General features: G+C 63.2%; 56 protein-coding genes and 2 pseudogenes (2 of these 58 cut by a window edge). 24 read left to right on the top strand and 34 right to left on the bottom strand.

The features are described from left to right. Together FHT98_RS00585 and FHT98_RS00580 are read left to right on the top strand one after the other, a co-directional pair. Window positions 1-330, top strand: partial view of an HAD family hydrolase gene (locus FHT98_RS00585; protein ID WP_091860882.1) — the end only. It extends 774 nt beyond the left edge of the window; 330 of the gene's 1,104 nt are visible here — the last part of the coding sequence; the start codon falls outside the window, past its left edge; the stop codon is at window positions 328-330. 50 nt (window positions 331-380) lie between these two features. Further along, window positions 381-1,169, top strand: coding sequence for a metallophosphoesterase (locus FHT98_RS00580; RefSeq protein ID WP_091860879.1), 789 nt, complete (start codon window positions 381-383; stop codon window positions 1,167-1,169). Between the two features lie 325 nt (window positions 1,170-1,494). Here the strand turns inward: FHT98_RS00580 and FHT98_RS00575 are convergent, their stop codons facing one another. Beyond that, window positions 1,495-1,743 carry a hypothetical protein gene (locus FHT98_RS00575; protein WP_139163608.1) on the bottom strand — a complete coding sequence of 83 codons (249 nt, stop codon included), beginning with the start codon at window positions 1,741-1,743 and terminating at the stop codon, window positions 1,495-1,497. A gap of 34 nt (window positions 1,744-1,777) precedes the next feature. Between FHT98_RS00575 and FHT98_RS26705 the strand changes: the two genes are divergently transcribed. Next, on the top strand, window positions 1,778-2,032 hold the full coding sequence (locus tag FHT98_RS26705) for a hypothetical protein (protein ID WP_162766132.1): 255 nt from the start codon (window positions 1,778-1,780) through the stop codon (window positions 2,030-2,032). Between the two features lie 76 nt (window positions 2,033-2,108). On the opposite strand, the gene FHT98_RS00565 is transcribed toward FHT98_RS26705, so the two are convergent. Both FHT98_RS00565 and FHT98_RS00560 read right to left on the bottom strand, forming a co-directional pair. After that, a complete protein-coding gene (locus FHT98_RS00565) occupies window positions 2,109-2,438 on the bottom strand; it encodes an antibiotic biosynthesis monooxygenase family protein (protein ID WP_113584260.1) in 330 nt (109 codons plus the stop codon). Window positions 2,439-2,827: 389 nt separating this feature from the next. Beyond that, the gene (locus tag FHT98_RS00560; RefSeq protein ID WP_139163607.1) at window positions 2,828-3,070 is read right to left on the bottom strand and encodes a hypothetical protein; all 243 of its coding nucleotides are present in this window, start codon (window positions 3,068-3,070) and stop codon (window positions 2,828-2,830) included. 144 nt (window positions 3,071-3,214) lie between these two features. Here FHT98_RS00560 and FHT98_RS00555 point away from each other — a divergent pair, with 144 nt between their 5' ends. Further along, on the top strand, window positions 3,215-3,616 hold the full coding sequence (locus FHT98_RS00555; RefSeq protein WP_113584342.1) for a PRC-barrel domain-containing protein: 402 nt from the start codon (window positions 3,215-3,217) through the stop codon (window positions 3,614-3,616). A gap of 46 nt (window positions 3,617-3,662) precedes the next feature. Continuing rightward, window positions 3,663-3,866 (top strand): CsbD family protein, encoded by a 204-nt coding sequence (locus FHT98_RS00550; RefSeq protein WP_091861426.1) that lies wholly within the window; start codon window positions 3,663-3,665, stop codon window positions 3,864-3,866. A 149-nt stretch (window positions 3,867-4,015) separates the two neighbouring features. Here the strand turns inward: FHT98_RS00550 and xth (FHT98_RS00545) are convergent, their stop codons facing one another. The 4 genes from xth (FHT98_RS00545) to FHT98_RS00530 form a co-directional block, all read right to left on the bottom strand. Further along, window positions 4,016-4,792: an exodeoxyribonuclease III gene (xth, locus tag FHT98_RS00545; RefSeq protein ID WP_113584259.1), complete on the bottom strand. Its 777-nt coding sequence runs from the start codon at window positions 4,790-4,792 to the stop codon at window positions 4,016-4,018. Continuing rightward, window positions 4,773-5,456 (bottom strand): dienelactone hydrolase family protein, encoded by a 684-nt coding sequence (locus FHT98_RS00540; RefSeq protein ID WP_162766131.1) that lies wholly within the window; start codon window positions 5,454-5,456, stop codon window positions 4,773-4,775. Before FHT98_RS00540 ends, xth (FHT98_RS00545) begins: the two co-directional genes overlap by 20 nt. Next, window positions 5,456-5,695, bottom strand: a complete 240-nt coding sequence (locus tag FHT98_RS00535; protein WP_142111764.1) for a DUF2171 domain-containing protein — start codon at window positions 5,693-5,695, stop codon at window positions 5,456-5,458. The genes FHT98_RS00540 and FHT98_RS00535 overlap by 1 nt, the downstream gene beginning before the upstream one ends. A gap of 173 nt (window positions 5,696-5,868) precedes the next feature. Beyond that, complete coding sequence (locus FHT98_RS00530) at window positions 5,869-6,393, bottom strand: cupin domain-containing protein (RefSeq protein WP_091860857.1); 525 nt, start codon at window positions 6,391-6,393, stop codon at window positions 5,869-5,871. 266 nt (window positions 6,394-6,659) lie between these two features. Between FHT98_RS00530 and FHT98_RS00525 the strand changes: the two genes are divergently transcribed. From FHT98_RS00525 to FHT98_RS00515, 3 genes are all read left to right on the top strand, one after another. Next, window positions 6,660-6,848: a hypothetical protein gene (locus FHT98_RS00525; protein ID WP_091860854.1), complete on the top strand. Its 189-nt coding sequence runs from the start codon at window positions 6,660-6,662 to the stop codon at window positions 6,846-6,848. Window positions 6,849-7,110: 262 nt separating this feature from the next. After that, window positions 7,111-7,869 carry an IS110 family RNA-guided transposase gene (locus tag FHT98_RS00520; RefSeq protein WP_113584258.1) on the top strand — a complete coding sequence of 253 codons (759 nt, stop codon included), beginning with the start codon at window positions 7,111-7,113 and terminating at the stop codon, window positions 7,867-7,869. 546 nt (window positions 7,870-8,415) lie between these two features. After that, window positions 8,416-8,703 carry a hypothetical protein gene (locus FHT98_RS00515; protein ID WP_139163606.1) on the top strand — a complete coding sequence of 96 codons (288 nt, stop codon included), beginning with the start codon at window positions 8,416-8,418 and terminating at the stop codon, window positions 8,701-8,703. Window positions 8,704-8,839: 136 nt separating this feature from the next. Here the strand turns inward: FHT98_RS00515 and FHT98_RS00510 are convergent, their stop codons facing one another. Next, window positions 8,840-10,282 carry a UdgX family uracil-DNA binding protein gene (locus FHT98_RS00510; protein WP_142111762.1) on the bottom strand — a complete coding sequence of 481 codons (1,443 nt, stop codon included), beginning with the start codon at window positions 10,280-10,282 and terminating at the stop codon, window positions 8,840-8,842. After that, complete coding sequence (locus tag FHT98_RS00505; protein ID WP_091860845.1) at window positions 10,279-11,511, bottom strand: putative DNA modification/repair radical SAM protein; 1,233 nt, start codon at window positions 11,509-11,511, stop codon at window positions 10,279-10,281. Before FHT98_RS00505 ends, FHT98_RS00510 begins: the two co-directional genes overlap by 4 nt. Window positions 11,512-11,694: 183 nt before the next feature. Between FHT98_RS00505 and FHT98_RS00500 the strand changes: the two genes are divergently transcribed. Together FHT98_RS00500 and FHT98_RS00495 are read left to right on the top strand one after the other, a co-directional pair. After that, complete coding sequence (locus FHT98_RS00500; protein WP_091860843.1) at window positions 11,695-12,243, top strand: biliverdin-producing heme oxygenase; 549 nt, start codon at window positions 11,695-11,697, stop codon at window positions 12,241-12,243. Beyond that, window positions 12,240-14,774 (top strand): HWE histidine kinase domain-containing protein, encoded by a 2,535-nt coding sequence (locus tag FHT98_RS00495; RefSeq protein ID WP_113584257.1) that lies wholly within the window; start codon window positions 12,240-12,242, stop codon window positions 14,772-14,774. The genes FHT98_RS00500 and FHT98_RS00495 overlap by 4 nt, the downstream gene beginning before the upstream one ends. A gap of 21 nt (window positions 14,775-14,795) precedes the next feature. On the opposite strand, the gene FHT98_RS00490 is transcribed toward FHT98_RS00495, so the two are convergent. The 7 genes from FHT98_RS00490 to FHT98_RS00460 form a co-directional block, all read right to left on the bottom strand. After that, window positions 14,796-15,863, bottom strand: a complete 1,068-nt coding sequence (locus FHT98_RS00490; RefSeq protein ID WP_142111760.1) for a sensor histidine kinase — start codon at window positions 15,861-15,863, stop codon at window positions 14,796-14,798. 22 nt (window positions 15,864-15,885) lie between these two features. Next, entirely contained in the window at window positions 15,886-16,299 is a 414-nt protein-coding gene (locus FHT98_RS00485; protein WP_091861423.1) for a response regulator, read from the bottom strand. A gap of 26 nt (window positions 16,300-16,325) precedes the next feature. Beyond that, window positions 16,326-17,822 (bottom strand): sensor histidine kinase, encoded by a 1,497-nt coding sequence (locus FHT98_RS00480; protein ID WP_113584255.1) that lies wholly within the window; start codon window positions 17,820-17,822, stop codon window positions 16,326-16,328. A gap of 151 nt (window positions 17,823-17,973) precedes the next feature. After that, window positions 17,974-18,249 carry a DUF6894 family protein gene (locus FHT98_RS00475; RefSeq protein WP_113584254.1) on the bottom strand — a complete coding sequence of 92 codons (276 nt, stop codon included), beginning with the start codon at window positions 18,247-18,249 and terminating at the stop codon, window positions 17,974-17,976. A gap of 33 nt (window positions 18,250-18,282) precedes the next feature. Continuing rightward, the gene (locus FHT98_RS00470; RefSeq protein ID WP_091860827.1) at window positions 18,283-19,032 is read right to left on the bottom strand and encodes a Crp/Fnr family transcriptional regulator; all 750 of its coding nucleotides are present in this window, start codon (window positions 19,030-19,032) and stop codon (window positions 18,283-18,285) included. 216 nt (window positions 19,033-19,248) lie between these two features. Beyond that, complete coding sequence (locus FHT98_RS00465; RefSeq protein WP_091861421.1) at window positions 19,249-20,529, bottom strand: phospholipase D-like domain-containing protein; 1,281 nt, start codon at window positions 20,527-20,529, stop codon at window positions 19,249-19,251. 28 nt (window positions 20,530-20,557) lie between these two features. Further along, on the bottom strand, window positions 20,558-22,081 hold the full coding sequence (locus FHT98_RS00460; RefSeq protein ID WP_162766130.1) for an OpgD/OpgG family glucan biosynthesis protein: 1,524 nt from the start codon (window positions 22,079-22,081) through the stop codon (window positions 20,558-20,560). A gap of 340 nt (window positions 22,082-22,421) precedes the next feature. Between FHT98_RS00460 and FHT98_RS26045 the strand changes: the two genes are divergently transcribed. After that, window positions 22,422-22,583: a hypothetical protein gene (locus FHT98_RS26045; RefSeq protein WP_156407013.1), complete on the top strand. Its 162-nt coding sequence runs from the start codon at window positions 22,422-22,424 to the stop codon at window positions 22,581-22,583. 54 nt (window positions 22,584-22,637) lie between these two features. After that, entirely contained in the window at window positions 22,638-22,913 is a 276-nt protein-coding gene (locus FHT98_RS00455) for a hypothetical protein (RefSeq protein ID WP_142111758.1), read from the top strand. A gap of 268 nt (window positions 22,914-23,181) precedes the next feature. Here the strand turns inward: FHT98_RS00455 and FHT98_RS00450 are convergent, their stop codons facing one another. The 4 genes from FHT98_RS00450 to FHT98_RS00435 form a co-directional block, all read right to left on the bottom strand. Then, window positions 23,182-23,976, bottom strand: a complete 795-nt coding sequence (locus FHT98_RS00450) for an SDR family NAD(P)-dependent oxidoreductase (RefSeq protein WP_113584253.1) — start codon at window positions 23,974-23,976, stop codon at window positions 23,182-23,184. Between the two features lie 12 nt (window positions 23,977-23,988). Then, a complete protein-coding gene (locus FHT98_RS00445) occupies window positions 23,989-25,158 on the bottom strand; it encodes a zinc-dependent alcohol dehydrogenase (RefSeq protein WP_113584252.1) in 1,170 nt (389 codons plus the stop codon). A gap of 61 nt (window positions 25,159-25,219) precedes the next feature. Continuing rightward, entirely contained in the window at window positions 25,220-25,522 is a 303-nt protein-coding gene (locus FHT98_RS00440; RefSeq protein ID WP_113584251.1) for a KGG domain-containing protein, read from the bottom strand. A 203-nt stretch (window positions 25,523-25,725) separates the two neighbouring features. After that, window positions 25,726-26,337 carry a peptidase S14 gene (locus tag FHT98_RS00435; RefSeq protein ID WP_248309114.1) on the bottom strand — a complete coding sequence of 204 codons (612 nt, stop codon included), beginning with the start codon at window positions 26,335-26,337 and terminating at the stop codon, window positions 25,726-25,728. A 219-nt stretch (window positions 26,338-26,556) separates the two neighbouring features. Between FHT98_RS00435 and FHT98_RS00430 the strand changes: the two genes are divergently transcribed. Further along, window positions 26,557-26,784 (top strand): hypothetical protein, encoded by a 228-nt coding sequence (locus tag FHT98_RS00430; RefSeq protein ID WP_142111756.1) that lies wholly within the window; start codon window positions 26,557-26,559, stop codon window positions 26,782-26,784. 12 nt (window positions 26,785-26,796) lie between these two features. Here the strand turns inward: FHT98_RS00430 and FHT98_RS00425 are convergent, their stop codons facing one another. Next, entirely contained in the window at window positions 26,797-27,123 is a 327-nt protein-coding gene (locus FHT98_RS00425; protein WP_113584249.1) for a hypothetical protein, read from the bottom strand. Between the two features lie 63 nt (window positions 27,124-27,186). Next, a complete protein-coding gene (locus tag FHT98_RS00420) occupies window positions 27,187-27,387 on the bottom strand; it encodes a hypothetical protein (protein ID WP_113584248.1) in 201 nt (66 codons plus the stop codon). Between the two features lie 202 nt (window positions 27,388-27,589). Here FHT98_RS00420 and FHT98_RS00415 point away from each other — a divergent pair, with 202 nt between their 5' ends. After that, a complete protein-coding gene (locus tag FHT98_RS00415; protein WP_113584247.1) occupies window positions 27,590-27,829 on the top strand; it encodes a DUF6894 family protein in 240 nt (79 codons plus the stop codon). Window positions 27,830-28,237: 408 nt separating this feature from the next. Here FHT98_RS00415 and FHT98_RS00410 read toward each other — a convergent pair whose 3' ends face one another. The 3 genes from FHT98_RS00410 to FHT98_RS00400 form a co-directional block, all read right to left on the bottom strand. Beyond that, complete coding sequence (locus FHT98_RS00410; RefSeq protein WP_162766128.1) at window positions 28,238-28,582, bottom strand: HWE histidine kinase domain-containing protein; 345 nt, start codon at window positions 28,580-28,582, stop codon at window positions 28,238-28,240. After that, entirely contained in the window at window positions 28,575-29,321 is a 747-nt protein-coding gene (locus FHT98_RS00405) for a Crp/Fnr family transcriptional regulator (RefSeq protein ID WP_113584244.1), read from the bottom strand. The genes FHT98_RS00410 and FHT98_RS00405 overlap by 8 nt, the downstream gene beginning before the upstream one ends. 78 nt (window positions 29,322-29,399) lie before the next feature. Further along, window positions 29,400-29,903, bottom strand: coding sequence for a YciE/YciF ferroxidase family protein (locus tag FHT98_RS00400; RefSeq protein WP_142111754.1), 504 nt, complete (start codon window positions 29,901-29,903; stop codon window positions 29,400-29,402). Window positions 29,904-29,923: 20 nt separating this feature from the next. Here FHT98_RS00400 and treZ point away from each other — a divergent pair, with 20 nt between their 5' ends. Beyond that, entirely contained in the window at window positions 29,924-31,840 is a 1,917-nt protein-coding gene (treZ, locus tag FHT98_RS00395) for a malto-oligosyltrehalose trehalohydrolase (RefSeq protein WP_210244307.1), read from the top strand. Window positions 31,841-31,853: 13 nt separating this feature from the next. Here treZ and treY read toward each other — a convergent pair whose 3' ends face one another. The 3 genes from treY to glgB form a co-directional block, all read right to left on the bottom strand. Beyond that, window positions 31,854-34,505 (bottom strand): malto-oligosyltrehalose synthase, encoded by a 2,652-nt coding sequence (gene treY / locus FHT98_RS00390; RefSeq protein WP_162766127.1) that lies wholly within the window; start codon window positions 34,503-34,505, stop codon window positions 31,854-31,856. Between the two features lie 300 nt (window positions 34,506-34,805). Next, complete coding sequence (gene malQ, locus FHT98_RS00385) at window positions 34,806-36,848, bottom strand: 4-alpha-glucanotransferase (protein WP_113584239.1); 2,043 nt, start codon at window positions 36,846-36,848, stop codon at window positions 34,806-34,808. Beyond that, on the bottom strand, window positions 36,845-39,055 hold the full coding sequence (gene glgB, locus FHT98_RS00380; protein WP_113584238.1) for a 1,4-alpha-glucan branching protein GlgB: 2,211 nt from the start codon (window positions 39,053-39,055) through the stop codon (window positions 36,845-36,847). Before glgB ends, malQ begins: the two co-directional genes overlap by 4 nt. Before the next feature lie 187 nt (window positions 39,056-39,242). On the opposite strand from glgB, the gene FHT98_RS00375 reads away from it, so the two are divergent. Continuing rightward, window positions 39,243-39,506, top strand: a complete 264-nt coding sequence (locus FHT98_RS00375; protein WP_185745037.1) for a DUF2934 domain-containing protein — start codon at window positions 39,243-39,245, stop codon at window positions 39,504-39,506. A gap of 53 nt (window positions 39,507-39,559) precedes the next feature. On the opposite strand, the gene glgA is transcribed toward FHT98_RS00375, so the two are convergent. Then, on the bottom strand, window positions 39,560-41,092 hold the full coding sequence (glgA, locus tag FHT98_RS00370; RefSeq protein ID WP_113584340.1) for a glycogen synthase GlgA: 1,533 nt from the start codon (window positions 41,090-41,092) through the stop codon (window positions 39,560-39,562). 204 nt (window positions 41,093-41,296) lie between these two features. Between glgA and glgX (FHT98_RS00365) the strand changes: the two genes are divergently transcribed. Then, window positions 41,297-43,384, top strand: a complete 2,088-nt coding sequence (glgX, locus tag FHT98_RS00365; protein WP_142111749.1) for a glycogen debranching protein GlgX — start codon at window positions 41,297-41,299, stop codon at window positions 43,382-43,384. Here the strand turns inward: glgX (FHT98_RS00365) and glgX (FHT98_RS00360) are convergent, their stop codons facing one another. Both glgX (FHT98_RS00360) and FHT98_RS00355 read right to left on the bottom strand, forming a co-directional pair. Beyond that, window positions 43,385-45,328: a glycogen debranching protein GlgX gene (gene glgX / locus FHT98_RS00360; RefSeq protein WP_465246926.1), complete on the bottom strand. Its 1,944-nt coding sequence runs from the start codon at window positions 45,326-45,328 to the stop codon at window positions 43,385-43,387. Window positions 45,329-45,353: 25 nt separating this feature from the next. Beyond that, window positions 45,354-47,846, bottom strand: coding sequence for a glycogen/starch/alpha-glucan phosphorylase (locus FHT98_RS00355; protein ID WP_113584234.1), 2,493 nt, complete (start codon window positions 47,844-47,846; stop codon window positions 45,354-45,356). A 193-nt stretch (window positions 47,847-48,039) separates the two neighbouring features. On the opposite strand from FHT98_RS00355, the gene FHT98_RS26585 reads away from it, so the two are divergent. The 6 genes from FHT98_RS26585 to FHT98_RS00330 all read left to right on the top strand — a co-directional run bounded on the left by FHT98_RS26585 (window position 48,040) and on the right by FHT98_RS00330 (window position 50,356). Next, complete coding sequence (locus tag FHT98_RS26585) at window positions 48,040-48,165, top strand: hypothetical protein (RefSeq protein ID WP_282568635.1); 126 nt, start codon at window positions 48,040-48,042, stop codon at window positions 48,163-48,165. 89 nt (window positions 48,166-48,254) lie between these two features. Beyond that, window positions 48,255-48,464, top strand: a complete 210-nt coding sequence (locus FHT98_RS00350; protein WP_113584233.1) for a hypothetical protein — start codon at window positions 48,255-48,257, stop codon at window positions 48,462-48,464. 11 nt (window positions 48,465-48,475) lie between these two features. After that, window positions 48,476-48,790 carry an acyl carrier protein gene (locus FHT98_RS00345; protein WP_113584232.1) on the top strand — a complete coding sequence of 105 codons (315 nt, stop codon included), beginning with the start codon at window positions 48,476-48,478 and terminating at the stop codon, window positions 48,788-48,790. A gap of 148 nt (window positions 48,791-48,938) precedes the next feature. Next, window positions 48,939-49,190: a hypothetical protein gene (locus tag FHT98_RS00340; protein ID WP_142111746.1), complete on the top strand. Its 252-nt coding sequence runs from the start codon at window positions 48,939-48,941 to the stop codon at window positions 49,188-49,190. A 571-nt stretch (window positions 49,191-49,761) separates the two neighbouring features. Further along, window positions 49,762-49,968, top strand: coding sequence for a hypothetical protein (locus FHT98_RS00335; protein ID WP_113584339.1), 207 nt, complete (start codon window positions 49,762-49,764; stop codon window positions 49,966-49,968). A 28-nt stretch (window positions 49,969-49,996) separates the two neighbouring features. Continuing rightward, the gene (locus FHT98_RS00330) at window positions 49,997-50,356 is read left to right on the top strand and encodes a hypothetical protein (RefSeq protein ID WP_113584230.1); all 360 of its coding nucleotides are present in this window, start codon (window positions 49,997-49,999) and stop codon (window positions 50,354-50,356) included. On the opposite strand, the pseudogene FHT98_RS00325 reads toward FHT98_RS00330, so the two are convergent. Both FHT98_RS00325 and FHT98_RS00320 read right to left on the bottom strand, forming a co-directional pair. After that, window positions 50,353-50,913: pseudogene (locus FHT98_RS00325) on the bottom strand (DNA-3-methyladenine glycosylase). The gene FHT98_RS00330 and the pseudogene FHT98_RS00325 overlap by 4 nt on opposite strands. Window positions 50,914-50,968: 55 nt before the next feature. Further along, on the bottom strand, window positions 50,969-53,332 hold the full coding sequence (locus FHT98_RS00320) for a PAS domain S-box protein (RefSeq protein ID WP_113584229.1): 2,364 nt from the start codon (window positions 53,330-53,332) through the stop codon (window positions 50,969-50,971). 527 nt (window positions 53,333-53,859) lie between these two features. Between FHT98_RS00320 and FHT98_RS00315 the strand changes: the two genes are divergently transcribed. After that, a complete protein-coding gene (locus FHT98_RS00315; protein WP_113584227.1) occupies window positions 53,860-55,140 on the top strand; it encodes a DUF763 domain-containing protein in 1,281 nt (426 codons plus the stop codon). A gap of 12 nt (window positions 55,141-55,152) precedes the next feature. Here the strand turns inward: FHT98_RS00315 and xth (FHT98_RS00310) are convergent. After that, window positions 55,153-55,372 (bottom strand): annotated as a pseudogene (xth, locus tag FHT98_RS00310) (exodeoxyribonuclease III) (it continues 565 nt past the right edge of the window).

The following is a 55,372-nucleotide window of genomic DNA, read 5'->3' as shown; positions in this document are numbered from 1 at the left end:
TGCTCCAACCTGGCTGAACCCTACGAGGCGCCCCTGCGCGAGCGCTTGCCTGGGAAGCCGGATGTCTCAGTTCTTTCGTTTCAAACGCGGCTGATGAAGCCGCAACCCGAAATCTACCATCTTGTTTGCAACCGGCTCGGCCTGGAATCCCGGCAGGTAATGTTTGTCGGTGACTCGATGCAGGCGGATGTGGCCGGCCCAAACGCGATTGGTGCGTTCTCGATGCCGATCGCCGAGTTTGAGCGGTCATTCGCGGACGGCGCGTCGTTCTATGCTCCGCCTCCGATAGCGGCCCTGCTCGATCGGATTATCGCGGCCAAGTCCGCCTGACTCCTCCCTCCCGATCCGAATTTCCACCCTTCGACCGAACTGGAGGCAAAATGCGCCTGCTCGTCATCTCCGACCTGCATCTCGAATTTGGCCCGTTTGAATTTCCCTCGTCGATGCCGGCCTTTGATGTGGCCGTTTTTGCAGGCGACATGGGGCAGCCGATATCATCGGCTATCGCATGGATGGCCGCTCAGCGATCGGGAGCGCTCCGAGGCGCCAGATCGATCTACGTTGCAGGAAATCATGAATTCTATGGCTTCGAGCTAAAGCGCAGTCTGGCAGAGGGCAGGGCAGCTGCATCGGCTGCGGGTATCGATTTCCTGTCGCGGAATTCTGTCGTGATCGACGGGGTCAGATTTATCGGCTGCGTCCTCTGGACGGATTACCGACTGCATGGAACGCCAAAGCCCTCAATGGTTTTTGCCGGCGAGACGCTCAACGACCATAGGCTGATCCGATACCAAGAGGAGAGTGGGCACTTCAGCAGGTTCATGCCTTGGCATGCGGCCGCGGAGCATCGCCTCGACCTAGCGTTCATAAGGAAGGAGTTGGCGGAGCAATTCGACGGGCCGACGGTCGTGGTTACGCATCACGCGCCGCATAGAAATTCAGTTCAACTGCGCCATGAAGGCAGCTCGCTAACTCCTGCGTTTGTCTCAGATTTGAGCCGCGTCATCGAAGAGCTCCAACCCGATCTCTGGATCCATGGCCACGATCACGGCTCCCACGATTATCGCGTTGGCAAAACCAGAATCTTCGCGAACCAGGCCGGCTATCCCAACCTGCATGGAGATCGCGAGAACCCCTGGTTTGATCCTCGATGCGTAATCGAGCTTTAGAGGCCGCCTCTGCCGGGCGTGTTGCCTTCAGCGCAAAAATAGGGCCGGCGAGATCGTCGCCGCGCCCAACACGATCACGACAAACGTTCTCAACCAGACGGCTCGAGTGTGGGGCGAGAAGATCCAGGAACTCTGCATGACGAACTCAGCCACGAAACGAACTGAACAGCGAGCCAATCTAGAAGCGAGGCCTCACCTAAGGTCAATGCCCTACGCTTAACGGAGCGGCTTCGACTGGGGAGCCCGAGGGATCTGGCGGCCTCTATATCGACGAGGCTCATCAGTTCGCCGACGTAAGAGCCGAGAGAGCTTGCTGCTGAGGCGCTCAGTGCAGAGGAGAACGAAAGCGCATCCGGAACGCCTGGGCATCGTCCGCATCGGGAAAGCTTACTCGGATCCGTCTGTGGTCCGGCTCCCAGAGAATGCGAGCCTGGTGCGGAATATGACGGTCAATGAGCCAGAGGCCTATCTCGTAGAGGCGCTCGTTTAGCATTGGCACGTCGAGCGGTAGATCAACGTCGAAAGCGCCTTTCAGTCCAACACGGATGGTCACGGCGACGGCAGTTTGCTGCATGTCGCCCTCCTGCTTCTCAGGTGTCGATCGCTTCATGCTACGCCTGCCTTTCCGGCGTCTTCAATTGCAAAGCCCACTCGGCATAAGGCGTGTTGTTCACGAGATGGCGATTGAAGTCAGGCGACCCGTCGCTCCACCAGACTGGTCCTCGCTCACCAAGGGCAACCTTCGCGGAATCGACGACGGCGCGGGCGGCGTTCAAATCGCCATGTCCGCGCCTAGCCTCTTTGACGGCCCGGAGAGCATCCATCAGTTCGGCGACAAGCTGGTGACGCCTGACTTCCGATAAGGCGGGGTCGGTCGACCGCCAAAGCCTGCCGGCCACCAAGAAATAGCGACCTTCGGGCGTCGTGGGGTAGGCGCGCCTATCCATTGCGCGCGTCAGCGACGACCTCATAGTGCGTCACGAACTCGGGCTTGCTGAGCAGAAAGCGGCCGTCGTCGGGATAGTAGCGGGCTCGCTCAAAATCGGCGCCGGCGAAGGCGATGATGGCCTCGGTCGAGACCCACCAGCTAAGTGTCTCGATTTCCGTCGTGCCGTCGTGAAGCTCGCGGAGCAAAAGTTGGAAGCCCAGATTGCCGGGAGTGCTGCTGAAGTCGTCACCCCCGGTCGAGCGAACATAGCCGACATAAGCGGCTCGATCTTGAGTACGGATTTTGGACGCCCACCGTCGCAAGATTACTGCCCTCGTCATATCGCATCTCCGGGCTTGTCGGTGAATGCTTCATCAACGAGCTTCCGGGGTAAGAGTTCACCCGGAAGCGATCTGCGCGGCTTATCAGGGGCGAGTATTTTGAGCCGCCGAGCGCGCTCGGCGGCAGCGCCAAGAAAAAGGCCGGCATCCCTTGAAGGAGCCGGCCAAGTAGAAGCCGAGGCGCTAAGCCAAAAGCTTCGAGGGGAACGGAGCGACCGGGCTCCGGCGGGAGGGGCCGAAGCGGTGAGCGAACCGCATTCGAGATATGGGGTATGCAGCAGCGATCGCAATCCGCCGTTTAGATAACGATCCCATGCGGCAGGCGCGGGGCTGGCGCATAAATCCTGTAACAAACCGCGCTCGGCTGAGCTGCAACAGAGAACTTCCCTCTAACAATCGCAACCTTGATCTGATTGCTGATCACCAAATGGCGAGCCATTGTCGCCGCCTCGGGGAACGAGCGAATGAAGGGCTGGCAGCGCCCCACGAGATGAGCGCGCCAGCCCCGTCCAGCTAAAGCGACGCGCGAAGCGGTGGAACTCCTGCACGGGAGTGCTTCCGGGCGCAATAGTACTTTCCTGATCGTCGCGCTCGTCGAAACCATTGCGGTTACAGAATCGTTTGTTGGTCATTCTCCTGTCTCACCCCGACAGATCGGACTCACCCGCCAGCGGCAGCGCTGGCGGTTTTTTTGTTCTCTGATGTTTTCGGCAGGAACATATCGCCCCAAAATCAGTTGTTGAGGCGGCTGGAAGATGTATCTGGAGAATTATAATATGCGTAAAATGCTCGTCGCTCTCGCTATTACCTCGACGATCTTCGGAGCTAGCATGGCTTATGCTCAAACCGCGACGACCACTGCGCGCGAAGTCTATATCAAGGCGCAGCCGACGGACGTGCTCAGCAGCAATCTCATTGGGCTGAACGTTCAGAATAACGCCAAGGACAACGTCGGTGAGATCAAGGATCTCGTCGTTTCCAATGGCAGCCTGTCCGGGCTGATCCTTTCGGTGGGTGGCTTCCTCGGTATCGGCGAGCGCTACGTCGTCGTTGCACCGCCCGCGGTCAAGGTCGTCTACTCCGAGAACGACAAGAAGTGGTCCGCGACCATGGACACGACCAAGGATGCCCTGAAGGCCGCGCCGGAGTTCAAGTACGAAGGCCGCTGGAAGCGCTAACGCGCCGTTCGCCTTTATCCGCAACTCGAAACTGATGGAGGTCCCGATGGACTGGAATCGCGTCGAAGGAAACTGGAAGCAACTCAAGGGCAAGGTGAAGGAGCAGTGGGGCAAGCTCACCGATGACGATCTCGACGTCATCGCCGGTAAGCGCGATCAGCTCGAAGGTAAGATCCAGGAGCGCTACGGCATCGAGAAGGACAAGGTGAAGACTGACGTCGACATCTGGTACAATCGCCAGACATGGTGATCACCGACGGCTGAGCCCCTCGCTGCCCAGCGTGTGCTCGCCGCGTGAGGAAGCCCGGCCCTTTCCAGCGGGGCCGGGCTTTCGCGCGTTATAGGCCGGGCATTGTGTTGAGAGCCTGTGAAGCGGTGAAAGCTCTGGCGCGCCCGCGCCTATGCCGGCAGAAGCTCGATCATCACCGGCGCGTGGTCGCTAGTGTGCTCCCAGCCTCGCGGCGACCGCCGGACCTCCGCGGATTTCAACCGCGGCGCCAGGGTAGGACTAAGCAGGAGGTGGTCGAGGCGAAGGCCGGCGTCGCGTTCGAACGAGTTCCGCCAGTACTTCCAGAACGTGTAGATGCGCTCTCTCGGGTGAAGGTGCCTGATGGCGTCCGTCCAACCCTGATTGACCAGCTCAGCATAAGCTCTTCGGACCTCCGGACGAAAGAGGGCGTCATCTCCCCATCGCTCGGGTGCGTAGACATCGAGCTCGGTCGGCATGACGTTAAAGTCGCCTACGAGTGCGATCGGCACGTCGTAGGAGAGAAGCTCTTCTGCATAACTCAGCAAGTGGGCAAACCAGCGGAGCTTGTATTCGAACTTGGGGCCGGGAGCGGGATTCCCGTTGGGAAGATAAAGACATCCAATCAGTACGCCGTTAACCGCCGCCTCGATATAGCGGCTATGGTTGTCGTCAGGATCCCCCGGTAATCCTCGGCGTGTCAGGACCGGCGGTCCGCCCCGTGCGAGGATCGCGACACCATTCCAGCTCTTCTGACCGTGCCACACCGCCGCGTAGCCGGCTTCCTGAAGTTCGCGCTCGGGAAAGCGGTCGTCTGAGCATTTTAGCTCTTGCAGACATACGACATCAGGATGGTCCTGCTTCAGCCACCGGAGCAAAACGGGCAACCGGCCATTGATGCCGTTCACATTATAGGTCGCGATCTTCAACGAAGGCTCCTCCAACACGATCGTCAGAGGTGCTCGCGCAGAAAAGTTTGTGTCCTCGCGATCGCATCGGGCCAGCTCGCCAAGGAGAGACCATGTCCTTCGCCGGGATAGATATGGCTTTGGACAGAGCCCCATTGCTTTTGACCAGTCTCTCGATGGCTCCGGCGTTGGACACAGGCACCACTCGGTCCGCATCCCCATGCAGAATAAGCATCGGGGGCAGAGAAGCTCTTTCCAGGCCTGGCGGCAGAAATCCGAAGAAGTCGACGACGGCTTTGATCCTGCGATCGCGCCCCGCCAGCGCCAAGGCCAATGCGCCGCCAAGCGAAAAGCCGACAACGGCGAAACGGGCCTGCTGATCGCCTGTGATTGTCTCGATCGCTTCCAGCCAGACCGGAAACTTGCTTTTGATTTCGCCGTAGCGGGCCCGCTGATCGCCGGTGGCCTCGAAGTAGCGCGGTAGCAGGACGCTGTAGCCAGCCCCCGCGATCATGTTCGCGGCGAACTGATATCGGCCACTATTCGTCAGACCGTCCGAACCATAGAGCAGGATGACGCTGCCTCCGGAAACGCTCGGACCAAAGCGATCGACTGCGACGCTCGCCTGGGCTGGCCCAGACACGATGGTCGCGCCAGCTCCAGCAACGAAATGGCGTCGGTCCATTACTCGGTCGCCTCCGACCATCTCTCTTTGGCTTCAGCGGCCGGGACGATCAGCTTGATCGTATCGTCATCGAGCGCAACGACGAGCGCCAGGTCGAGGTAATGATGGGCTCCTCCCGACTCGGGATCATTCTTCTTCAGCTTGATGAGCTGGCCACTCAAAGAATAGACGGTTCCGACATGTCCTTCGTCGGAGCCGATGACACGCTGGCCTTCCTTGATTTGCTCTACGAACATCATGCGTTGCTCTCCTTCCGAACGTCACGGAACGGCAACGGACCGTCTGGCACCGAAGTTCCGATTTGCCGAGGTGGCGACGACACACAGGGTTGAGAGCCGGCGACGGCACAGCGGGTCGATTTCGCGCGCTTCGTCACATGTCAGCCGAGAGGCAAGACCGCCATCTGCGAACATCAAGTGATGCTGGTGTTCGCCCAGAGGCGGAGCATCGGACCCTCATCCCCCAGAACCGGATCTTTGGGTGGAAAGCTCAAGAGGGCGATCCTCTGTTTCATCGCAGGCGACGCCTCCTCGCGAACGATATCTCCAGCTTGGCCAGGCGGGTATGCGCCGACCACGAGGAAATCTTCACTCTGCTTGAGTCGCCGATGCCCAGTCCCCGCGGGCAGCACCAGGATGTCGCCAGCTTCCACCCTGATCTCACGGCCGCCGTCTCCGCCAAGAACCAGTTCGGCCGATCCGGCTGCTATACCGAGAACCTCATGACCCTGCGCGTGATAGTGCTCGAAATCGTAAATCCCATCTCGCCACTGTGGCGGCCATCCATTGTCCTGAAAGCGCTTTTCCATGAACGTGGCGAGGTCACCGATCGCCGCGGGATCGAACGCCTTTTCGTAGATTAGCGCCGGCAACCTGAAATTATTCGGAACGAAGCCCCGCGGCTCGAAATGCAAGGCGGTCACCGTCACCCGGGTCATGGCAGCAGCTCCAAAGAAGCAAGAAGCCTCCTGAACTCCGATGTGCCAGCGGGCGTTCCCTCGTCAGCTGGCTCGTAGCTATGCGCCGATCGCGGAAAGCTGCGGTGCCATGATAACGCCTAGTTGCTTGTCGATCGGGAGGTGAGGTCGTGGGCATCAGCTTCGGAAAGGCCTAGCGTCGATTTGGCGATCGGCGAGCTGCCACGGAACGAGGGCGGGGTCGTAGCGTTCAGTCTCCACTCCGTCAAACGGCCGAGGAGGCATCCATGGAGAATAATGAGCACAACCCTGTAGTTGAGAGCCTGCGCCAGGAACAGAAAACTCAGCGCAAAGAGGAGCGAGAACTGACCCCTGATCAGAAGCTGGAGAGGGCATTGAAGGATACCTTTCCGGCGAGCGATCCTGTTGCCGAGCAGGTTCCGATCACGCCGGGTGCGGCAGAGGAAACGAAATGATCCGGGCTGCGTTCTCTAGTTTGGCTGGGGCCTGGATCGCTCGAAACGTCGAGCGAGGCGAAATCCCTGAGAGATTTGCTGTTCCATTGAGGCTACTGGCAATCAGACTGCCCACGTCGGTGATCCTCGCTGGGGCGGTCGGATACAGCTTTTATCGGTTCAATCTGGAAGTGCGGGCTTCGCGCGCAAGGGATATCTCGCCGAAGGCTGGCTCAGAAGGAGCTGCGCGTAGCTCGACCTCTCGGCCGCGTCGAAATCGCAGATCAACAAGACCGATCGCAACGATGCCCGAGGCATCGCCCAGATGATGCGGGTCGGGCTGTACAAGCCGGTGCACGTCAAGACGGTCCGCAGCCAGGAGATCCGGCTGCTGCTGACCGCCCGCAAGTTCGTGCAGAGCAAGATCCTCGACAGCGAGAACAATCTGCGCGGGCTGCTGCGCAACTTCGGGCTCAAGGTCGGCGCCGTGACGCGGCTGCAGTTCGAGCGGCGCATCGTCGAGCTACTCGAACAGTCCCCGCATCTGCGGCTGATCATCGAGCCGCTTCTCGAGGTGCGACGGGTGCTACGGGAACAGTTCCAGCATCTGCACAAGGCGATGGGACGACTGGCGGAGAGCGACGAGACCTGCAAGCTGCTGATGACGGCGCCCGGCGTCGGCCCGATGGTCGCGCTGAGCTTCCGCGCTGGTGTCGACGAACCGGCCCGCTTCGGCCGATCACGCTCCGTCTCGGCCCATTTCGGGCTGACGCCCTCGCGCTATCAACCAGGAGAGATCGATCGGGATCGAGGCATCTCGAAGTGCGGTGATGCCGGGATCCGCTGGGTCCTGGTCGAGGCCGCCGGGATCGTGCTGCGGGTCTCGAAGAAGAGCTCGCCGCTGAAGTCATGGGGCCTTGCCGTCGCTCGCCGGCGCGGCATGGCGAAGGCGACCATAGCTGTCGCCCGGCGCCTGGCGGTCATCCTGCATCGGATGTGGGTCGACAACACGCCGTTTCGCTGGGAGGCCGAGGCCGCCTGATCCGGCGAAGAGTTCTGCGTCGCTGCGCGGAGAGAGGTCCCGTCCAGGGACGAGTGGGCAGGCAATCCCGAGGCGGGGCTGAACGCCAGGTCAAACTGGCAGTTCGCAAAAAAGATTGGGATGCCTCTCCATCCGACCCGATCATGAAGCGGTCGCCGTGCCGACTTCGCAGAGAAGCCAGACTCCTGGCGGGAACTCACCAGCGCACGGCAAACATGGCGCGGTACGCTCGCTATCCAAGCAGATCACGATCAGCGTCGGGCTCTGCCCCCGGCGTAGGGAGCTTTTGCTTGACTCCTACCGCCCCAAAAAAGAAGCCCCGCCAGTCGAGCTGCCGGGGCGAGTTTAGTTCCGAGGTGAAACGAGATACAGGTGAACGCCGGCTGCGACCGGAGGTTCCGTTCTTCGTGACTGCTCCGATGCCACCGATAAGACAGGCTGGATTTGTGAAGACCATGAACCCGGCGGCCAGTTTCCTGCACTGATAGTAGCGGGGGAACCTCGGCTTCTTCACGGCGTTCACTGCCGTCTCGCTCAGGAACGACAATGGTTCAAATCTTGACGGTGTGCCGCATTGATACCGAGTGGGGCTTCCGCGACGTGACGGGCGCCGAATACGGCCGATCCCATGATATTAAATACTCTCTCGAAATTGCTCGGCGCATGGCGCAAAGAGTGGGTGCGCAGGTCCAGTTCACGCCGGAAGCTGAAAGAGCCTTTCGCGATGTGATGGAAGAAGAATTACCGGCAGCATCGCGCAATCCAGTCAAGCCGCAGATTCCAACTGGCTTCCGGGCACTAGCCGGTCACCTTGCGAAATGGCGGAAGCGGTAGCTTCGCTGCAACGACAACCAGGCTGAAGCAAGGCTGCCTTCGATCGGGAGCTGACAGAACAGCCGCTGCTCGCTCTCCAATCGAGCGCAAGAAAAGAAGGCCGTCTGGTTGGCCGTATAGGCTTCCCCGATATTGCTTAATGCCGGAATATGCGCTGTTGTACGCGGGCGAGGTCTGCGACGAACCGGGCGTATTCTCGAGACCGAGCATCCTCGTCCGGAAGGCGCAGCAGAAATGAGGGGTGGACGGTGGCCAGCAGCGGCGTGCCGTCTTCGAGTGCGAGCTCGCGATCTCGTGCGCTCGCTAGCGAACTGGCATGCCCCGTCAGCGATCGCAGGGCGCTGGCGCCGAGGGCAACGACAAACCGAGGTTTCACGAACTGCAGTTCGAGATCGAGCCAGAAGCGGCAGGCCTTGATCTCCCCGACATTGGGCTTCTCATGGATGCGGCGCTTGCCGCGAAGCTGGAATTTGAAGTGCTTCACCGCATTGGTGACATAGGCGCGCGCGCGATCGAGACCAGCTTCCTTCATCGCCCGATCGAAAACCTGCCCAGCCGGCCCGACGAATGGCCGGCCGGCAAGGTCCTCCTTATCTCCAGGCTGCTCGCCGACGAAGAGAACGCGCGCGTCCAACGGCCCTTCTCCGAAGACCGTTTGCGTGGCGTGGCAATGATGATCGCAGCGCGTACAGCGTTGCGCCGCAGCGGCGGCATCCCGCCACGACGTGATCGCAGATTCATCGGCCGGCAGTTCGGGACGGTGCCGAAGCTGCCTGACATGTCGTGCGGGTGGCTGCGTCGGGGCGCGCATCACCATGTCCTCTGCTCGCCGGGCGGCGCTTGCGATCAGAGGCACAATCAATTCGGCCTCGGGTAGGTTCCGCCAGTATTTCACCGGCATCTCACTTTTCATCGCCTTCGGCTTCAGGCGGGCCGGATTGAAGATACTGGCGTAGTAGGTCAGCCAATAGGCTTCGATGGCATCGCCGTCCGGCGCATCGGCCTTGCTAGCGGCCGGACCGTATTGCAGGGCCACGCCGTCCCAGTGCAGCGACCCCTGCGGTGTCAGGATTGACCAGATCATCGTGCCGAAGCGTGCTGTGAAGAATGCTGCGGCTCGTTCGAGGATGAAATGCTCCGGTTCGAACCAGGCGATGAAGGGGCCGTCCTCGCTCGCGCCCGACACGGCGCGGAACCGAACAAAGGCCGTCATCTTGTGCAGGTCGCGCCGTACCGAGCGGGCCATCGCCTCGGCGCGTGCGATGTCAGCGTCAGCTGCATTCTCGAGCAAGCGTGGCTCGTCCTGCAAACGCAGCAGCAGGCGGTGTAGCAAGACAAAACGGCCGGCATCCCGATTACAGACGACGTTTTCGGCAAGTTCGATGAAGCGGCGAGACACGGTCAGGGCGGTGCTTCCGCCCGCAACCGGGGTGGCATTCTCCATCGCGAACAAGCCGGCATCGTCTTCGCTTGTCAGCCAGTCGACGGCCTCGGGCTGGATGCCGGCAAGCGCCAGCCTACGTGCCTCGCGGCGCCAGCCGGCAAAATCGGCAGGCCCGTTCAGCCGGGCGGCGATCACGGGAACAGCGTCAATTGTCGCGGTCGCGGCATCAGCCGAGCCCGCAGGTTCTGCGCGTCGAGGCCGCTGCCCGGCCGCCAGCCCTCCGCCAGGATGAAATGCCGGATTGTCGTCAGCGATCGTGTCAGCCGGCCGACATCCTCAAGCCTGAGCCGGCGGAACCGTCGCGTGGTCAGGATGCGATCGACGCTGCGCGTACCCAGACCCGGAACCCGCAGCAGGGTTTCGCGATCGGCTCGGTTCACGTCGACGGGAAAGCGTCCTCGCTCACGCAACGCCCAGGCGAGCTTGGGGTCGATATCGAGATCGAGCATCTCGTTGCGCCCCAGGATTTCCTCCGTCTCGAAACCGTAGAAGCGTGTCAGCCAATCGGCCTGATAAAGCCGGTGCTCGCGCATAAGCGGCGGCGGCTGGAGCGGCAACTGACGCGAGGCATCCGGAATCGGGCTGAAGGCCGAGTAATAGACGCGCTTCAGGCCGAAGCTGCCATAGAGCCAGGCGCTGCGCTTCAGGACCGCAGAATCGCTCGCGCCATCAGCGCCGATGATCATCTGGGTGCTCTGCCCTGCGGGCGAGAAGGCAGGGGCCTTTTCGCTCTTGCCACGCTCCTCGCGCGCTGCCTCGATCTTCAGCTTGAGGCCCCCCATCGCACTCTTGATCTCGCTAGCCTGCTTCTCCGGCGCGAAGCGCGCGAGTGCCGCCTCGCTCGGCAATTCGACATTGATCGACACCCGGTCTGCGAACAGCCCCGCGCGCTCGATTAGATCGCGGCTCGCACCGGGGATCAGCTTGAGATGGATATAGCCGAGGAACCCATGTTGCCGGCGCAGCGTTTCGGCCACTCGGATCAGTTCCGCCATCGTGTAGTCGGCCGAGCGGATGATGCCCGAGGACAGAAAAAGGCCTTCGATGTAATTGCGGCGGTAGAAATTCAGGGTCAGCGCGACGACTTCCTCGACCGAGAAGCGGGCGCGGCGCACGTTGCTGGATGAGCGATTGATGCAGAAGACGCAGTCGAAGCTGCAGAAATTCGTCAGCAGGATCTTGAGCAGGGAGATGCAGCGGCCGTCGGGCGCATAGGAATGGCAGATGCCGGCGCCCGTGGTCGAGCCCAGCCCCTTTCCGTCACGCGAATCACGCTTCATGGTGTTGCTCGACGCGCAGGAGGCGTCGTATTTCGCGGCGTCGCTGAGGATTTGGAGCTTCTCCAGGACCGTGAGCTGTGCCATCGCCCTTCCTTTTGTTCACTATATGTTCTTAAGGAATTTGCCTGCTGAGTTCAAGGCTGACTGTTGAAGGGTGCGGGCCATCTTGAAGGCGTTCCCGGTCAAATCCACGATGAAGACAGCGCCGATTCCGCTGAAACTGAGCTATAGCGGTGCCGATGCGAGGCGATTCTGGATGCCGACAGAATGATTGAGATCAGAAGTTTTTTGCGCGGTGAAACGAAAGAGCTTCATCGCGAACTGGATGCTATCGTCGGCGTCTTCTCGAACCGTGCCGAGTACGCCCGCTTCCTGCATGGTACGTTTCGCCATCGCGTGCCGGTCGAGGCGGCTTTGTCGGACGCCGCACCCGTGCGGGTTTCGCCATGGCAACCGCGCAAGCTTCTGCCTGAGTTGGAGGCGGATCTCGCCGACCTGACGCTGGCATGTCCGGCGAGCGAACCTTTCCATCTGTCAAATGACATGGCTGCGTTCCTGGGGGCTGCCTATGTTCTTGAAGGTTCGGCCCTGGGGGCTCGGGTGCTTGTGAAGGGAGTGGAACCGCTGGGGTTCGGGCCTGAAAACGGAGCACGCTACCTTTCGGCTCAAGCCGGCTCCCTCGATAGCTGGCGCACGCTTCTGGTTGCGTTGGAGGGGCTCGACCGGCCAGCGTGGGATGCGGCCGCGCAGTCCGCCAAAGCCGTTTTCCTCCACGCCATCCAGGCCTTCACATCGGAAGAACTCTCTCCTGCATGACGACCGTTGATCTGACGAACTGTGATCGCGAGCCGATCCATATTCCCGGCAGCGTCCAGCCCCATGGGTGTATGATCGTGTGTGATGCCGAGGCGGTGACGATCAGGCGCCATTCGTCGAATGCCAGCGCCTTCCTCGGGCTCAAGGAATTCGAGCTCGTCGGCCGCAGGCTCGAAGAGGTCCTTGGCGGGCCGGTCGTTCATGAGATGCGCAATGCGCTCGCCCGTTCTGGCGTGCCTTCCCGTGCGGGCTTGATGCCCCGCTATCGCCTACCTTCGCTGGATCGCGAGTTCGACATCTCGATCCATGCCTTCAAGGGCAACGCCATCATCGAATTCGAGAAGAGCGTCCCTGCCGGGCCGAGCTCGCCGCTCGAATTCGCGCGGACGCTGGTTGGCCGGCTCTCGGACGTCACCACGCCAGCTCAGCTGATCAAGAATGCGGCTCGTCTGCTCCGGGCGGTGCTCCAGTACGACCGGGTGATGATCTATCAGTTCGCGCCCGATGGTTCGGGCAAGGTCGTCAGCGAGGCCAAGCGCCCCGACCTCGAAAGCTTCATGGGGCAACATTTCCCGGCGAGCGACATCCCGCAGCAGGCGCGGCAGCTCTATCTCCTCAATCCGATCCGCGTGGTTTCGGATTCGAGCGGCGAGCGCTTCCCGATCATGCCGGTGCTGGACGCTGCCGGAGAGCCTCTCGATCTGTCCTATGCCCACCTGCGCAGCGTTTCGCCCATTCATTGCGAATACCTACGCAACATGGGGGTTTCGGCCTCGATGTCGGTATCGATCATCGTCGACGGCGCGCTCTGGGGGCTGATCGCCTGCCACCATTACAGCCCGCGCTCGCTCTCGATGAACCGCCGGATCGCCGCGGAGATCTTCGGCGAGTTCTTCGCGCTCCAGCTTGGTGCCTTGACGCAAAAGCAGATGCTGCTCGCTGCCGAAAGGGCGCGGGATTTTCTCAACGGCCTGCTTTCGTCCGCCGCCCATGTGACCGATGCTTCGGGTTTCCTCGGCCAGCATCTCGCCGCGTTCCGTAATCTCGTGGAAAGCGACGGCGTCGGCGTCTGGGTCAACGGCGAGTGGCGGGCCGAAGGCAGCGCCCCGCCGGCCGAATTCGCGGGCGAACTCGCAGCCTTCGCCGGTGAGGTCTGCGAGGGACGCATCTGGGCGACGACGGCGCTCGCCGAGGCGCTTCCTGCCGCGCGGGCTCATGCCGAGCAGTTCGCCGGATTGCTTGCGATCCCCTTGTCGCAAATCCCGCGCGACTATCTGTTCTTCTTCCGTCGTGAGCTCGTCCACATGATCGAGTGGGGCGGCGACCCCAACAAGACCTATGCCTCCGGCCCGCATGGCGACCGGCTCACGCCGCGGCAGAGCTTCGCAGTCTGGAAGGAGACGGTGGCCGGCCATTCGAAAGTCTGGTCGCCGGTCGAGCGCGAGCTGGCGGAATCGGCGCGCCGGACGCTGATCGAGGTCGTGCTGCGGCAGAGCGAGCTTCTGGCCGACGAGCGCAACAAGGCCGAAATCCGCCAGAAGATGCTCAATCAGGAGCTTAACCACCGGGTCAAGAACATCCTCGCCCTAATCAAGTCGATCGTCGCCCATCCGCTTGCGGAAGGCGCCACGATCGAGGCCTATGTGACGTCGTTGAAAGGGCGGATCGAGGCGCTGGCCATCGCCCATGACCAGGCGATGCGGGCGAGCGGCGGCGGATTGCTGCTCGACCTCATCAACGCGGAAGCTTCGCCCTATCGGACGAGCGGCGGCACGATCACGGTGCGCGGACCGTCCGTATCACTCGATGCCCGCGCCTTCTCGGTCGTCGCCCTGGTGATCCATGAGCTGATCACCAACGCCGCGAAATACGGGGCCTTGTCCGTCAAGACCGGCGAGCTCACCGTCGACTGGTCTGTAAATGCCGGCGGGGATTGCGAGATCGTCTGGCAGGAGCGGGGCGGGCCGCCGGTCACGCCGCCGTCCCGCCAGGGTTTCGGCAGCATCCTGATCGGCCGCAGCATCCCCTATGATCTCGGCGGGCGGAGCGATGTATCGTTCGAGCCCCAAGGCATCACGGCAAAACTCTGCATCCCCGCCAAGTTCGTCCGCTGGACCGAGGATGCGGCATCTCCCGAGGAAGCGCCCGTTCCGGTCAAGGGCAAACCCGGCCGGCCGCTCGACGGCAAGCGTGTGCTGCTGGTCGAGGACCAGTTCATCATCGCCATGGATTGCGAGGACATGCTAGCGACGCTGGGGGCAAGCCAGGTCGAAGTCTGCGCGAACGTCTCCGAGGCTCTTTCCTTCCTGAGCCGGACGGCGCCGGATCTCGCCATCCTCGACGTCAATCTCGGCTCGGAAACCTCGGAGCCGATCGGCAATCGCCTGCGCGAGCTCGGTGTCCCCTTCCTCTTTGCGACGGGTTACGACGATCTCGCGATCCTCGGCGTCGCCGAGGCGGCGACGCTGCGCAAGCCCTACAATCTGGCTGCACTGGAGGCTGCGCTGCGCAGGCTTCCGGGCGTCGTCTAGCTCGCCAGAATCCGCCGCGGCTCAGGCCGCTTCAGATGCCGGAGGTGCTAGGCCAGCCAGCGACAGCTCCATGACGGCCTGCGTGCCGCACCCACCGGTGTCGGCATAGCGCAACTCGGTAGCGAGGCTTTTCGCCATCGCGCGCACGATCTTGCTGCCGAGGCCGGTTCCCCGGATCGTGCCGGTTCCCGTCCAGCCGATGCCATCATCGGCGACCTTGAGCGTGACCGTGTCGCCCTCGCGGGAGAGGATAACCCGGACTTCGCCCTGGCCGTTGGGATAGGCGTATTTCAGCGCGTTGGTCACCAGTTCCGTCGCGATCAACCCGATCGAGATCGCCTTGTCGGTTTTCGCCAGCACGGGCTCCGCCTCGCAGCGGATCGACGGCATCTGGCCGGAGCCGGCGAGCGATTGCGCGAACTCTTCCAGTAGCGAACGGAGATAGCCCGCGAGATCGACGGCGCGGACATCGTCGGAGGTGTAGAGGCTGCGATGCAGGTTGCCGATCGCGGTGATGCGCGCCTGCGTCTCGGCGAGCGCCGCCTTGGCGCCGGGGTCCTCGACGGAGTTTGCCTGCATGCGGACGAGCGAGCCGACCAGCGACAGGCTGTTGGCGACGCGGTGATTGACCTCGGCCAGTAGCGTCACGGCGCGGTCGCGTGCGGCGCGCACTTCATGCTCCGCCTGTTCGCGGGCCCGGGTCAATCGCGTCTTCACCACGGCGTGCTCCAGAGCCGCCCGCAGCAGAATCTCGAAATCCTCGCCGACCGTCTTCACGACATAGTCCATGGCACCGGCTTTCAGCGCGGTCACCGCGATCGACAGCGCCGATGAGGCGGTCACATAGATGACGGCGGGAGACGCTGCATCCTTGGACAGCGCCGAGAGGACATCGAGCCCTGAAGCTGTCCCGAGATCATGATCGAGGATGATGACGTCGATGCCGCCCGCTTCTGCGCGCGCGAGGCCCGCATCGGCGGTTTCGACATGCTCCACGACATAGTTGTGGCGCGCGAGCATGCGCTGCACGAGGCGCCCGAGTGTGGCGTCGTCGTCGATATAGAGGACGTTGATCGGCCGGTTCGGCATCAGCGGCGGCCACGCAAGCCGGTCATGGCGTTTCCGGAACCTGGATGACGGAGAAGAACAGGCCAAGCTGGCGGATCGCGTTGGCGAAGCCGTCGTAATCCACGGGCTTGGTGATGTAGACATTGGCGCCGAGATCGTAGCAGCGCTGGATCTCGCGGCTGTCGTCGGTCGTGGTGAGCACGACGACGGGCGAACGCTTGGTATGCGTGTTCGCCTTCACCTTCTCGAGGATGTCGACGCCGCCCATGTCGGGCAGGTTCAGGTCGAGCAGGATCAAGAGCTGGCGGCCGGCGCTGACGGCACCGGAGCCATCGGGGCCGAACAGGTAGTTCAGCGCATCCGTGCCGTTGGCGAAGGGGATGATCTCGTTGCTAACACCGGCGCGGCGGATGTTCTTCTCGATGAGGCGGGCATGGCCTTCATCGTCCTCGATCATGATGATCGAGACGGGCTTTCCATTGGTCACGCTTCGGCACTCCGTCTGTAGGCCGCGAGGTCGGGGGGCAGGGTCACGGTAAAGGTCGTGCCTTTTCCAAGTTCTGAGCGCACGGCGATGTCGCCGCCGAGATTGCGCACCATCGTGCGGACATGGGCGAGGCCGATGCCTTCGCCCGCCGTGTTCTGCGTGCCAGAGCGCCGGAACAATTCGAAGATGCGCTCGTGGTCGGTCGCCGCGATGCCGCGGCCATTGTCCTCGATCTCGATCTTCACCCAACCGCGGCGCTCCCGGCGCGTGCGGACGGCGATCTTGATCGGACGGTCGGGCGCCCGGTATTTGATGGCATTGTCGATGAGGTTGCCCATGATCTGGTCAAGCGACAGGCGATCGCTGACAACGCGAGGAACCTGCGAGTCGATCTCGATCCCGCCGCTTTCCTCCGCACTGGCCTGATGGTGGACCGCCGCTGCGGCGGTCTCGATGAGCCCGGTCAGATCAACAGTCTCTACGCGTAATTCGCGGCGCCCCTCACGGGAGATTTTGAGGATCGCGTTGATGAGCCCGTCCATCTTTCGCGTCGACGAGCGGATGAAGCCGATCGCCTCGGCGACATCGACCCGAAGAGCCTCCTCCGCTGCGGCCTTCTGCTCAGGCGAGGCTGCGCTCCCAGCCACGACATAGGCGTCGATCGGCTTGAACATTGCCTCCAGCTCGCTGGTGAAGCCCATGATGTTCACCAGCGGCGCGCGCAGATCATGCGTCACGATATAGGCAAAGCGCTGGACCTCCTCGTTCGCCTTGACGAGGGCATCCGTTCGTTCGCGCACGCGTTCTTCAAGCCCGACATTCAGTGTTTCGACCTCGCGACGCGCTGCGACGAGTTCGCGGGTATAGCTGATAATGGTCCAACTCGCCGCGCCGGCCATGGCGAGGATCAGGATCGCGCCGATGATCGTCGTCCAGCGCAGCCGCGTCGAGGCGATGAGCTGCGCATCGATCGCTTCCCTCAGCTCCGCTTCAGAATTGGTCAGAATAGCGGTTAGGTCGGTCCGCAGATCGTCCATGAGCTGCTTGCCGGTTCCGCTGCGGACCATTCGCAGAGCCGTCTCGGTGTCACCCTTGCGCGTCGCCTCGACCGTTGCAGCAAGTTCCGCCATCTTCTGATCGAGTTCGCTCGTCACACGCTGAAGCAGCGGGCCGACCTCGCGCAGCTTGGCCGCGGCTCGCGCCAGATTCCCTCGTTGAGCCGCCAGCTTGGAAAGCGCGACGTTGTAAGGCTCAAGATAGGCTTCTTCCCGGGTCAGCAGGAAGCCGCGCTGGCCCGTTTCGGCATCCTGCACCAGTGACAACAGGTCTGCGGTAGCGCTTCGGACCGCGCGGGCGGCCGTAACCTCGCCGAAATAGCGCTCGCTCGCGCTCGTCAGCCACAGCGACGTCGCCACGATGCCGACCAGCACCGCGATGCCGATGGCCAGAAGCAGGGCGTTCGAGCGTCGAAAGAACGCCTGGGAGATAGGCATGCATGGAACCAGCTGGAGAGATGCATCTCTCTGCGCTAATCAAAGCTCTTGGAGCAATAACAAATGATATTGCGCACTGTCCGTCCCTGTGCATGGCCGCAGTCTGAAATGCGATCGATTGCCTCAGTACGGAAACCGATGCCTGCTCACCTTATCCGCCATCCTGCTTGCTGAGCTTCGGATCGGGCAGAATGTCAGTGGAGGCGCCATCGAGGCGCAAGTTCGCAACGTAGATGTCCACGCCCTGGGCATTCTGCACGGTGACCGAAAGGGACATATGGTCACCATTGGGCAGCTTTTCGCGATTCAGGGCCGCCAACAGTTCCTTAGCGGCATTTCGCGCGCTTTGGTCGTCGGGTAAATCCGTACCCTCCTCATCGATTTCGAGCTTCCGTCCATCGCGCGTGTGAAAGAAATAGCTGGGCATGCCTGCCTAATGCAGCCAAGGCAAACCTGTTCCTCAATCGTCTTTGATTTTGGCGGCGCCGGGTTGGAGATGCAAATAATCCGGATCGAACTCAGCCAAACTGCAAAGGCCTTTCCAGTCCAGAACCGTCAGTCGATTGACCCTGATCCGAACAAGTCTGGCCTCTCGGATTTCCCGGAGCTTCTTGTTCATGTGAACCGTTGACAGGCCAAGCGCATCGGCGATCTCGGGTTGCGTCAAAGGCAAATTGCAGATCACGCCGTCGGACAAGCCGATCGCCGTCATCTTGGTGATAAACTCGCAGAGCAGATGGGCGATCCGGCTCGGCGCCGCGCGGCGCCCGATACCGACCATCCACTCACGATAAATCGAGGCTTCGATGAGCGTTTCGCGCCAGAACGCTTCCGATACCCGGTAGGAAGCCCGCGTAAGAGACCTGACCGCTTCGTGCGGGATGAGACCGACAACCGCCGGTGTCAGCGTTCCCAGGCAATGATCCATGCGCTCGATTAGGAGAGAGTGGATATCCGGAATGTCGCCGGGAAGGTGGAGCGACAATATCTGCCGCGCACCGTCGCCAACGATCTTGTAGCGACAGACCAGCCCTTCGGCGACGAGGCAACACTGCTGCGTAAGTTCTCCTTCGCGGACAATGTCGTGATTGGCTTCCAGGCGCTTCAAGGTGAGCGGCAGTTGCAACAGCTTCTCCCGCTCGGCCGGGGGCAGGGGGACATGGGTTTCCAGCTTGAGAACGAGCCGTTCAAGATAGTGCTGCTTGTCCATTCGTTTCCTGCCACGTCGGATGACGTCTCGCAGATATGAGATCGTGCCGGCTCGCGCTGCATCAAATGCTATATGAGCCGCAGCGTTATGAAAGCTCCCGATTCTGATTTCGGCATGGATCGGTCGGTCGAGCTGCCCGCCACTGGCACGGCGATGTGGTCGATGGCTTGGTTGTTCCTTGCGAGCACCATTCAACGAAGGGGCTTGGGCGCGACGTCAGATCTGCGATCGAGCGAGGCTGGAGAGCCAGTCCGAGAATTTCTCGCTGGGTGAACGGTTTTGCCAGTCCGAGAAGGTATAGGGGCGGGAGGCTGCGGCATCTTTGTCGAACAAGGTCGTCTGGGTTCGGGCGAATTCGCGGTCGAACAGGTTGATGTTGGCTTCGTCGTTCAGCCTGAGGGCGCGGTCGTCGATATTCGTCGAGCCGACGGAGGCCCAGACATCGTCGACGATGACGAGCTTGCAGTGAAAGAAGGTCGGCTGATACTCGCTGATCTTCACGCCGGCCTGGAGCAGGTCGCCCCAAAGATGTCGCGACGCCTTCCTGACGACGCGTGCATCCGTGCGGGGCCCCGGCACGATGATCTCGATCTCGACGCCGCGCTTGCGGGCTTCGAGAAGCTGCTGGCGCGTCAGGTCGTCGGGAACGAAATAGGGCGTCGCGATGCGGATGCTCTTCTGCGCGGCGGCAAGCGCCGTCATCAGCATGAGATGCATGGTGTTGCGCTGGTGGGTCGAGCTGACGACGACCTGCGCGGCGTGGTCGCCTGCCGGGGCGATCTCCGGAAAGAAGCGGTCGCCCAGGAGCAGCTCCCCGGTCGCCTCGATCCAGTGCTCGGCAAAGGCGGCCTGGAATTCCGCCACGGCTGGCCCTTCGATGCGATAGTGAGTGTCGCGCCATTCGTTCGGCGTGCGCGCATCGCCGTTCCATTCATCGGCGATGCCGACGCCGCCGGTGAAACCCATGCGCCCATCGACGACCAGCAACTTCCGATGGGTGCGGTTGTTGACGCGGTCGAGCGTATACCAGGTGACGGGGCGAAAGCGGACGACCTCGACGCCGGCGTCTTGCATCCGCTGAATGAGCTGCTCGTCCATAGGCAGGCTGCCGACCCAGTCGAGCAGCACCTTTACGCTCAATCCATCCCGTGCCTTTGCCGAGAGGGCATCGGCAAACTCCTCGGCGATGGCGCCGCGCCAGTAGATATAGGTCTCGAAGCTGATTGTCTGCCGCGCCTCGCGAATGGCTGTCAGCATCGCGGGGAAGATCCTGATCCCGTTGACCAGCGTCTCGACCTTGTTGCCGGGCACGTAGTTCGAGCCGAAGAGGGCGCCCATCGACGTCCTGAGCTGACGATCCGACGAGGCGAGGTGATGTGGAAGCGGTTGCTTCAGCTCCTGCGGCTCCGGCAGCAGGTTGCCGACGACGAGACAGCCCACGACACCCAGAATGGCCGAGATGAGCGCGATGACGAGAGGATGCCGTCGGAGCGTCATGAGCATGTCGGCTTGAAAGGCAGAGGCATCAGTTGCGTGCCGGTTCGGTCTTCGAAGGCTGTGGCTTGGCGGAGTCGCCGGCCGGAACCGACCAGGTCGCCGTCCAGGTCTCGCTCAGGGTGCGATTACGCGCCCTCAGGAACATGCGAAGCTCCGCCGACTGTCCGTCCGGCAGCGTCGCGTCGACGATGGCACGCACGCCTTTCAGTGGCGCATTGAATGTCAGGATTTTCGTGGTGATCGCGCCGGCCGTCGTCGTCGCGACAAGCTCCAGGCGGTCGGGCTCGCTCTGGTAGTAGGCGAGGTCGCCGCCGGCAAAATCGACGATGAAGCGTTTCGTACCCTTACCCTCGGACACGCCGTCCTCGATATCCGAGCCGTTGAAGCTCTGCTGAACCTGCGCGTAGGAGTGCAGGTGCCAGGTCGTCGACAGCGCCGAGATGCGGTAGCTGAACGCGGCGGCTTCTCCGCTGGGCAGGGACTTGCTGGGCGTCCAGCAGGCGACGATGTTGTCGAAAGCTTCGTTATCCGTCGGGATTTCGATGAGCTCGATCCGGCCTTCACCCCAGTCGCCCTGAGGCTGGACCCAGTAGCTGGGCCGCGCATCGTAGCGCGCTTCCAGGTCCTGATAGCTGCCGAAATCGCGGTCGCGTTGCATCAGGCCGAAGCCGCGCGGATTCTTGTCGCTGAAGCTCGATATGCGCAGCGCCTTGGGGTTGCGAATGGGGCGCCAGATCCACTCTCCGCTGCCGGACTGCAGCATCAGACCGTCGGAATCGTGGATCTCGGGGCGGAAATCGGTTCGCTGCCCGAGGTCGCCTTCGCCAGCCTGGAACATCGAGGTCAGCGGCGCGATACCGATCCGCTCGATCTCCCGGCGCGGGATGATCGTCGCGGTAACGTCCATATGGGTTTGGCGGCCCGGACGGACGATATAGCGAAAGGCTCCGGCGACCGATGGTGAGTCGAGCAGGGCGTAGATGACGAGCTCGATCGTGTCGCGTGATGGCTCGTCGACCCACAGCGCTCGCATGAACGGGAATTCCTCAGGCCCCTTGCCACCGACATCGAGCGCCAGCGAGCGCGCTGAAAGCCCGTAGCGGTGCCCCCGGCCGATCAAGCGGAAATAGCTCGCACCCAGGAAGGAAATGACTTCGTCCTGCACCTTCGGGTCGTTCAGGTTGGTGGTCACCGCAAAGCCCGCGAAGCCGAGCGCCGGCGAAAGGCCCTTGGGGACGGGAACCTTGCCGTATTCGAACAGGCCGGTCGTAAACGGGATCGGGGTCGCGTTGCCGTGGTTGATGATGTGAACCTGGATCGGCTTGTCGTGCAGGAAGCCAAGATGGAAGGGCAGCATGCGGAAATCCGAACCGTTCTCGCGCCAGAAGGCCTTGTCGCGGCGAAGCCGGATTTCGCGATAGCTGTCATAGGTCAGGCTCGAGAGCTCGGCCGGGATCTTCGCACTTTCGGCATCGAAGGGCTGCTTCGCCAGGGCCGCCGCCTGCTGGACGACGTCGTCGTAGCCGAATTCCTTCTTGGATCCAGCGGCCACCTGGGCTCGCACCGACCGGCTCCCGAATATGCAGGCGCCGGGCAGCAGAGCGAGCATCGCGCGACGAGACGGTGCGGACAAGGCGGAATCCCCCGGATTGAGCGGCCGGCCTCCAACAGGCGGGCGTTTTTAGAACACCACCAAGACGAACTCGGTTCCCGCGAGTGGCCGGACGATCAAAGAGGGAAATGGCTTTCTTCGGGATCAGCGGATTCTCGATCGAGGGAACGTGCCGGCCCTGCTCGCGTTCGATCAAAATCACCGATTAGGCAGAAGTCGGACCCTCATGCCCGCAAATCATGCGCCGCCGCCGCCACGCAAGGCCGGAAGAGCTGCTTTGATGATCGTCGCCGTCATTGCCGCGATGATCGTGGTGATCTTCGTGGGTTTCAATCTCTACCATGCAGACACGCTGCGCGAGCAGCGGTCCGGGCATGTCGATCCGCAGGACGCGCCGAAAAGCCCGACTGATCTTCAAAAGCTGCCTGCGCCTCGCCAGTAGGGGGCGGCTCGACCTTCCCGGCGTAGGGCATTCACCCCACAAGAGGATAGATCAGTGAACAAGGTTCCCAACAAAGTTACGGATGCGCCGGCCGCCTACAATACCGCGCGCAGCCCTGGGCAGCCGGGTGAAGAAAACGAGAATCGCGCAGGTCCCAACCCACGCTCGACTCACCCGACGGGACCTCATGCGCCCTATGATGCGGATGATCCCGAAGGCTTCGCGGCCGAGAAGCATCATTCGGAAGTCGGGGAAGGACAGCAGACGGAGGCGCAAGAACGCAAGCCGAGCGGAACGATCACGATTGTCGACCTCGACAAGCAGGGCTAACGAAACTGTTTAGTCTAAGAATGCGTGCCTCAGCCCGTGCCCGTCTCGATATCATGACGCGGCCGGGGAGGTGACAGCGCGCCGCTCCCCGGGGTCTTTGCCTGGTCCGTCGTCTCTTCGCTGGAGTGTGGGCCAGCTGGCGGTGTCAGCTTGTGCCCTTTCCATCCCGATCTGACGGGTGGCCCTCGACCCGCTCGCGGGCTCGGTCGAAAGCAGTTTCTGTCTTCTGGCGTCCAGACATCGTTTGCTCCTCGCGCTCTTGGCCCGTTCAGCGCTTCGCGGTGCCGGGAGCGGCCATCTTGCGGTGCTGCTCGGCCAGGACGCTGGCCGGAGTTACATTCGCGATCGCTGACTGAAGCTTGTTGTACCAGCCGCTGACGATATCGCCTTCTCCCGCCATCATCGCGTCGAACCCGGTCTTTGCGACCTCGGCAGGGTCGTCCTTCGCATCGGTGCCGACCTTGGTGTCGAGCATGTCGGCGCGTTCGAAGAACTCGGTTTCCGTCGCGCCCGGCATCAGGCAGGTGACGGTCACGCCGGTCTCGGCAAGTTCGGCACGGATCGCAAAGGAGAAGGAATCGAGGAACGCCTTCGTGCCGTTATAGACGGCCTGGAAAGTACCCGGCATGAAGCCGGCGATCGAGCCGGTGATCAGAATGCGGCCGGCACCGCGATCGCGCATGTCGCGGGCGATCTTCTGGATCAGATAGACGGTGCCGGTGACGTTCGTGTCGATGACATAGCGGATATCCTGCCAGTCCTGATCGACGAAGGCACGGCCGAGGCCCCGCCCTGCATTGGCGAGCAAGGCATCGACGGGGCGACCCCGAAGGGCGGCGTAGAGCTTGTCACAGCCTTCGGTCGTCGCGAGATTGGCTTCGAGAGCCTCCACGGCCACGCCCATCCGGCGCAACTTGTCGCCGGCCTGGTGGATCTCCGCCTCGTCGGCTGCGATAATGAGGTCGAAGCCCTGCCCGGCACATTGCACGGCGAGTTCATAGCCGATGCCCGAGGAGGCGCCGGTGACCATGGCGAGCTTGGTCGTTGGCGTTGCCTGTCCCATGGAATGCTCCTTTCACGGGGTCATGATGGCCTTGATGCAGCCGTCCTGCTTGGCGCGAAATGTCTTGTAGAGCTCGGGGCCTTCCTGAAGCGAAGCCCGGTGCGTGATGACGAAGCCGGGGTCGATCTTCCCGTCCTCGATCAGCTGGAGCAGCTTCGGCATGTAGTGCTGAACCGGTGTCTGGGCCATGCGGAAGGTCAGGCCGCGATTGATCGCCGATCCCATCGGTATCTTGTCGAGAAAGCCGCCATAGACGCCGACGATCGAGACGACGCCGAAATTGCGGCAGCAGTGGATAGCCTGGCGCAGCACATGCGGCCTGTCCGTGCCCATAAAGGTCGCGACCTTGATCCGATCGAGGATCGAATCCGCGCTTGCCATTGTTTCCGGCTCGGTGCCGACAGCATCGATGCAGGCATCGGCGCCGCGCCCGGCGGTCAGCTCCATGATGCGTTCGTAGATATCCTCACTCATGAAATCGAGCGTGAGTGCGCCGCTCTGGCGAGCCAGTTCGAGGCGCTCTGGCACCGTGTCGATGGCGATCACGCGCTCCGCGCCGAGCAGGAAGGCGCTTTTGATCGCGAATTGCCCGACAGGTCCGCAGCCCCAGATCGCGATGGTCTCGCCGCCTTGGATATCGCAGAACTCGGCTGCCATGTATCCGGTCGGGAAGATGTCGGATAGGAACAGGACCTGCTCGTCGGAGAGACCTGACGGGACTTTGAGGGGGCCGATATCGGCATAGGGCACACGCAGATATTCCGCCTGGCCGCCCGAATAGCCGCCGAGCAGATGCGAGTAGCCGAACAGGCCAGCCGGTGAATTGCCCCAGAGCTTGGCGGCTTTTTCCCGATTCGGGTTCGAGCGCTCGCAGCCGGAGAAATAGCCGCGCTTGCAGAAAAAGCATTCGCCGCAGGAGATCGTGAACGGCACGACGACGCGGTCACCAACCTTCAGCTTGCTGTTCTCGGAGCCGACTTCGACGACCTCGCCCATCGTCTCGTGGCCGATCACGTCTCCGCTCTTCATCTGTGGGATGACGCCGTCGAAAATGTGGAGATCGGAGCCGCAGATGGCGCAGGCCGTAACCTTAATGATGGCATCGCGCGGGTGCTCGATCGCAGGATCGGGCACCGCCTCGCAGCGTATGTCGTTCTTTCCATGCCAAACCAGAGCCTTCACGGTACCCTCCTGACGGAATGGGGTGGCTGTCCCGCCCGAAAGCGGGACAGCCACCGCCAGATCAGCTCTGGCCGCCCTTGCGGCCGGCGTCGGAGGCGCGGTCGCGATCATGGGCAAAGTTGCCGGAACCGCCGCGGTCGCCACCGCCGCCCTGCTGGCCGCGTTCGTTGCTGCTTGCCTGTTGCTGGCGATCGCCACCGCCGTTGCCTTCGCCGCCCTTCCGGCCGGCCTCGGAGGCGAGATCGTGGTCCTGCGAGAAGCTGCGCTTCTCGGACGGCACGCTCTGGCCGCCTTTCGACGCGATGTCGCGCTGCTTGTCCTCATCCATGGAGCCGAAGCCGCGCTGGTCGTTGTTGTTTGCCATGGCAAACCTCCAAAGTTCGGTTGCAGGGAGAACCCGAAGGCTCGGGAGAGGAACCGATGGAGGCCCGAAGAGGTCCGCGGTCTGTGGAGGTCGGTGCGCTAACGCACTGATCGCGCCGATATGTCGAACCGTACGCTCGCGGATCTATTTAAGGGCGGCGATGTAACGGGGTTGCGATCGAGCACGGCGCCAGTGCCCGCTTCTCAGATGACGCCTTCGATGAGGCCGAGATTCATCGCCTCGTTGGCCTCGACATACCAGTTCTCGGGCGCCAGCTTGAGCACCTGCTCCATGGTGACCGAGGAACCGGCGATGAGGTTCTGGAACCCTTCGTTCTGGATCTGGATCGAATGCTCGATCTCGTTGAGCTTCGCCTTGAGGTTGGCGATGCACATGGTCAGGGGACCGTCGAGGATGACATTGGCCTGCAACTTGCGCTCGTGGATCATGAGCCGTGTGCCGCGCGTCAGGTAACGGTTCGGGCGGGCGAAGAAGCTCATGAATGTGGCGCCGGCCGAGTAGATCGCGGCTTTGCCGAGGAAGACGAAGCGCCGGTTCGGCTCCTGCTCGCTGTGGAACCGAATATCCTCTCCCATCATCCGAGCCACCTCTGGGTCGCCTCCCAAGGTGCTGAGCTCGATGACGACAACGCCTTCCAGCGGCGCCGTCATCAGACGATCCCGGAAGAAGGCATACATCAGGTTATCGACGACACCGGCCAGCAGGATCGGCGGGTTCAGGAAATCCCGAGCTTGCAGCGGGCGGAAGAGATCGGGCGCGGCATCGTCTGGCCCGGCGGATGTGGACAGGCTCATTCTCATTCCATCAGTCGCTTGATTTGGCGCCGAAACTCGCGAGCCCTGCGGCCAGTTCCCACGTGGAACCGGATGGCGGCGCCCGCGCTCAGCTTCCGACCAGGCTGTGCCGAACGGCTCCTGCCGGCCGGGCTGTGGATCGGAAACCATCGGTCGCCAGCCGGGTTGAAGACAGTGGCTTTGATGGTCCAGAGCCACTTCACAAAGCGAGGACACGCAATGCCCACACGCGGGAAAAACAAGCTGGACGAGAAGCTGGATCAGCAGGCGAAGACGGGAAAGGCCGCGCAACGCGATGCGAAAGGCCAGTTCGCTCCGACGGAAGCCGATCCGAATGCAGGCGGCCTAGTCAGCGCCAACCTGGTGGTGCTCTCAGGATCGGGCGACGCGACGCAAGGCGAAGGTCACGGGCGTGAGCGCGATACCAAGGGATCGAAGTCGGGATAAAAGCCCTCTGCTTCAATCCTTGTGCAGTTTGCCGAGAAACTCCGGCACGCCAGCCATCGGAAGATCGTCGATATCGAGCTTGCCGGAAGGCAACTCCGATTCCTTCTCGAGCATCTGCCGGCCTGCCTCGGCGATCTGCTCCGGCAAGTCCATATCCTCCTGAAGATGCCACTCCACCTTGTCGCGGGGCTCCTTCGAACGTTGGCAGAGCTGCGCCATCCAATCCTGACCGGGATAGCGGCTGCCGAGTTCGACTGCGAGAGCTCGTCCCTTCATGGTCGTTTCCTTTTCAAACGCTTGCAGCGGAGCGCGCGAAGCGATGCGCGCCGCGATCGGCAAACAGGCATCCCAGCAGAAAGTTCGGCTGGCGGGCGATCTGTCTGCGAGCGCACCAAGGAGTCGTCAGTTTCTGACGCGTAGCTCGCAATCGGCGAGATAGCGGCATATGCCGATCTCAAGCGCGGCCCGCTCGCGGCTTCGCGGAGAATCCTCTCCTTCGATTTCCAGCCCCCTGAGGCGTGACAGTGCGTCGCGAAACTGCTCCGGCGTGACGATGGCATCTAGGGAAAACGTTGGGTCGAGGTGATCGGTCGGGCTCTGCATGGCATGGCCTCCTGCTTGAGCCTGCGCTTGTCGGGCGCTATCCGCCTTTACCCAGGTTAGAGCAGTGCGAATTTCCGCGGGAATTCGGGATGTCATTAACCTGTGACGCAAAAGGCCATGTTGCTAGGGCTGGGGCGGTATGATGGAACCGGCTGGCAAGCGGGGCCGTTTCGAAGGGGCTTGCCCAATCAGGACCCGAAGCATGCCACGCTACTTCGATATATCCGACGGGCAGCGACCGCTCATCGACAGCGTTGGGCAGGAGTTTCCCGACGCGGAGGCAGCACGGAGGGCCGCGCTCGACGCCCTGCCCGACATGGCGAGGGACGAGCTGCCGAATGGAGATCACAGGACTTTCGCAGTTTCCGTGCGCGACGCCAGCGGCAGGGCGATCTACAGCGCCAAGCTGATGCTTGAAGGCCAGTGGCACGCCGGCCATTAAGCGGCCGAAGTAAGGGGCAGCGGCGCGTGACGCGCGCCGGATCGCCGGCTGCGGCGATCAACGGAACAACTGCACGATCTGGTCGTCGAGAACAGAGCCCAGCCCCTCGTTCCAGGGAAGGCGGATCGTGCACGATGTACCGCGCTCATGATGCAATAGCGAGGTCTGCGCGCCGAGTTCGTGAAACAGCAGGCCGTCAAAGTCTGGGTTCCGAAGCTTGCCTCCGACGATGGACAGGATTCAGCGCCGCTCTCCTGCCATTCCAGCACAAGCATGTGGGGCTGTGATTTGTCTTCGAAATGCCATCGGATACGGAGCCTTCCATCATCCAGGCCCAGGGGGCCGTGCTCGATGGCATTGAGCGCGAGTTCATGAATGGCAAGAGCGATACTCTGTCCTGGTCGCGCATTAAAGCGCACGGCGGGCCCTGAGAGCTCCAGTCGCTCGCCTTCCAGCACGAAATCGGGTCAGCTCCTCCGACAGGAGCGAATGCAGGTCGATCGAGCCCAGATCGTCGGCTGCAGCCTGAGCCCGGGAGATGGCTTCGACGCGCTCGGCGAGATGCGCAACATAGCTGTCGATGCTCGTTGCGCGATGGGCCGACTGTCTGATGACCTGCAGCAACAATGCGATGGTCGAGCGCATACGGTGGCGTAGCTCGGCCGGCGCGTTGGCAGCTTCCAGCAGGCGACGGAGGCGTCTGTTGTCGATGCGCAACCGCTGAATTTCTTCTTGTAGGACCCGCTCATCCATGAGCCAGCTCCGGGGTCCCGGACAACAAGGAAGCAGAATGTACCGGTTCGAATTGGGCAAGATCGAGCAGTTCGCGCAGGCGCAGGATTTCGAAGCGACGGCCATGCCAGGTGATGAGCCGGCGCCGGCGCAAATCCATGAGCGATCTATTGATGTGGACGGCCGATAATCCCAGCAGGTCCGCCAAATCGGCTTGTGTGACCGGCAGGTCAAAACTCCGTTCATCGACCAACCCGACGGCTTTCAATCTGGAGTAGATCTCGCACAGCATGCAGGCGAGGCGTTCGCTCGCACTGCGCCGGCCGAGACTGACGATAAGTTCGCTGGCGAGGTCACGCTCAAGATAAAGGTCAAGCCAAAGGGCATCCTCGATGGTCGGGTGAGCCAGGGCAAGAGAGCGTAGCGCTCGCGGCGAAAGCTCGCAGACCGTAGCTGGCGTCAGAGCCATCAATGAGCAGGACCACCGCTGCGGCGTGATGCCGAAAGGCTGAGAAAAATCGCCCGGAAGCAGGAGGCCCGTAATTTGGCGATTCCCATTTGCCAGAACACGATAGCGGCACGCCCAGCCGCTCAGAACCAAGATGAGGCCGCCACGTGGGCTGCCTTCGTCTGCGAGATCAGTCCGCGGCTCGACCCGCCGAACTGGAGTGCAAAGCCCGACGAGCGCCGCACGATCCGCCTGCGACAGCTCGATGCCGAGACGGAGCTTCCTCAGAAAATAATCATGATGCTCCGCCATCAGTGCAGAACGATCGAATGTTTTGAGCGTTCCGCCACTGTACGGAGTCGTACAGTGGCGTGGTCGTTGTCGGCTCGCTCAGGCCGCTTTTCGATTAACGCCGCTGAGCGCGAGCTTCGACAGCTTCTTGTCGGTGGCGTCCTCCTCGTCGAGCGTCTGTTGGAGGAGGGAGGCGCAATCCTCGCGGCCGAGTTGCTTGGCCCATGCGACGAGGGTGCCGTAGCGCGTGATCTCGTAATGCTCGACGGCCTGCGCGGCGGCGATCAATGCGGCATCCAGCACCTGCTTGTCGGCCACGTCTCCGGCAATATCGCTGGCTTCTTCGAGAATGCCGTCGATCGCGGGGCAAGTGACCCCCTTTTCCTCCGCGCCGTGCAGGCGAAAGACCTGTTTCAGCCGGTCGATATGCCCCTCGGTCTCACGAAGATGCATTTCAAACCCGCTTTTCAGCTCGGAGTTCGTCGCCTTCGTGATCATGTCGGGAAGCGACTTCCTGATCTGGTTCTCCGCATAATAGATGTCCTGAAGCGTGTGGACGAAGAGGTCGTCCATCGTTGCGATGTCCTTTGAAAACCAACCCATAGTCATCTCCCGTTTTGGGGTTGCGTATTCCCACCAAACGGGACGGCGCCGCAGGCGTTCCCTTTGTCCCGCGCCGATTGTTCCAATGCGTACAAATAACGAGAAATAGCCGGAACTTCGGAGGTGCGTTGCCGGTTTGCGACCCGGCACAACAGATGGTGACGGCAGGGAATAGGCATGGCGTGCAGATACCAGCGTCCCCGACGCGATGCGTGTCGATGACGGGGACCTTTCGCTTCGGCGCCTGGAGGACTGGCTCGGCTTCGACGTTCAGGTTGTGGGCGCCCGCGCTCGCGGCGGTTTCGATCGACATTGACGGAGAACCGGTTGGCCTTCCGATGGCCGCGACTGGCGGCGGCTGGTTCGAGCACCGCGCCGATCTGCCGTTCGGAACCCGTTTCCGCTATCGCTCTCCGGACGGGCTGACTTTCCCGGACCCTGCCTCGCGCCGGCAGGAGGGCGGGGTGCATGGCTGGAGCGTCCTTACTGACTCGGCTTATTCCTGGCGCTGCGGCGGCTGGTGTGGCAGGCCTTGGCGTGAGACTGTACTATACGAAATCCATCCCGGCCTTGCTGGCGGCTTCGCAGGGATAGCCGCGGAATTGCCGCGTCTCGCCGAATTGGGCGTCACGGCCATCGAGCTCATGCCCATCGCCGATTTCCCGGGCGAGCGGTCATGGGGTTATGACGGCGTTCTACCTTTCGCGCCGGCCGCCGCATACGGATCTCCCAGCGAATTGAAGCGACTGGTCGATCAGGCGCATGAACTCGGCCTTGCGATCCATCTCGACGTTGTTTTCAATCATTTCGGCCCGGATGGCTGCTATCTGCATGCTTATGCGCCGCAATTCTTCCGCCCCGGCAGCCATACGCCATGGGGTGCGGCGATCGACTTCGATCGCCCGGAGGTCCGTGCTTATTTTATTGCCTGCGCGATCCAATGGCTTGACGAATACCGGTTCGATGGGCTGCGGCTCGACGCCGTCCATGCCATTCCCTCGCTCGATTTCCTCATGGATTTCGAACGGGAGGTCCGCAGCGCCATCCCGGCGGAACGTCCTATCCAGCTCGTGATCGAGAACGACGCCAACGACTCCCGGCTGCTCTCGCGTTTCGACGCGCAGTGGAACGACGATTTCCATCACGCTGTCCATGTCCTGCTGACGGGTGAGGCCACCACCTATTACAGCAGCTTCGCCGCCGAACCGGCCCGGCATCTCGCGCGCGTGCTGGCGGAGGGCTTCGCGTTCCAGGGCGAGGTCGCGTCCTTCAGCGGCGAGCCGCGCGGGCGACCGAGCGCACATCTGACGCCCACGCGCTTCGTCAACTGCCTGCAGAACCATGACCAGATCGGCAACCGACTCTTCGGCGAACGCCTGCTGGCCCTGGCCGATCCGGCCGCGGTCAGGGTCGCCGTCGCGCTGCTGCTGCTGACCCCACAGATTCCGCTGATCTTTATGGGCGAAGAGGAGGGCAGCCGCGCTCCCTTCCTGTATTTCACCGATCATCACGAGGACCTCGCCCAAGCTGTCAGGGAAGGTCGCAGGCGCGAATTCGCTCATCTCGATCCAGAAGGCGAGCGGCCGCTTTTCGATCCCAATTCCGCGGCAACCTTTGCTGCCAGCAAGCCCGTCGCCGCCGACGATGGCGTCGAATGGAACGCCTTCTACCGGCAGCTCATCATGGTCAGGCGCGACCGGATCGTCCCTCATCTCGACGACTGCCGCAGCCTGGGCGCAGCAGTACTAGGCCCGGCCGCCGTTCGGGCGTCCTGGACCCTTGGCGAAGGGGCTTTGACGGTTCTGGCGAATTTTGGCTCCGGTGCCGTGCTTTGCGGTGCGGCCGACGGCGCGGCGATCTTCTCTCTGGGCGAGGTGGAAAATGAAGCAGGCGTGCTGCGCCTCGGACCCAGGTCGTTCCGCGCCTTCCTCTCCTAGGGCGGTTGCCTGCTCAGCGGTGGCCCAGCAGCACGCGGCAGCCGAGGCCCCGATCCGCGAGCTTTACCTGTCCCTCCGAAGCCGGTGGTCCGACTAGCGGCTCCCAGTCCGAGGCCATTGCCGGCAATGTGACGCCAGTGTCGCCCCACATCTCCTGGCGCAGAGACAGCGCGTCATCGACATCCGCTGCTGCGCAGCCGATCGGCAAGACGACCGCGAGCACCGCTTCCTCTGTTTCGCGGTAGAATGCGATCGCGTCGCCGGCCCGTGGCCCTATCGCGGAAAGAGGGTGATAGCCGCTGCGCTTGAACAATGCGGGATGGCGCCGCCGCGCCGTCAGGAGCCGCTGCAGAAGAAATTGCTTGATCCTTCCGTCTTCCCAGGCGCCGCGGAGGCGATCTTCATCGATGCCTTGCAGCAGCGCTGCCTCGCGCACAGCGAAATCCACAGAGCGCCGGTTGTCCGGATCCACCATGCTCAGGTCCCAGAAATCGCTCCCCTGGTAGATATCCGGGACGCCGGGAGCGGTGCACTGGAGCACAGTCTGCGCCAGACCATTGAGAGCACCGGCGGGCCCGATCTGCGCAAGATAGGACTCGAGCGCATCGTGGAAGCCCCTGTTGCCGCGTGGGTCGAGGAGGGCACGCAGGAAATCATCGGCGAGCTGTTCATAGGCCTGATTGGGCGCGGCCCAGCCGGTGCGGAGCTTTGCCTCGCGCAATGCCTTGCGCCACCACCCGCCGATACGGTCGGCGTAGTCACCGGCGATCCCATTCACCGGCCATGTGCCGATGAGCATCTGGTAGAGCATGTATTCGTCGCCCCGGTCCAAGCCATCCGGCCGGATCGTCGCGTTGATTGCAAACCAGCCTTGCACCTCGTTCATCCAGGACTGCGGGTCCCGGCTGATCGTCGCGAGGCGGGCGCGGACGTCGGCGCCGCGCTTGTGATCATGCGTCGACAGGGCGAGCATGGCGTCAGGCTGGAGACGCGCCCGCTCGGCCATAGCCTGATAGTATTCCGCGATCGGTAGGGTGAAGCGCGCTGCATCGAAACCAACATCGTTGCGGGAGAGCAGACGTCCATAGCGATAGAAAGCCGTATCCTCGACGCTGCGGGCTGCGAGCGGCGAGGTCAGCTGGTTGAAGCGCCGAATCACCGCTCGCCTGGCACGCGGTTCTGGTGTCGTCTCCGTGCCGGTCAAAACGGCCTCGATGAAGTTGATCGCGAGTAGCTCGGCCTGCGGCTGCGCGCGTGCGGCGGCCACAGCCTCGGTGAAGCCGGAACCGGGATCTTCCGGGGCGCAGCCGCCGGTCAGATAGGTTCGATAGCAACGCATGTGGCAGGTGATGGCTGCGACGGCCCGCTTCATCGCGCCGCGAGGGATGTCAGCTTCGCGGCCTGCAGCCTGGGAGAGCATAATCAGGCGGCCCGTGATCGCCTCGAGCTGCCCGTCGAAAGCATGGTCCAGCATCTCGCGGCGTGCCGCGATTTCCTCGTCGTCGAAGTTCGCGGGCCGGCCGCTGAGCTCTGACCAGAACAGGCCGAGCCTGTTCTGGTCATCCGCAGCATGGAGAACCGCGCTGGCCTGATCCATGAAGTCGTAGCCGGTCGTTCCATTGGTTTGCCAGTCCGAGGGAAGTGCCTCGCCGGATGCCAGGATTTTCTCGACCACGATCCAGGCTGGGCCGGGTGCAGCCCAGTCCGGGCGTCGTGGTGCCAGCGCCGAGAGTCGGGCTCGCAGAGCCCTGCAATAGCTGGCTGGATCGGCCAAGCCATCGACATGATCGACACGCAGGCCGTCGATCCAGCCCTGTTCGTAGAGCGAGAAGGCCACGCGGTGGGCGGCCTCGAACGCGTCGGGTCGCTCCATCCGCATGCCGGCAAGCTGGGTGATATCGAAGAAGCGGCGCCAGTTGAGCCGGTCGCCGGCATTGCGCCAGTAGTCCAGATGAAAATGCTGTCGTTCGATCAGAGCACGCAGGGCTTCAGGGTCGCGCAGCGTCTCGGGGACGGCATCTCGCAGCTCGGCGTCATCCTCCGGCCGGATCGGAAAGAGATGCTCGCCATAGCGTAGGGCGAAACCATTCCGCTCGGGATCCTTCACCAGCACGATCTTCCCAGCTACAAGTGCGTCATCGAAGGGCTCCCCGAGGAAAGGCGCGTGGATCCGTCCGTCGAGTAGCGGATCGGCATCGTCGAAGTCGATGTCGAACCAGTCTGCGTAGCGACTGCCGCGCCCGTTCTTGAGCAGGTCGAGCCACATCGCATTGTCGTCGCCGCCGACGGCGACATGGTTCGGCACAATGTCGAGGACGATGCCGATCCCTTCGGCGCGAAGCGCCTCGGCCATAGCCAGGAACCCGTCCATCCCACCGAGCTCCGGGTTGACCTCGTCATAGCTGATGACGTCGTAGCCATGCAGCGAGCCGGCGCGGGCGGCCAGGATCGGCGAAGCATAGGCATGGCTGATCCCAAGCCAGCGCAGGTACCCGGCCAGCGCCGCGCCGCGCGCGAAGGGAAAGTCTTTGTGGAACTGCAGCCGATAGGTCGCCAGCACCGAACAGGCCTGCGTCACGATACCCCCGTTTCCGCCGGCCGATCCGAGCAGCCGCCGCCAGTCCAACGCGCTTTTGAGGCCTTCGGTTTCGCAGGCTGGCGACACGCCCAGCGCTCAGAAAAGGGATGCGTCGGAACAGCGCAGCCCGTCCGCGGAACCCGGCATATCGACGCGCGTTCAGCCGCCGGAGGTGATCCATGCAAGTTGCTCCGATCCGTTCCCCGATCGACATGCTGCGCGCGCAGTCCCGCCTGAAGATGCTGGGCGCATGCACGCCCGGCTCCTCCGACGAGATCGAGAGCGCTGCCTTGCGCGATGCTATCGAGCATTACCGCTGCGTTACGGAAATGCTGGATCTGTCTCGGCGGTCGCCAGGTGTCGTCAGGCCGGCTCACGCCTGAATGATCAATTTGAGCGGTTGTCTCCCAGCGGCGCCAATCGGTCGCGGAGACCCTCGCCATCGAGCACCCGGGCGGCGTTGCCTTCCAGACGGTGGCGCCAGTTCGGCTTCTCGACAGTCGTGCCGGGGACATTGGGCTGTACGCGCAGGCCGAGGGCGTCCTCGATCGGCACGATTTTCAGCGTGCAGGGCGTCGCTGCGACATAGCGGATCGCTGCATCAACGACAGGGGCGGTATCCTCCGGCGGCGGCCGCTCGCCTTCCGCCAGCCCGGCATCCCTGAATGCGCCCCAGAGCACGCCGCGATCCCAGGCCCTGACATTCTCGGCTTCGCCTGACTGGCCCGGCGCGTCGAGATCGGAACCCGCCCACCAGCCGGCAGTCGGCACGAGGTCATGGGTGCTGGTCAGAGCCACCGCATCGCGATCCCAATCCCAGGGCCGGACATAGCCGTGCTGGGTCCGCTCGAAGCGCAGGACGCGCAGTCCCGCCACGCCCTGCTCGCGCAGGTAGTCGCGGAAGCCATAGGGCAGGGTGCCGAGATCTTCGCCGATGACGATGGCGCGATGGCGCCAGGATTCGATCGCGATCAGGCGGAACAGCGTCTCGGACGGAAAGCTGACATAGGCGCCGTCGAGCGCGCCGGCACCTTCCGGGATCAGCCAGAGCCGGCTCATCCCCATGACATGGTCGATCCGGATCCCGCCGACATGGCGCAGGCTCGCCCGCAGCGTCTCGATGAAAGGCGCATAGCCGCTCGCCGCGAGACCGCGCGGCGAGAAGGTGGTCAGCGCCCAGTTCTGGCCATCGGCCGCGTAATAGTCCGGCGGCGCTCCGATGCTCAGCCCGTGCAGGACCTCGTCCTGCCGGCTCCAGGCATGGCTGCCGGCGCCGTCCATGCCGATGGCGAGATCGGCGATGAGGCCGACGGTCATGCCGGCTTCCCGGCAGGCGCGCTGGGCGTCGCCATAAGACAGGCTCGTCAGCCATTGTAGGAAGAGCTGGTAGCGGACGTCATCGGAATGGGCTTCTGCGAAAGCCACCACCTGTGGGCTGTCCGGATCGCGACAGCTGGGCTGCCAGTTCCGCCAGGAGCGCGAGGTGGGATCTCGCGCGAGCTCGGCCGCGTGCAGGACTTCGAAGATCGCGTGGGAGCGCAGCAGGGGCGAGGCTTCCGCCGCATAGCGTTCGAAGGCATCTCGGCTTTCTTCGACCTTGGCCAGTTGATCGAAGAGCACACGCAGGAAGCGTTGCCGGAGCGGCGTCGCGGCGAGCCAATCGATCTGGCTGAGCCTTCCCAGCCGCTCCATCTCCTCCGCGAGGCCTGCCTGGGCAGCAATATTCCGAAGCATCGCGTCTGAAAATGCCACGGCGGGGTTGGCGTGCAGCGGGTTGTAAAAGAGCCGGGTCGACGGCGAGTAAGGGCTGAACTGGGCGGGGCACGCGCCATAAAGCGCGTGGGCCGGGCTGATCGCCAGGGTGTCGGCGCCGAGGCGCGCTGCGGCTCGGCCCAATGCAGCCACGCCGGCGAAATTGCCGATGCCGCCGTCATCGGCGCTGCGTAGCGAATAGATCTGCGCAGCCAGACCCCAGCCCGGCCGACCTCCGGACAGATCGGAAAACCTGACGCAGCGTGCTGGGGCAACCGCGAGCGCGATCGCCTCTTCGCCGATATGGAGGGTGTGATAGCCGGGCTCGTCGAAGGCCGGCAGAACGAGGCGATCGCCCGCTCGTTCTGCCTTGAGAATGCGGCGAGTGCCGTTCTCCAGTTCGACTTCGAATTCGCCGGCGTCATTGCCGGTCGCGGGCAGGTCAAACGGCTGCCCCACGCGGGCGGTCAGGAAACGCGTCGAGCCCGATAGCGGAAGCGCCTCAACGGCGGCGAGCGAATTGCGCAGAGCTCCGGTGGTGTCGCTGGGCAGGCCGAGCGCGAGCAGGATCGCGCGCAGACTGTCCGGCGAGACCTGTCGCAAGGCGCCGGTCTGGTCGGTCCATTCGGGCGCGATGCCGGCGCGGGCAGCGAGCTGGCGCAAGATGTCGTCGGTCATTCGCCCGCTCCCGCATGCTCCAGCACCAGAAGCGCGAGCGGCGGAAGGGTCAGCGAAAGCGATTGTGCTTGCCCGTGGGAAGCGAGGGGCGTCGTCGCAGCCTGACCGCCATTGCCGAGCCCGGAACCTCCGTAGATTTCGGCATCGCTATTGAGCCGCTCTGCCCAAAGCCCCGCGGCTGCGACGCCGATGCGATAGTCGTGGCGCGGCACCGGCGTCATGTTCGCGATCACCAGCAGTGGGGGCCTGCCGTCGCCGGCGGAGCGCGTGAAGGCGAAGACGGCGTTGGCCTGATCGTCCGCGATCACCCAGCCGAAACCTTCCGCCTGATGGTCGAGGCGGTGAAGCGCGGGGTGTCCGCGATAGAGGGCGTTGAGATCGCGCACGAGCTGCATTGTGCCGCGTCGGCGAACGTCGTCGTCGGCAGGCCAGGGGAAGGGCGCATCGACATTCCATTCTTCCTCCTGGCCGAACTCGCAGCCCATGAAGAGCAGCTTCTTGCCCGGATGGATCCACATCAAGGAGAGGCACAGCCGCAGGTTGGCGAAACGCTGCCAGTCGTCGCCGGGCATCCGGGAGATGAGCGAGCCCTTGCCGTGGACCACTTCGTCATGCGAGATCGGCAGGACGAAGTTCTCGGAGAAGGCGTAGATCAATCCGAAGGTGACATCGTCGCCGTGATAGCCGCGATGGATCGGGTTCCGCGCGAAATAGCGCAGAGTGTCGTGCATCCAGCCCATGTTCCATTTGAAATGGAAGCCGAGTCCGCCGTGATAGACCGGCGCGGTGACGCCAGGCCAGGCCGTCGATTCCTCTGCGATCGTGATGGCGCCGCGCCCGCGTGCGCCGACCAAAGTGTTGAGTTCCTGGAAGAAGGAGATCGCCTCTAGGTTCTCGCGACCGCCGAGATGGTTCGGCACCCATTCTCCAGGCTCGCGGCTGTAGTCTCGATAAAGCATGGAAGCGACCGCATCGACGCGCAGGCCATCGAGATGGAAAGTCTCCAGCCACCACAGCGCCGATGCGATCAGGAAGCCGCGGACCTCGCGCCGGCCGACATTGTAGATCAGCGTGTTCCAGTCGCGATGGAAGCCCTGGCGAGGGTCCTCATGCTCGTAGAGAGCCGTTCCGTCGAAGCAGGCGAGGCCGTGCTCGTCCGAAGGGAAATGGGCCGGCACCCAGTCCAGGATCACGCCGATGCCGGCGGCATGGCAGCGGTCGACGAAGCGGGCAAAGGCTTCCGGCGGTCCGAGCCTCGCGGTCGGAGCGAAGAGGCCGAGTGGCTGATAGCCCCATGAGCCGCCGAAGGGATGCTCGGTGATCGGCAGGAGCTCGACATGGCTGAAGCCCATGTATTCGAGATAGGGGATCAGCCTGTCGCAGGCCTCTTCCCAACTGCCCATCCTGCCCCATTCCGTCCTGAGCCATGAGCCGACATGAACCTCGTAGATGGCGAGCGGTTCCGCCATCGGATTGGCCCTCTCGCGTCTCTTCAGCCATCCGGCGTCGTCCCATTCGAAATCGGGGGCGGCGGCGACGATCGAGCCGGTGCGCGGCGGTTCCTCGTGCCGGCGGCCAAGCGGGTCGGCCTTCCAGGGGAGCTTTTCGTCGTTCGACCCGGTGATCGCGTATTTGTAAATGGCGCCCGGGCCGATGCCGGGAATGAACAGCTCCCAGATTCCCGGTCCGAGCCGGCGGCGCATAGGGTGGCGGCGGACGTCCCAGCCGTTGAAATTGCCGACAACGGCCACCTGGGAGGCATTGGGCGCCCAGACGGCGAAAAGCACGCCGTCGATGCCGTCGAAGCTGCGCGGATTCGCGCCGAGCCGTGTCGCGAGGTCGAAATGCCGCCCCTCGGCGAAGAGATAGATGTCGTCCTCGGACAGCGACAGGCCGAAGGCATAGGGGTCAGCCGCCTCGACGATGCCATCCGGCCAGGAGATGCGGAGGCGGTAGGGGATATCCGCCGGCGCAGGCGCCTGGAAGACACCGTCGCCGTTCGTGACCATCGGCACCGCGTTGCGCTCCTCGCCCTCTCCGGTGACGAGTTCGGCATAGTTGCAGCCGGGCAAGAAGGCGCGCACCAAGCTGCCGCTGGCGAAGCCATGCCGGCCGAGAACGGCGAAGGGATCGGGATGGCGCCCTTCCTTCAGCAACACCAGATCATGTTGGGCCAAGGCGGGCAGAGAAGATACAGACTGGCGCATAAGCGGGCTGTTCCGAAGACTAGAGGTATTCCGCCCGGGCGGTAGAATCGGCCATGATGCAACGCAGCAGAAGGGGTCCGCGTTCCGCTTCGCCGCCATCGCGACCATGCAAGATCATCTGCCGGAACCAACCATCCGGCATGCAGTTCATCCAGCGCGCTTCAGCCGCATTGCCAGGAGATAGATGATGAGCCGGGAACAGATCGTCCGCGATACCGCCTATGCGATCTGGGAAGCCGAGGGTAAGCCCGAGGGCCGCGATGCCGAGCACTGGCGCCTCGCCGAGGAGCGGGTCACGGCCAGCACCGGTGAAACCGGCAAGGCAGCGAAGCCTGCCAAGGGCAGGGTTTCGGCGACCGTGGACGACAAGCCGAAGGCGACGGTTCCGGTCAAGAAGGCGGCGACCGGGAATGCGGGCGCGCGGAAATCCGCCCCGAAGGCCAAGGGCTGAGTGCTGTCCTGCCGAAGATGCTGCGTGCGTCGTGTTCGCCCTGATCACCATGATCAGGCGGCGAGCGCGCGGGCATAGACATCCGCATAGCGGAAGCTGGGCCGGCGCCAGTCGAAGCGCTTCGCCATGGCATGGTCCCGCATCTGCCGGAACGCGCGCTTGGAGCGGAAGGCTTCGAGCGCGCGGGCGACGGCCCCAGTCAAGCCGGCGCCCGTCAGATTGGAGAACAGGAAGCCCGACAATCCGTCTTCGATCGTATCGACCAGGCCGCCCGTCCGGTAGGCGATCGGCAGCGCGCCGGAGCGCTGCGCATACATCTGGCTGAGCCCGCATGGCTCGAAGCGCGAGGGCATCAGCAGGAAATCGCTGGCGGCGAACAGACGGCGGGCTTCGCCGTCGTCGAAGCCGATCCGCGCAGCGACGGCGCGGGGATATCGGCGCGCGAGCTTCTCTACGGCTTCCTCGATGCGCGGCTCGCCGCGTCCCGTCACAACGAGCTGGCCGCCCTGCGCCACGATCGTCTCGGCAGCCTCCAGCGACAGATCTATGCCCTTCTGATGGACCAGACGGGATACGATTGAGAAGAGCGGGCCCCGCGACTCCGGCAGGTCGAATGTCCGGCGGATGTCGGCGGCGTTGCGCCGCTTCCACTGCCGGATGATCTGGTCTCCGGAGCGGCCGCCTTCGATCAGGGCATTCCAGCTATCGTCGATGCCATTGACGATGCCGGTCAACCTGCCTTCCCCCATCCGCGTCTTGAGGAGGCCATCGAGGCCGCAGCCGTGCTCGGCCGTGGTGATCTCGTTGGCATAGGTCTCGCTCACGGTGGTGACATGCGAGCCATAGAAGATGCCGCTCTTCAGGAACGAGATCTTGCCGTGGAATTCTGAGCCGTTGATGTTGAAAGCCTGATCCGGAATGCCCAGCAGCCGCATGCGCTGCGGATGATACAGGCCCTGATAAGCGAGATTGTGGATCGTCAGGATCGAGGGCGTATCCAGCCCCTTCCAGCGCATGTAGCCGGGCGCGAGAGCAGACGGCCAGTCGTTGACATGGACGACGTCCGGCTTCCAGTTCGGGTCGGCCTCGCCGGCGGCGATCTCCGCGGCGGCGAGCGAGAGCCGCCCGAAGCGGATATCGTTATCACCGAAATCGCCTCCGCCGAAGGGCCCATAGGGCGAGCCGTCGCGATCATAGAGCTCGTCGCAAAGCACGGTGTAGACGATCAGGCCGTCGCTCGTGGTGAAACGGCCGAGCGACCATGGCGGCAGGCCGGCGATGCGCGGCATCTGCCGGACGACGTCCATGGCGGGTTTGGCCTTGCGGACCTGGCGAAAGCCGGGCAGCAGGACCCGCACTTCGCAGAACTTGCGGAGTTGGCGGGGCAGCGCCGTCGAGACCTCGCCAAGGCCGCCGGCCTTGATGAAGTCGCCCATCTCGGACGTCACGAACAGCAGTTTTGTGGTCGCGGCGATCGGTGATGGCTGGTCGGCGATGTCGTCCTTGACGGCGAGGGCATAATGCAAAGCGTGGCCTGACGTAGCGGGGGCGCCTGCGATTTCGGCCAGCTTCAACACATCTGTCATCGTCACGCCCTCGGCATCCCGCGAAGCACAACAGGTCCGCCGATCCCCGAGTTCCTGCCTCGCAGCGAAATTATTCAGGCAAGATCGGGGCCAGCGATCCGGAACTGGTGTTGCTGCAGCACGTTGCTGCCATCGCGACGGAAGCGAGGCAGCCTCGCAGCGGCGATAGCCCGTTCTACACGCTGGACACGAAGGTGCTGTGACATGACGGGAGCAAGACATGGCGGTTTTGAGATCAAGGCCGGCCGGGCTTCCGAGCTCGGCGCCATGTTCGATGGCGAGGGAACCAATTTCGCCCTGTTCTCGGCTCATGCCGAGCGCGTCGAGTTGTGCCTGTTCGAAGAGAGCGGAGAGAAGGAGACAGCGCGCATCACTCTGCCAGAATACACGGATGAGATCTTCCACGGCTACCTGCCGGGCGTGGGGCCAGGGCAGCGCTACGGCTATCGCGTCCATGGCCGGTTCGCCCCCGAGGAGGGGCATCGCTTCAACCCGAACAAGCTTCTTCTGGATCCTTATGCGCGGGAGTTTTCAGGAGCGGTCAACTGGAACGATGCGCATTACGGCTACGAGATTGGTGCCGGAGAAAACCGCGATCTCAGCTTCAGCAAACTCGACAGCGCGTCCTACATGCCGAAATGCGTTGTTGTGGACTGGGATGCCGATCCGCAGCGTCCCGGCGCGCCCGGTATCGGCTGGGACCGGACCGTCTTCTACGAGACGCATGTGCGCGGCTTCACGCAACTGCACCCAGCTGTGCCCGAAGCCCGCCGCGGCACCTTCGACGGCCTCGCCGAGCCGGCTGTGATCGATTACATCAAGAGCCTTGGAGTCAGCACCGTCGAGCTCCTGCCCGTGCATGCCTATCTCGACGACCATCACCTCGCCGCCAAGGGCCTGTCCAACTACTGGGGCTATAACACGATCGGCTTTTTCGCGCCGATGCAGCGCTATCTCGGGCGGGCCGGCCTTTCCTCGTTCCGCGACATGGTCCGCCGCTTCCACGATGCGGGGCTCGAGGTCGTCCTGGACGTCGTCTACAACCACACGGCCGAGGGGAACGAGCTCGGCCCGACGCTGTCGTTCAAGGGGATCGACAACTTCTCCTATTACCGGACGATGCCGCGCGAGCCGCGCTACTACGTCAACGACACCGGTACCGGGAATACGGTCAACACGTCCCATCCGCGCGTGCTCCAGATGGTGATGGACTCGCTGCGCTACTGGGTTGAGGTGATGGAGGTCGATGGCTTCCGCTTTGACCTCGGCACCATCCTTGGCCGTGAGCCGCACGGCTTCGATCCACGCGGCGGCTTCTTCGACGCGATGGGGCAGGACCCTGGCCTGCGCAAGGTCAAGCTTGTCGGCGAGCCCTGGGACATCGGGCCGGGCGGCTATCAGGTCGGTGGATTCCCCCCGGGCTGGGCCGAGTGGAACGACAAGTACCGCGACACGATCCGCGCTTATTGGAAGGGCGAGGAGGGAATCATCCGCGATCTCGCTGCCCGCATCACCGGATCGGGCGATGTCTACGACCAGCGCGGCCGCCGGCCCTGGGCCAGCGTGAACTTCGTCACCGCCCATGACGGGTTCACCCTCGCGGACCTCGTCTCCTACAACGACAAGCACAACGAGGCGAACGGCGAGGATAACAAGGACGGCCACGGCCATAACCTGTCCTTCAACCACGGCGCCGAGGGACCGACTGAGGACGAAGGCATCCTTGTGGTGCGTCAGCGGCAGAAGCGCAATCTGCTGGCGACGCTGCTCTTGTCCCATGGCACGCCGATGTTGCTTGCCGGCGACGAGCATGGTCATTCCAACCGCGGCAATAACAATGTCTACGCCCAGGACAACGAGACTGCCTGGATGCGCTGGGACGAGATCACGCGGCGCGACGAGGCGCTCGCCGGCTTCGTCCGGCGCGTCATCGCCTTGCGCAACGAGCACCCGATCTTTAGGCGGGCGTCCTTCCGCGACGGCTGCCTGCTGCGCTGGGTCAACCCGGCTGGAGGCGATCAACAGGAAGAGCACTGGGACGATCCCGGCGTGCTCGCGATCGGCCTGCTGATGCATATGCCGGATGTCGAGGCCGGTGGCGACGAGGCCCTGATCTTGTTCAACGCCTTTGACGGCGAGGTCGTGTTCAAGATACCGCCGCGGGTGAAGTCCGGTTCGTGGTCGGTCGTGCTGGATACGGAGACCGGCCCGAATTCGGACGAGGGCCGCAAGGGACTGAAGGCGGACCAAGAAATCTCACTTTCGCCGCGGTCCTTGATCGTGCTGATGTGATCAGACTTTCCGCCACAGCGCGACGCTGCGGGCGGGCAGCATGCCCTCCATTCGGCCGTCGGAGGTGAATATCTGCTCCCATCGGCCGGCGGGAAGCGTCATCGTGGCTGCATGCATACTACGGTTGAGGGCGATCAGCAGGCTCTCGGTGGCGCCGTGCAGCAGCAAGCAGAAGGCATCGAGACCGGTCCAGTCCTGATCGGCGATCGCTGTCGCGTCGGCTTTCAGCCAGCGCGCATCCCGCGGCTCGCCCATCCCAGTCAGAAAGGTATCGGCGGCTAGAAGCGGGTGCCGACGACGCAGTGCGGCGAGCGCGGCGACCAGGGCGGTCAGTTCATCGTCGGCCCGCTCCCAGTCCAGCCAGGAGGTCGGATTGTCCTGCGCGTAGGCATTGTTGTTGCCGTGCTGGGTCCGCCCGAACTCGTCGCCCGCCGTCAACATCGGAATACCGCGTGACACGAAGAGCGTCGCGAGTAGCGCTCGGACGTCGCGACCGCGCGCGGCTTCGATCGATGCGTCGCGCGTCGGGCCTTCGATGCCGCAGTTCCAACTATGGCTGTCATTGTCGCCGTCGCGGTTCCCCTCGCCATTGGCCTCGTTGTGCTTGCGCTCGTAGGAGACGAGGTCGCGCAGCGTGAAGCCGTCATGGGCGGCGATGAAATTGATGCTGGCTTGCGGGCCGCGATGTTTGTTGCCGAAGAGGTCCGACGAGCCGGCCAACCGCGTCGCCAGCGCGCCGGCCATTCCGGTATCGCCGCGCCAGTAACGGCGAATGTCGTCGCGATAGCGCCCGTTCCATTCGGCGAAAGGAGCGGGGAAATCGCCGAGGCGATAGCCGCCAGGGCCGATATCCCAGGGCTCGGCGATCAGGATGGCGTGCGCGAGTTCCGGATCCTGCAGGATGGCGCCGAAAAGCGGTGCATCGGGCGTGAACCCGGTCTCTGTGCGTCCCATCACCGTGCCGAGATCGAAGCGGAAGCCGGCGATGCCGAGGCGCAGCCAGTGCCGCATTGCGTCCATCGCCAGACGCAGCACCGGAGCGCGATCGAGCGCGAGCGTGTGGCCGCAGCCAGTATCGTTGACGAGGCGGGCGGGATCGTCGGCGGCATGGCGATAATAGACGGCATTGTCGAGGCCGCGCAGGCTGACCGTGCCGCCGAATTCATCGCTTTCGGCTGTGTGATTCAGCACGATGTCGAGGATCACGCCGATGCCTGCCCTGGCATAGGCGGCGCAGAGTGCTGCAAGATCGACCGGCCCGCCGGGCGCGAGCCGCGGGTCGAGCGCGAAGAAGTTAACGGGATTGTAGCCCCAGGCATTGGCGAGCCCGAGCGGCGGCAAGTGGCGCTCGTCCATCCAAGCGGCGACCGGCATCAGCTCGACATGGCTGACGCCGAGCCTTTGCAGATGCGCGATGACGGATGGTTCACGCAGGGCGACAAGTGTTCCCCGCAAGGGCGGCGGGACGGCCGGGTGGCGCATGCTGAAGGATCGGACGCCGAGCTCGTAGAGGAAGGTCGGCGGCGTCGCTTCGGAAGCCCGGACCTCGCCGGGGACGGGGAGGGGCTGCACGATGCAGCGCGGCACGAGCGCCGCTGTTTCCGCGCCATGGCGGGCGAGCGCCGGATCCCAGCGGAAGGGGCGATCGATCAGCGTCGCATAGGGGTCGACGAGCAGCTTCGTCGGGTCGAACCGATGGCCCCGCTCGGGTTGCCATGGCCCCTCGACACGCAGGCCGTAGCGCATCCCCGCGCCGGCACCCTCCAGCAAGCCGTAATGGATGTCGCCATCACGGCAGGGCAGCAGCAGCGATGCCAGCTCCGTCTCGCCGGCCTCGTCGAAAAGGCAGACGAAGACGCGGGTGCCGTGGCGCGAGAAGACTGCGAAGCAGACTCCGTCTTCCACAAGGGACGCACCGATGCTTAGCGGGCGCGCGCAGGGAATGATCCGCTGCATCGGAGCCAACGCCTCAGCCTTCTCCCGGTGCCGCGGCGGGCAGATTCCAGATTCGCTGCGCATATTCGCGGATGGCGCGGTCGGCGCTGAACCAGGCGCAATGGGCCGTATTGTTCACGGACATATGCCACCACCGCGCCTGATCCGCCCACAGGCTGTCGATCCGCCGCTGAGTGAGGCGGTAGCTCTCGAAATCGTTGAGCACCATGAACCAGTCATTGGCGAGGAGGCCTTCCACGAGCCCGGCATAGCGGTCGCGATCGCGGGGGGAGTAGGCGCCGCCGGCGACCGCATCGAGCACGCCTTCGAGATGAGCCGAGGCATGGATGATGTCGGTGCTCGGGCGGGGATCGCGTCGCGCCGCCTCCACCTCTTCCGCCGTCATGCCGAAGATCGCGATATTGTCGGCCCCGACACGCTCGCCGATCTCGATATTGGCGCCGTCGAGCGTGCCGATGGTGATGGCTCCGTTCAGCGCGAATTTCATATTGCCGGTGCCGGACGCCTCCATGCCGGCCGTCGAGATCTGTTCGGACAGATCGGCGGCCGGGATGATGGTCTCGGCGAGGCTGACGTTGTAGTTCGGCAGGAACACCACCTTGAGCCGGTCTCGCGTCGTGATGTCGTTGTTCACCACGGCGGCTACGTCATTGATCAGATTGATGACCGATTTGGCGGTGGCGTAGTTCGAGGCAGCCTTGCCGGCGAAGATTTTCACGCGCGGGGCCCAGTCGCGATAGGGCTCGGAGCGGATGGCGTCGTAGAGCGCGATTGTCTCGAGGATGTTGAGCAACTGGCGCTTGTATTCGTGGATGCGCTTGATCTGCACGTCGAAGAGAGCGGCGGGATCGACGGTGACGCCGCAGTCCTGGCGGATGATTGTCGCGAGCCTGAGCTTGTTCTCGCGCCGGATCGCGGCCAGCCGGTCGTGGACTGTCGTGTCGTCGGCGTGTTTGCCGAACTGGCGGATCAGCCCGACATCATCCGTGACCTTCTCCCCGCAAGTTTCCTTGAGGAGGTTCGTCAGACCCGGATTCGCGTTGAGAAGCCAGCGGCGCGGCGTGATGCCGTTGGTGACATTCGTTATCCGGTCCGGGAAGACATGATGCAGTGGTGCGAACACCGTTTCCTTCATCAGGTTGGAATGGAGCGCGGAGACGCCATTGACCTTGTGCGAGCCGACAAAGGCGAGATGCGCCATCCGGACCCGTCGCCCGTGATATTCGTCGATCAGTGAAAGCGCGGAGAGGTCGGCATCGGGCGCGTCGCGGCGGACGCCGTCGAGGAAGCGGGCATTGATGCCGAAAATGATCTGCATATGGCGCGGCAGGAGCCGCTCCATCAGGGCGACCGGCCAGGTCTCCAGCGCTTCCGGCAGCAGCGTGTGGTTGGTGTAGGAGATCGTCGCCGTCGTGATCTCCCAGGCTCGCTCCCATTCAACCTCATGTTCATCGATCAGCAACCGCATGAGCTCTGCGACCGCAAGCGAGGGATGGGTGTCGTTTAGTTGGATTGCGGCCTTTTCTGCGAGGTTGTTCAGCGTTCCGAACTGACGATGGTGGCGCCGGACCAGATCCTGAAGCGAGGCGGAGGTGAAGAAGAACTCCTGCCGCAGGCGCAATTCCTGCCCGACCGGGGTCGAGTCGTTGGGATAGAGTACCTTCGAGATCGCTTCAGCGCGGTTGCGCTCGGCGACAGCCCCGACCAGATCGCCCTGATTGAAGGCATCCAGCGATAGGGGATGCATCGCCCTTGCGCGCCAGAGCCGCAAAGTGTTGGCGTCGCGCCCCTGCCACCCAACGACGGGCGTATCATAGGCGACGGCGAAGATGGTCTCCTCCGGCGCCCAAAACACCTGCCCGGGCTTTCCGGTTGTAGCCACGGTGCCGCCGAAGCCGATCTTGTAGGCGCTCTCGCGTCGTTCGAACTCCCAGGGATTGCGGAAGGACAGCCAGTCCTCCGGCACTTCGATCTGACGGCCGCCATCGATGCGCTGCTTGAACAGCCCGTGGTCGTAGCGGATGCCGTAGCCGAGTGCGGGCACGCCGGACGAGGCCATGGCTTCCATGTAGCAGGCGGCGAGGCGACCCAAGCCTCCATTGCCGAGGGCGGCGTCAGGTTCGAGATTCTCTATCCCGGCAAGGTCGACGCCGAGCTCGCGAAGCGCCTGGGCCATGGAGCCGGTCAGACCGAGATTGTTCAGCGCGTCGGCGAGTGAGCGCCCGATCAAAAACTCTAGGGAGAGGTAATAGACGCGCTTCCTGCCAGTGGTGTAGCTCTCCCGGGTCGATTTCTGCCAGACATCGATGACGTAATCGCGAGCCGCGAGGATCGCTGCTGTCAGCCAGTCATGGGGCTGCGCGACCGCGGGGCTTTTTCCGAGCGAGTAGGTGAGCTTGCGCACCACCTCCGCCTTGATGCGCTCGACCTGCTCGTCGGGCTCGTAATGAACAGAGGTCTCGCGAGAAAGAGCTGACAAAGGAAAGTCCCAGGCTGGAATCCGCATGGGCACGATCTCGTAATGCGGTGGCCACATCAAGGCTTAGCCTGACACGCCCGAATGCACGGGGACCAGGGAACATGCGGAATAGTCCGGCGTTCCCACCTGTCGGGATCCGGAAACCTCTGAATAGCTCAAACGCTGCCCGTCCTTCGGATAGGAACGAATTGGGCCGTTTCGGACGTGACTAGTGCGACCCATGAGTGACATCGGCGAGACGATGGAGGCGGCCCAGCGGCTCGCCCGGCGCGAGGGCACCGGAGTTCAACTCACGCCTGAGGCCGAGCGCGCGGTCCGGGAATGGCGGAAGCCGCCAGCAGGCTGAATTTTGCGAAGTCGACGCTTGCCGCGAGGATGACGGAACCATGCCGCCTCGAAGCCGGTTGCGCCGGGGTGCACAGAGGAGGTCCCGTCATGACGATCGAGCCGATTATCGCAGGAGGCAAGCGGAGCGCTCGGCGCGGGCGCCCGGTCGCAATCGAAGATCGCGAGCAATACGCGGCGGCAGCACGGGCGCGCCAGTTGTCCGATTACCCGGAAGGGACCGCCGAAGCCATGGAACTTGCCGCTTTGGTCAAAGCCATCCTGGCGTGGGAGCGATCCAATGCCGACGCGTTGCACTAGCCGAGGCTGAGATGGGCGATCTCAGCGCGGACGAAGCAGTTCTCGTCAAACGCCTCGTCGAGATCATTGCGACCGAAGGTCTCGTTCATCCCGAGCGGCTCGATCCTGGCGCATCGCTGGAAACCGATCTCGGGCTGTCGCTAGACGACCTCACCTTGATCGGGAATGCGGTCGAACGGGAGTTCGATTGCGACATGGTTCCAGATGACGAGATGAAAGCCTGCCGCAGCGTCCGGCAACTCGTCGATCTGATCGTGGAGCGCATCGCGGCTAAGTCAGCATCGGAATTGCCCCAGGAAAGCGGCCTTGGGAAACCTCCGGCGTAGCGCTGTGGCCGGAGTGTTGGCTCGGCTAGCGCATGTTAGTGCGCTCCGCCTGAGAATGCGCGTCAATGGTCAGGCAGTTGTCTCCATGCCGATCCTTGGAAATGACCGCTGGCGGTGCGCATTGACGCTGCCCAGTCGGAGACCTGTCATGCATAGCGGAAAAGGCTCTTTGATCCTGCGCGATGGTCGCAGGCTTCCCATCAGTTTTCAGTTCAGCAACGATTTCGGCGACACACGTGGGGGCTATTTGCTCTGCTACACCGGCGACCTCGACCCGGCAACCTTGCTTGGTTTGCTGAATCTCGAATGCGAGGACGGTAGCGACCTCGTGGTTGCGGTCATGCATTCCAGCGACCGATATCTGGCTGTGACCGGACGCGTTTTGCCAACCGCTGCGTGAGGAGAGTACTCGAACGAAGTGGAACTCGGCTTCGGCGCGGCGGGTTGACGGCGTAATCGATGCGTTGCGTGAGGTGCCGCCATGGTCGCAATCTGGAGGGAGCCTGGTCCGGCGCGACGCCCGAGCCCCGTCAAGCGTGCGCTCTATACAGAGCGATGCCGGGATGAATATGGCATGGTGTATCATGTCATCGTCTGGCGCGACTGGCCGGGCTCTCCATTGACGTCCTATACATTAGAGGACGGAACCCCGGTTCATTATGAAGATGAGTGCCGTTTCGCCTTGCCGGACGGGAAGATACTGTCGCGGTGCGGGGATTAGGCGAGGGGCACGCGCCACATCAAAACCCCGCCGGGTTGCCGGCGGGGTTTTGTGGGCTTCCAGCCCTTTGCTCGCCGATGCGACGAGCACTACCGTGAATTCCGCCTGCTCAACGTTCCATCGATGAGATCGGTTCCAGCTGCGGAAACATATGACCTCAAGTGAGCGGATGCGAAGCCGGTAACATACGTTAATGCGTTGGAGGAGCTGGTGCATAGCCTAGTTTGCGTATCAAAGCGCAGGAATGATGATGAAAACGGTACTCGAGCGTGCTTTCGAGCTGGCGAGAACAGGTGGTTTCCAGAAAATCCGGGAACTTCGGCGAAAACTTCAAGAAGAGGGATACAACTCTAGCCAGATCGAAGGTCCCGTTCTGATGCAGCAATTGCAGCAGATGAGCAAAGCTGCGAGAGCCGCGCGGAATGCCTTGATGCTCGAACATAGCGAAAAGCGCTAGAAATATCCCGGTCAGGCTAACCTGCGATATGAAGCATTTTATTGCGACCTTCGACATCGAGACGACGCCCGGGGAGCCTCGCGCGCGCTTCGTGGAAGCTGCCTTTGCACGTGGTTGGTCCAATATGCTCCTGATCGCCGGTCAATCGGCGCAGCTCCCTGCTTCGACCTTGATCGGCGATTTCCGCGGTCTGGAAGATGCTCACCGCGCTTTCGATGCGGCGATAGACGACGCGTCCCGGATGATCGCGCCGGCAAAGATCAGTATCGAACGGCGCTATATCGTCGAGCGAATCCCGGCCGGGCGCCTCAAGGCGCCACGGAGAGAGTGGGTTAAGGTGAACATCGCGCGGCTGAAACGCTTGGTCAGGCCGAAGCGATACACCTAGCCCTTCATTGGAGCGAACGGTCGGCTCAGGAAGCGTGAGCCACCAAGCCCAAAGCGCCAGGGATAATCGGCGGCCTTCTAGATCCCGATCCGGGGGCCACAGATGATCCCGGGTTCGCAAGGACGCTCGATGAGGGCGAACGGAGGCAGGTCGAGGCTCTTCCCGTCATGAATGCCGGACAAGCCGAGCGCCTGCGTCAGCCGGCCCGGGCCATTGCAAAGCTGGATCATCGCGCCGCGGCGGGTCCGCATGATCTCGATGCCGTGTCGCGGCTCCAGCGCCCGGATCAGCACGGCGCCATTCCCGGTCGCCACGACGTTGAAGTACCAGTGAAGGCCGTAGGACCGGTAGACGTAAGCATGCCAGGCAGGGCCAAACATTGCCGCGTTGGTCCTCGTCGGCCCGCGGAAGCTATGCGAGGCGGGGTCGTCGGCGAGATAGGCCTCGGTTTCGACGATCGTCCCACCCACGCCTTCGACGAGAAGCTCCATACCGATGAGGCGAGGGGCGAGTTCGAGCGCATTCAGCGTCGACAGCCCCGTGGAAACTCCAAGCATCCAGTCTCTCTGCGCCGAGGGCGAAGCCTGCAACGGCGATCATCGTTTTGGTGCGTCAGACTGTTGCCTGCAGCAAGCGCGAAATCGCTCCCACGACTTGCCGAAGTTGCAGCGGTTTCACCAACCTCTCGACGCCTGCGAAGTCGGGAGGAATGATATCGGCGTCATAGCCGGTGACAAAAACGAAGGGAATGCCGTTTTCCTGCAGACGCTCGGCGAGCTTGAACGACGCACCATGACCGAGATTGATATCAAGGACCACGGCATCCGGCGTTTGCATGGCCAATTCCGCCTGAGCCGCCATTTCGTTTCCGCAAGGACCGATAACCGTCGCGCCGGCCCCCTGAAGTGCGCGCGCGGTATCGGTGGCGATGTAGTACTCGTCCTCCACGATCAGAATGCGGTAGCCGTGGAGATCCGGTGCCCCCGTCATGTCGAGTGCTCCTCCAAATACGGTCAACCTCTGCGGCGCCCCCGTCTCGAAGACGCTCGCATTTTCAGCCAGCGGGAACTCCAGATGGCACTGGGCTTTGCCTGCTTCGATGACAACGCTCCCCTGCCCGCCTAGTTCGTAGGGTACGCGAGCTTCGATCAGCTCGCGGCCAAATCCTCGTCGTTGCGGCACTGTTGGCGCGGCGACCGGCGCTGCGGCTGATCCGCTTTCCGTCCAAACGAAGCGGAGCCAGGGGATGCCGCGCTTGACGAAGGTGGACCATTCTACCTTGACCCTCCCGTCGGGCACGGAAAGGGCGCCATACTTCATGGCGTTGGTGCCGAGCTCATGAATCGCCAGCGTCAGGATCTCCGCCGCTTTCGGAGAGAGGGAAATGTCCGGCCCTTCGATCCGATACTGCCCCTCGTGCTGTGCCTGCACGCTGACCTCGTCATGAACGACATCTCTGATGTTCACGCTGAGATTGGCGCCGCGTGTGAGGAGGGCCTGGACCCGCGCCAGGGCCAGGAGCCGGCCAGAGAGGATATCGGCGTAATCCTGCACGCTTGAAGCTCGTTCACCGGTTCGCACAGTGACCGAACGCACGATGGCCAGGACATTGCGCACGCGGTGCTGAAGCTCGGCGAGCAGAGTGGCCTGGTGTCCGGCCGCGAGTTTCGCTTCGGTGATGTCCTGCGCGATCGACCCGATGCGCTGGATGTCACCGTCGCCACCGTAAAGCGGAAATCCGGTACTTCGGATCCAGCGAAACGCGAGGTCGCCCGCCCGCTGAATACGGTATTCCTGGACGACGACCTCGCCAGCGCTGACGCGCTCGACATTCCTCGAAGCTTCATCACGTTCTTCAGGGATGATCAGGGCGTTGAGCAGCCTGGCGTCGGCGAGCATAGCCTGTGGGGTGACGCCATAGATCGCCTGCACAGCCGGGCTGACATATTCAAAGTCCCAGCTACCGGCATTCCTGACCCAGATGGCATCCGAAGAGGAGGCACCTAGCTGCTGGAAGCGCTCCTCGCTTTCGCGAAGCGACGCTTCGGCAGCCCTGCGATGCCTCGCTTCGAGGTCGCGGCCGATGATGATGCCGGCCGTGGTGGTGACGAGGTTCGCAACCTCGATATCCGAGGAGCCCGCTTTTGCCGGCTGCAGCCAGTAAAGAGCGAACGTGCCGACAAATTCCCCTTTGCGGGAATGGATCGGAAAGCTCCAGCAGCCGCGATACTGGAAGCGACAGGCCATCTCGCGCCATGGCTCCCGGCGCGCCTCTTCCTCGATGTCGGTCGTCAGAACTGCTTCGCCTGTGGCGGTTGCGAGGCCGCAGGCGAGGGAATCCTGCCCGATCAGGAATCCATCCACGGCCGCGGCATAGTCCTCCGACATGCCGACGACGTGCCGGAGCGACGTTTTCTCGTCATTGGCGAGATAAAACGCGAAGCGGGTCCCGCAACCGTACTGAGCTGTTACCGTACGTCCCAAAATGCCTAATGATGCCGTGAGAGGCTCTCCGTTCAAGGCGCATTCGAGAGCCTCCCGCTGGCTAGCCAGCAGCGCCTCGTTGCGCTTGCGATCCGTAACGTCCACGAAGACGTTGATTGCGCCCGTTATGCTGCCGGCATCGTCAAAGATCGGGTCTATATTCACGTTGGCGATCAGGCGCGTGCCGTCCGGCTGCTCGATCACCACCTCCAGATCCCGCCCCGCTCGGCCATCCCGCAGCGCATCCGCCATGGGGCAGTCCTCATGTCTCAGCAGGCTGCCGTCCGGCGTCCACATGCGAAACGAACCACAATATCGTTCCTGATCGTCCCCAACCGGCGGCTCGCGTCCCCAGATCTCGACGGCTTTCCGGTTGAAAAAGGTGAGACGGCCGGCAGCATCGCAAGTATAGACCGCCGCGGGCATGAGCGCGACCAAGCTTGCCGTGAAGCTGTCGGGGAAACCTCGGCGATGTGCGATCGGCTTATCCATGCGGACGATGCCCCCGCTGCGGATGAGCCATCCTACCTAAACCCGGCGGGTTTCGCATCAGCAGTCGCTCATCGATCCCTGCACGCCAGCATGGCCAGCAAGGAGTGGAACCGGCATCGATCGCGATTGTATCGCTAGCCCGCATCGCCACGCAGCTTCAGGAGCTCGTTTAGATGATCCTGCTTGGCGTTGATCTGCTCCTGCAGGTTTTCTTCCTGCGCCGCTCCGGAGGCGGCCGCCGCGAGTTGGGTCAAATCCGAAACCTGCCGGCGCAGGAGAGCGATCTGGTCGTTGAGAGCTTCGCGATTGCCATTGGCCATGCCGGTGGTCTCCACTCAAATGGATCGTCATCGCCCCTCTGGGCTCCAGAGTCAGGACGCCCGAGCGGCTTCGCTGTTCCACCACCTGCAGATTGTTCAAGGGCACCGGTTGCTTGCTCAATTGAAGCCGTCGGGCTGAATTCAGGCTGGTGCGAGAGCCCGCGAGAGCCTATATCGACTGATTGTTCATTATTTGTTCCGAGCGTCATGACACGCCGATCTGGCAGCGCTGATCTTCCCCTGCATTACGGCCGCGTTCCGCCCTGGCTGAGCGAGCGCATGGTCAGGCTCGGCAGCGTGATCTGCGAGGCGATTATCCAGCACTACGGCCGCGACGAGTTACTCCGGCGGCTGGCGCATCCCTTCTGGTTCCAGTCCTTCGGCGCGATCATGGGCATGGACTGGCACTCCTCGGGCATCACGACCAGCGTGATCGGAGCTTTGAAGCGCGGCCTGACGCCGCTCGCCGGCGAGCTCGGGCTTCATGTCTGCGGCGGACGCGGCAACCAGTCCCGCCGCACCCCGGCGGAGCTGGAGCAGATCGGTGGGAAGGTCGGGTTCGACGGAGCGGCGCTGGCTCAGGCGAGCCGGCTCGTCGCGAAGGTCGACAGCGCCGCGGTGCAGGACGGCTTCGACCTCTACCTGCACGGCTTCTTCGTGACGGATGACGGGCACTGGACGGTCGTGCAGCAGGGCATGAATGGCGATGGCGGGATGGCGCGGCGCTATCACTGGCATTCCGAGGGGCTCGGCAGCTTCGTCGAGGCGCCTCATGCGGCGATCGAGGGCCGTAGCACCGGTAATATCGTCAACCTGACGGATGCACGCGCGGATCGTGCCCGTACGGCGCAGGTCGCGATGCTTCGCGACGAAGGGCCTGATGCGATCGTCAGAGAGCTAGCTGCGCTCCAACCGAAGCGCGCTTGCGCCGATCAAGTGGCTCCGCAACTAACCCTGCCGCATATCGTGATGCCTTCGCATCATGATGTGAGGCCCAAAGACGTCATGGCGCGCCGCCTTCATGGTGCGCTCGCCGCCGCGGCCGACCGGGGCCCGAGCGATTTTTCCGAGCTTCTGCTCGTGCCCGGCATTGGTGCTCGTACCGTACGCTCTCTCGCGATGGTCGCGGAAGTGCTGCATGGTGCGCCATGCCGTTTCAGTGATCCCGCGCGCTTTTCGCTCGCGCATGGCGGCAAGGATCGCCAGCCCTTCGCCGTACCGACCAAGGTCTATGATCAGACGATCGGTGTCCTTCGTTCGGCCGTCGACCGGGCGAAGCTCGGTCAGGAGGATCGCCTTGCCGCGATCGCGCGGCTGGACGGCGAGAGTCGCCGGCTGGAACAGAGTGCGACAGGTCCGACGCTCGTCGAGTATGTCGCCGAGGAGCGCCGACGCTCGCCGGAGTACGGCGGCCGAAGCGTCTTCGGATGGGAGAGGCCGGATGGAGGCTGCGAAAAAGACAACGAGGCGAAATTCCGACGTCGGTAGGATACCCCTCGTCTACTGCAGCGCTATGGCCGCGAGTCGAATCCAGGCGGGGGCATGGTCGCTGGCCTTGTCCCAGCCACGCACGTGGCGATCGACACCCGCCGCTTCCAGACGCGCTGCCAGATCCGGGCTCAGAAGCAGATGGTCGAGGCGCAGGCCGGCATCGCGTCCCCATGCGTTTCTGAAATAATCCCAGAATGTGTAGATGCGGTCTTCGGGGTGAAGCTTGCGC

It is taken from the genome of Allobosea sp. AK1, assembly GCF_006714945.1.
In the GTDB taxonomy this organism is placed as follows: domain Bacteria; phylum Pseudomonadota; class Alphaproteobacteria; order Rhizobiales; family Beijerinckiaceae; genus Allobosea; species Allobosea robiniae.
This window is presented reverse-complemented; position numbering and strand designations above follow the sequence as displayed.

Coding starts and splice junctions, on each gene's coding strand:
- FHT98_RS00580 (WP_091860879.1), top strand. CDS start 381: ATGCGCCTGCTCGTCATCTCCGACCTGCATCTCGAATTTGGCCCGTTT.
- FHT98_RS00575 (WP_139163608.1), bottom strand. CDS start 1,743: ATGCAGCAAACTGCCGTCGCCGTGACCATCCGTGTTGGACTGAAAGGC.
- FHT98_RS26705 (WP_162766132.1), top strand. CDS start 1,778: ATGCTACGCCTGCCTTTCCGGCGTCTTCAATTGCAAAGCCCACTCGGC.
- FHT98_RS00565 (WP_113584260.1), bottom strand. CDS start 2,438: ATGACGAGGGCAGTAATCTTGCGACGGTGGGCGTCCAAAATCCGTACT.
- FHT98_RS00560 (WP_139163607.1), bottom strand. CDS start 3,070: ATGACCAACAAACGATTCTGTAACCGCAATGGTTTCGACGAGCGCGAC.
- FHT98_RS00555 (WP_113584342.1), top strand. CDS start 3,215: ATGCGTAAAATGCTCGTCGCTCTCGCTATTACCTCGACGATCTTCGGA.
- FHT98_RS00550 (WP_091861426.1), top strand. CDS start 3,663: ATGGACTGGAATCGCGTCGAAGGAAACTGGAAGCAACTCAAGGGCAAG.
- FHT98_RS00540 (WP_162766131.1), bottom strand. CDS start 5,456: ATGGACCGACGCCATTTCGTTGCTGGAGCTGGCGCGACCATCGTGTCT.
- FHT98_RS00535 (WP_142111764.1), bottom strand. CDS start 5,695: ATGATGTTCGTAGAGCAAATCAAGGAAGGCCAGCGTGTCATCGGCTCC.
- FHT98_RS00530 (WP_091860857.1), bottom strand. CDS start 6,393: ATGACCCGGGTGACGGTGACCGCCTTGCATTTCGAGCCGCGGGGCTTC.
- FHT98_RS00525 (WP_091860854.1), top strand. CDS start 6,660: ATGGAGAATAATGAGCACAACCCTGTAGTTGAGAGCCTGCGCCAGGAA.
- FHT98_RS00515 (WP_139163606.1), top strand. CDS start 8,416: ATGGTTCAAATCTTGACGGTGTGCCGCATTGATACCGAGTGGGGCTTC.
- FHT98_RS00505 (WP_091860845.1), bottom strand. CDS start 11,511: ATGGCACAGCTCACGGTCCTGGAGAAGCTCCAAATCCTCAGCGACGCC.
- FHT98_RS00500 (WP_091860843.1), top strand. CDS start 11,695: ATGATTGAGATCAGAAGTTTTTTGCGCGGTGAAACGAAAGAGCTTCAT.
- FHT98_RS00495 (WP_113584257.1), top strand. CDS start 12,240: ATGACGACCGTTGATCTGACGAACTGTGATCGCGAGCCGATCCATATT.
- FHT98_RS00490 (WP_142111760.1), bottom strand. CDS start 15,863: ATGCCGAACCGGCCGATCAACGTCCTCTATATCGACGACGACGCCACA.
- FHT98_RS00485 (WP_091861423.1), bottom strand. CDS start 16,299: ATGATCGAGGACGATGAAGGCCATGCCCGCCTCATCGAGAAGAACATC.
- FHT98_RS00480 (WP_113584255.1), bottom strand. CDS start 17,822: ATGCCTATCTCCCAGGCGTTCTTTCGACGCTCGAACGCCCTGCTTCTG.
- FHT98_RS00475 (WP_113584254.1), bottom strand. CDS start 18,249: ATGCCCAGCTATTTCTTTCACACGCGCGATGGACGGAAGCTCGAAATC.
- FHT98_RS00470 (WP_091860827.1), bottom strand. CDS start 19,032: ATGGACAAGCAGCACTATCTTGAACGGCTCGTTCTCAAGCTGGAAACC.
- FHT98_RS00465 (WP_091861421.1), bottom strand. CDS start 20,529: ATGACGCTCCGACGGCATCCTCTCGTCATCGCGCTCATCTCGGCCATT.
- FHT98_RS26045 (WP_156407013.1), top strand. CDS start 22,422: ATGATCGTCGCCGTCATTGCCGCGATGATCGTGGTGATCTTCGTGGGT.
- FHT98_RS00450 (WP_113584253.1), bottom strand. CDS start 23,976: ATGGGACAGGCAACGCCAACGACCAAGCTCGCCATGGTCACCGGCGCC.
- FHT98_RS00440 (WP_113584251.1), bottom strand. CDS start 25,522: ATGGCAAACAACAACGACCAGCGCGGCTTCGGCTCCATGGATGAGGAC.
- FHT98_RS00435 (WP_248309114.1), bottom strand. CDS start 26,337: ATGAGCCTGTCCACATCCGCCGGGCCAGACGATGCCGCGCCCGATCTC.
- FHT98_RS00430 (WP_142111756.1), top strand. CDS start 26,557: ATGCCCACACGCGGGAAAAACAAGCTGGACGAGAAGCTGGATCAGCAG.
- FHT98_RS00420 (WP_113584248.1), bottom strand. CDS start 27,387: ATGCAGAGCCCGACCGATCACCTCGACCCAACGTTTTCCCTAGATGCC.
- FHT98_RS00415 (WP_113584247.1), top strand. CDS start 27,590: ATGCCACGCTACTTCGATATATCCGACGGGCAGCGACCGCTCATCGAC.
- FHT98_RS00410 (WP_162766128.1), bottom strand. CDS start 28,582: ATGGATGAGCGGGTCCTACAAGAAGAAATTCAGCGGTTGCGCATCGAC.
- FHT98_RS00405 (WP_113584244.1), bottom strand. CDS start 29,321: ATGGCGGAGCATCATGATTATTTTCTGAGGAAGCTCCGTCTCGGCATC.
- FHT98_RS00400 (WP_142111754.1), bottom strand. CDS start 29,903: ATGGGTTGGTTTTCAAAGGACATCGCAACGATGGACGACCTCTTCGTC.
- malQ (WP_113584239.1), bottom strand. CDS start 36,848: ATGACCGACGACATCTTGCGCCAGCTCGCTGCCCGCGCCGGCATCGCG.
- glgB (WP_113584238.1), bottom strand. CDS start 39,055: ATGCGCCAGTCTGTATCTTCTCTGCCCGCCTTGGCCCAACATGATCTG.
- FHT98_RS00375 (WP_185745037.1), top strand. CDS start 39,243: ATGAGCCGGGAACAGATCGTCCGCGATACCGCCTATGCGATCTGGGAA.
- glgA (WP_113584340.1), bottom strand. CDS start 41,092: ATGACAGATGTGTTGAAGCTGGCCGAAATCGCAGGCGCCCCCGCTACG.
- glgX (WP_142111749.1), top strand. CDS start 41,297: ATGACGGGAGCAAGACATGGCGGTTTTGAGATCAAGGCCGGCCGGGCT.
- FHT98_RS00355 (WP_113584234.1), bottom strand. CDS start 47,846: ATGCGGATTCCAGCCTGGGACTTTCCTTTGTCAGCTCTTTCTCGCGAG.
- FHT98_RS26585 (WP_282568635.1), top strand. CDS start 48,040: ATGAGTGACATCGGCGAGACGATGGAGGCGGCCCAGCGGCTCGCCCGG.
- FHT98_RS00350 (WP_113584233.1), top strand. CDS start 48,255: ATGACGATCGAGCCGATTATCGCAGGAGGCAAGCGGAGCGCTCGGCGC.
- FHT98_RS00345 (WP_113584232.1), top strand. CDS start 48,476: ATGGGCGATCTCAGCGCGGACGAAGCAGTTCTCGTCAAACGCCTCGTC.
- FHT98_RS00340 (WP_142111746.1), top strand. CDS start 48,939: ATGCATAGCGGAAAAGGCTCTTTGATCCTGCGCGATGGTCGCAGGCTT.
- FHT98_RS00335 (WP_113584339.1), top strand. CDS start 49,762: ATGAAAACGGTACTCGAGCGTGCTTTCGAGCTGGCGAGAACAGGTGGT.
- FHT98_RS00330 (WP_113584230.1), top strand. CDS start 49,997: ATGAAGCATTTTATTGCGACCTTCGACATCGAGACGACGCCCGGGGAG.
- FHT98_RS00320 (WP_113584229.1), bottom strand. CDS start 53,332: ATGGATAAGCCGATCGCACATCGCCGAGGTTTCCCCGACAGCTTCACG.
- FHT98_RS00315 (WP_113584227.1), top strand. CDS start 53,860: ATGACACGCCGATCTGGCAGCGCTGATCTTCCCCTGCATTACGGCCGC.